Annotated in this window: 47 protein-coding genes (2 of these 47 only partly in view); 30 read left to right on the top strand and 17 right to left on the bottom strand. The window is 45.6% G+C overall.

Going from position 1 to position 57,671, the window contains the following annotated elements; genetic code table 11:
- From AYW75_RS18740 to AYW75_RS18860, 3 genes are all read left to right on the top strand, one after another.
- Positions 1-244: the 3' portion of a DUF1294 domain-containing protein gene (locus tag AYW75_RS18740; protein WP_197478874.1), read on the top strand. The gene continues 164 nt to the left of window position 1, outside the view; only the last 244 of its 408 coding nucleotides appear in the window; its start codon lies beyond the left edge, outside the window; the stop codon is at positions 242-244.
- 387 nt (positions 245-631) lie between these two features.
- Complete coding sequence (locus AYW75_RS01580; RefSeq protein ID WP_067033204.1) at positions 632-841, top strand: cold-shock protein; 210 nt, start codon at positions 632-634, stop codon at positions 839-841.
- Positions 842-1,039: 198 nt separating this feature from the next.
- Positions 1,040-2,083: an N-acetylmuramoyl-L-alanine amidase-like domain-containing protein gene (locus tag AYW75_RS18860; RefSeq protein ID WP_067094403.1), complete on the top strand. Its 1,044-nt coding sequence runs from the start codon at positions 1,040-1,042 to the stop codon at positions 2,081-2,083.
- 67 nt (positions 2,084-2,150) lie between these two features.
- Here AYW75_RS18860 and AYW75_RS01570 read toward each other — a convergent pair whose 3' ends face one another.
- The 3 genes from AYW75_RS01570 to AYW75_RS01560 form a co-directional block, all read right to left on the bottom strand.
- Positions 2,151-2,603: a PA2169 family four-helix-bundle protein gene (locus tag AYW75_RS01570; RefSeq protein WP_067094400.1), complete on the bottom strand. Its 453-nt coding sequence runs from the start codon at positions 2,601-2,603 to the stop codon at positions 2,151-2,153.
- 452 nt (positions 2,604-3,055) lie between these two features.
- Positions 3,056-4,789: a BCCT family transporter gene (locus AYW75_RS01565; protein ID WP_067094397.1), complete on the bottom strand. Its 1,734-nt coding sequence runs from the start codon at positions 4,787-4,789 to the stop codon at positions 3,056-3,058.
- Between the two features lie 163 nt (positions 4,790-4,952).
- On the bottom strand, positions 4,953-7,466 hold the full coding sequence (locus AYW75_RS01560; RefSeq protein ID WP_067095029.1) for a CoA transferase: 2,514 nt from the start codon (positions 7,464-7,466) through the stop codon (positions 4,953-4,955).
- A 470-nt stretch (positions 7,467-7,936) separates the two neighbouring features.
- Here AYW75_RS01560 and AYW75_RS01555 point away from each other — a divergent pair, with 470 nt between their 5' ends.
- From AYW75_RS01555 to AYW75_RS01535, 5 genes are all read left to right on the top strand, one after another.
- Positions 7,937-9,094, top strand: coding sequence for an iron-containing alcohol dehydrogenase (locus tag AYW75_RS01555; protein ID WP_067094394.1), 1,158 nt, complete (start codon positions 7,937-7,939; stop codon positions 9,092-9,094).
- A gap of 67 nt (positions 9,095-9,161) precedes the next feature.
- Positions 9,162-10,652, top strand: coding sequence for a CoA-acylating methylmalonate-semialdehyde dehydrogenase (locus AYW75_RS01550; RefSeq protein WP_067033194.1), 1,491 nt, complete (start codon positions 9,162-9,164; stop codon positions 10,650-10,652).
- Positions 10,653-10,898: 246 nt separating this feature from the next.
- Entirely contained in the window at positions 10,899-11,825 is a 927-nt protein-coding gene (locus tag AYW75_RS01545; RefSeq protein WP_067094392.1) for a LysR substrate-binding domain-containing protein, read from the top strand.
- Between the two features lie 190 nt (positions 11,826-12,015).
- On the top strand, positions 12,016-12,708 hold the full coding sequence (locus AYW75_RS01540) for a hypothetical protein (protein ID WP_067094389.1): 693 nt from the start codon (positions 12,016-12,018) through the stop codon (positions 12,706-12,708).
- 212 nt (positions 12,709-12,920) lie between these two features.
- A complete protein-coding gene (locus AYW75_RS01535; protein ID WP_067094386.1) occupies positions 12,921-15,800 on the top strand; it encodes an HD domain-containing phosphohydrolase in 2,880 nt (959 codons plus the stop codon).
- Between the two features lie 22 nt (positions 15,801-15,822).
- On the opposite strand, the gene AYW75_RS01530 is transcribed toward AYW75_RS01535, so the two are convergent.
- On the bottom strand, positions 15,823-17,145 hold the full coding sequence (locus AYW75_RS01530; protein WP_082856340.1) for a DUF2252 family protein: 1,323 nt from the start codon (positions 17,143-17,145) through the stop codon (positions 15,823-15,825).
- 145 nt (positions 17,146-17,290) lie between these two features.
- Here AYW75_RS01530 and zigA point away from each other — a divergent pair, with 145 nt between their 5' ends.
- The 5 genes from zigA (at position 17,291) to AYW75_RS01505 (ending at position 22,531) form a co-directional block, all read left to right on the top strand.
- On the top strand, positions 17,291-18,511 hold the full coding sequence (gene zigA, locus AYW75_RS01525; protein ID WP_067094383.1) for a zinc metallochaperone GTPase ZigA: 1,221 nt from the start codon (positions 17,291-17,293) through the stop codon (positions 18,509-18,511).
- On the top strand, positions 18,508-19,170 hold the full coding sequence (locus AYW75_RS01520) for a DUF1826 domain-containing protein (protein WP_067094380.1): 663 nt from the start codon (positions 18,508-18,510) through the stop codon (positions 19,168-19,170). Before zigA ends, AYW75_RS01520 begins: the two co-directional genes overlap by 4 nt.
- Before the next feature lie 546 nt (positions 19,171-19,716).
- Positions 19,717-20,688, top strand: coding sequence for a TRAP transporter substrate-binding protein (locus AYW75_RS01515; RefSeq protein ID WP_067094377.1), 972 nt, complete (start codon positions 19,717-19,719; stop codon positions 20,686-20,688).
- 1 nt (position 20,689) lies between these two features.
- Positions 20,690-21,265: a TRAP transporter small permease gene (locus tag AYW75_RS01510; protein ID WP_082856338.1), complete on the top strand. Its 576-nt coding sequence runs from the start codon at positions 20,690-20,692 to the stop codon at positions 21,263-21,265.
- Between the two features lie 9 nt (positions 21,266-21,274).
- Entirely contained in the window at positions 21,275-22,531 is a 1,257-nt protein-coding gene (locus tag AYW75_RS01505; protein ID WP_067094374.1) for a TRAP transporter large permease, read from the top strand.
- A 77-nt stretch (positions 22,532-22,608) separates the two neighbouring features.
- On the opposite strand, the gene AYW75_RS01500 is transcribed toward AYW75_RS01505, so the two are convergent.
- Positions 22,609-23,589, bottom strand: a complete 981-nt coding sequence (locus AYW75_RS01500) for a LysR family transcriptional regulator (RefSeq protein WP_067094371.1) — start codon at positions 23,587-23,589, stop codon at positions 22,609-22,611.
- Positions 23,590-23,728: 139 nt separating this feature from the next.
- On the opposite strand from AYW75_RS01500, the gene AYW75_RS01495 reads away from it, so the two are divergent.
- The 3 genes from AYW75_RS01495 to AYW75_RS01485 are packed head-to-tail and all read left to right on the top strand — an operon-like array spanning position 23,729 to position 26,368.
- Positions 23,729-24,571 carry a transketolase gene (locus tag AYW75_RS01495; RefSeq protein ID WP_067094368.1) on the top strand — a complete coding sequence of 281 codons (843 nt, stop codon included), beginning with the start codon at positions 23,729-23,731 and terminating at the stop codon, positions 24,569-24,571.
- Positions 24,568-25,605, top strand: coding sequence for a transketolase family protein (locus AYW75_RS01490; RefSeq protein WP_067094365.1), 1,038 nt, complete (start codon positions 24,568-24,570; stop codon positions 25,603-25,605). Before AYW75_RS01495 ends, AYW75_RS01490 begins: the two co-directional genes overlap by 4 nt.
- A 10-nt stretch (positions 25,606-25,615) precedes the next feature.
- Positions 25,616-26,368, top strand: a complete 753-nt coding sequence (locus tag AYW75_RS01485) for an SDR family NAD(P)-dependent oxidoreductase (protein ID WP_067094362.1) — start codon at positions 25,616-25,618, stop codon at positions 26,366-26,368.
- 100 nt (positions 26,369-26,468) lie between these two features.
- On the opposite strand, the gene AYW75_RS01480 is transcribed toward AYW75_RS01485, so the two are convergent.
- The 3 genes from AYW75_RS01480 to AYW75_RS01470 form a co-directional block, all read right to left on the bottom strand.
- Positions 26,469-27,347 (bottom strand): AEC family transporter, encoded by an 879-nt coding sequence (locus tag AYW75_RS01480; RefSeq protein WP_067094358.1) that lies wholly within the window; start codon positions 27,345-27,347, stop codon positions 26,469-26,471.
- 219 nt (positions 27,348-27,566) lie between these two features.
- On the bottom strand, positions 27,567-28,976 hold the full coding sequence (gene pntB, locus AYW75_RS01475; RefSeq protein ID WP_067094355.1) for a Re/Si-specific NAD(P)(+) transhydrogenase subunit beta: 1,410 nt from the start codon (positions 28,974-28,976) through the stop codon (positions 27,567-27,569).
- A gap of 9 nt (positions 28,977-28,985) precedes the next feature.
- On the bottom strand, positions 28,986-30,554 hold the full coding sequence (locus tag AYW75_RS01470) for a Re/Si-specific NAD(P)(+) transhydrogenase subunit alpha (RefSeq protein WP_067094352.1): 1,569 nt from the start codon (positions 30,552-30,554) through the stop codon (positions 28,986-28,988).
- 572 nt (positions 30,555-31,126) lie between these two features.
- Between AYW75_RS01470 and AYW75_RS01465 the strand changes: the two genes are divergently transcribed.
- The 6 genes from AYW75_RS01465 (at position 31,127) to yghU (ending at position 38,613) form a co-directional block, all read left to right on the top strand.
- On the top strand, positions 31,127-31,624 hold the full coding sequence (locus tag AYW75_RS01465; RefSeq protein WP_067094349.1) for a formate dehydrogenase subunit gamma: 498 nt from the start codon (positions 31,127-31,129) through the stop codon (positions 31,622-31,624).
- Positions 31,624-33,198: a formate dehydrogenase beta subunit gene (locus AYW75_RS01460; protein ID WP_067094346.1), complete on the top strand. Its 1,575-nt coding sequence runs from the start codon at positions 31,624-31,626 to the stop codon at positions 33,196-33,198. Before AYW75_RS01465 ends, AYW75_RS01460 begins: the two co-directional genes overlap by 1 nt.
- Before the next feature lie 2 nt (positions 33,199-33,200).
- The gene (fdhF, locus tag AYW75_RS01455) at positions 33,201-36,074 is read left to right on the top strand and encodes a formate dehydrogenase subunit alpha (protein ID WP_067094342.1); all 2,874 of its coding nucleotides are present in this window, start codon (positions 33,201-33,203) and stop codon (positions 36,072-36,074) included.
- 20 nt (positions 36,075-36,094) lie between these two features.
- On the top strand, positions 36,095-36,334 hold the full coding sequence (locus AYW75_RS01450; protein WP_067094339.1) for a formate dehydrogenase subunit delta: 240 nt from the start codon (positions 36,095-36,097) through the stop codon (positions 36,332-36,334).
- 305 nt (positions 36,335-36,639) lie between these two features.
- Positions 36,640-37,638 carry a branched-chain amino acid aminotransferase gene (locus tag AYW75_RS01445; protein WP_067094336.1) on the top strand — a complete coding sequence of 333 codons (999 nt, stop codon included), beginning with the start codon at positions 36,640-36,642 and terminating at the stop codon, positions 37,636-37,638.
- 138 nt (positions 37,639-37,776) lie between these two features.
- Positions 37,777-38,613 carry a glutathione-dependent disulfide-bond oxidoreductase gene (gene yghU / locus AYW75_RS01440; RefSeq protein ID WP_067094333.1) on the top strand — a complete coding sequence of 279 codons (837 nt, stop codon included), beginning with the start codon at positions 37,777-37,779 and terminating at the stop codon, positions 38,611-38,613.
- A 37-nt stretch (positions 38,614-38,650) separates the two neighbouring features.
- Here the strand turns inward: yghU and AYW75_RS01435 are convergent, their stop codons facing one another.
- Complete coding sequence (locus AYW75_RS01435) at positions 38,651-39,160, bottom strand: YgjP-like metallopeptidase domain-containing protein (protein WP_067094330.1); 510 nt, start codon at positions 39,158-39,160, stop codon at positions 38,651-38,653.
- 221 nt (positions 39,161-39,381) lie between these two features.
- On the opposite strand from AYW75_RS01435, the gene AYW75_RS01430 reads away from it, so the two are divergent.
- On the top strand, positions 39,382-40,122 hold the full coding sequence (locus tag AYW75_RS01430; protein WP_067094327.1) for a DUF481 domain-containing protein: 741 nt from the start codon (positions 39,382-39,384) through the stop codon (positions 40,120-40,122).
- A 33-nt stretch (positions 40,123-40,155) separates the two neighbouring features.
- On the opposite strand, the gene AYW75_RS01425 is transcribed toward AYW75_RS01430, so the two are convergent.
- Both AYW75_RS01425 and AYW75_RS01420 read right to left on the bottom strand, forming a co-directional pair.
- Positions 40,156-41,022 carry an NAD(P)-dependent oxidoreductase gene (locus AYW75_RS01425; RefSeq protein WP_331709513.1) on the bottom strand — a complete coding sequence of 289 codons (867 nt, stop codon included), beginning with the start codon at positions 41,020-41,022 and terminating at the stop codon, positions 40,156-40,158.
- 118 nt (positions 41,023-41,140) lie between these two features.
- Positions 41,141-43,117: a methyl-accepting chemotaxis protein gene (locus tag AYW75_RS01420; protein ID WP_231886124.1), complete on the bottom strand. Its 1,977-nt coding sequence runs from the start codon at positions 43,115-43,117 to the stop codon at positions 41,141-41,143.
- A 324-nt stretch (positions 43,118-43,441) separates the two neighbouring features.
- Here AYW75_RS01420 and AYW75_RS01415 point away from each other — a divergent pair, with 324 nt between their 5' ends.
- Positions 43,442-44,605 carry an aldose 1-epimerase family protein gene (locus AYW75_RS01415; RefSeq protein ID WP_067094319.1) on the top strand — a complete coding sequence of 388 codons (1,164 nt, stop codon included), beginning with the start codon at positions 43,442-43,444 and terminating at the stop codon, positions 44,603-44,605.
- A 63-nt stretch (positions 44,606-44,668) separates the two neighbouring features.
- Here the strand turns inward: AYW75_RS01415 and AYW75_RS01410 are convergent, their stop codons facing one another.
- The 3 genes from AYW75_RS01410 to AYW75_RS01400 all read right to left on the bottom strand — a co-directional run bounded on the left by AYW75_RS01410 (position 44,669) and on the right by AYW75_RS01400 (position 47,252).
- Positions 44,669-45,742: a hypothetical protein gene (locus tag AYW75_RS01410; RefSeq protein ID WP_067094316.1), complete on the bottom strand. Its 1,074-nt coding sequence runs from the start codon at positions 45,740-45,742 to the stop codon at positions 44,669-44,671.
- An 87-nt stretch (positions 45,743-45,829) separates the two neighbouring features.
- Entirely contained in the window at positions 45,830-46,294 is a 465-nt protein-coding gene (locus AYW75_RS01405; protein ID WP_067094313.1) for a hypothetical protein, read from the bottom strand.
- A gap of 154 nt (positions 46,295-46,448) precedes the next feature.
- Positions 46,449-47,252: an AraC family transcriptional regulator gene (locus AYW75_RS01400; RefSeq protein ID WP_067094310.1), complete on the bottom strand. Its 804-nt coding sequence runs from the start codon at positions 47,250-47,252 to the stop codon at positions 46,449-46,451.
- A 160-nt stretch (positions 47,253-47,412) separates the two neighbouring features.
- Here AYW75_RS01400 and lhpI point away from each other — a divergent pair, with 160 nt between their 5' ends.
- Positions 47,413-48,363 carry a bifunctional Delta(1)-pyrroline-2-carboxylate/Delta(1)-piperideine-2-carboxylate reductase gene (lhpI, locus tag AYW75_RS01395; protein ID WP_067094307.1) on the top strand — a complete coding sequence of 317 codons (951 nt, stop codon included), beginning with the start codon at positions 47,413-47,415 and terminating at the stop codon, positions 48,361-48,363.
- A 41-nt stretch (positions 48,364-48,404) separates the two neighbouring features.
- Positions 48,405-49,703 (top strand): NAD(P)/FAD-dependent oxidoreductase, encoded by a 1,299-nt coding sequence (locus tag AYW75_RS01390; protein ID WP_067094304.1) that lies wholly within the window; start codon positions 48,405-48,407, stop codon positions 49,701-49,703.
- Between the two features lie 39 nt (positions 49,704-49,742).
- Here the strand turns inward: AYW75_RS01390 and AYW75_RS01385 are convergent, their stop codons facing one another.
- Complete coding sequence (locus AYW75_RS01385) at positions 49,743-50,396, bottom strand: glutathione S-transferase family protein (protein WP_067094301.1); 654 nt, start codon at positions 50,394-50,396, stop codon at positions 49,743-49,745.
- Positions 50,397-50,520: 124 nt separating this feature from the next.
- On the opposite strand from AYW75_RS01385, the gene AYW75_RS01380 reads away from it, so the two are divergent.
- The gene (locus AYW75_RS01380) at positions 50,521-51,366 is read left to right on the top strand and encodes a LysR family transcriptional regulator (protein ID WP_067094298.1); all 846 of its coding nucleotides are present in this window, start codon (positions 50,521-50,523) and stop codon (positions 51,364-51,366) included.
- 273 nt (positions 51,367-51,639) lie between these two features.
- The gene (locus tag AYW75_RS01375; protein ID WP_067094296.1) at positions 51,640-53,025 is read left to right on the top strand and encodes a diguanylate cyclase; all 1,386 of its coding nucleotides are present in this window, start codon (positions 51,640-51,642) and stop codon (positions 53,023-53,025) included.
- A gap of 27 nt (positions 53,026-53,052) precedes the next feature.
- On the opposite strand, the gene AYW75_RS01370 is transcribed toward AYW75_RS01375, so the two are convergent.
- Positions 53,053-53,949: a LysR family transcriptional regulator gene (locus AYW75_RS01370; protein ID WP_067094293.1), complete on the bottom strand. Its 897-nt coding sequence runs from the start codon at positions 53,947-53,949 to the stop codon at positions 53,053-53,055.
- A 109-nt stretch (positions 53,950-54,058) separates the two neighbouring features.
- Between AYW75_RS01370 and AYW75_RS01365 the strand changes: the two genes are divergently transcribed.
- Positions 54,059-54,784, top strand: coding sequence for a sulfite exporter TauE/SafE family protein (locus AYW75_RS01365; protein WP_082856336.1), 726 nt, complete (start codon positions 54,059-54,061; stop codon positions 54,782-54,784).
- Positions 54,785-55,180: 396 nt separating this feature from the next.
- Positions 55,181-56,875 carry a pre-peptidase C-terminal domain-containing protein gene (locus AYW75_RS01360; RefSeq protein ID WP_067094290.1) on the top strand — a complete coding sequence of 565 codons (1,695 nt, stop codon included), beginning with the start codon at positions 55,181-55,183 and terminating at the stop codon, positions 56,873-56,875.
- A 62-nt stretch (positions 56,876-56,937) separates the two neighbouring features.
- On the opposite strand, the gene rarD is transcribed toward AYW75_RS01360, so the two are convergent.
- Positions 56,938-57,671: the 3' portion of an EamA family transporter RarD gene (rarD, locus tag AYW75_RS01355; RefSeq protein ID WP_231886123.1), read on the bottom strand. Its footprint extends 163 nt past the window's final position; the window shows 734 of its 897 coding nt (coding positions 164-897); the start codon falls outside the window, past its right edge; it ends in the stop codon at positions 56,938-56,940.

The following is a 57,671-nucleotide window of genomic DNA, read 5'->3' as shown; positions in this document are numbered from 1 at the left end:
GAATGTATTTCTTATGCCGCTGCTTTACTGGTATGACAAACGTCAATCTAAACTACGAAATAAAGAGCGTATTCCTGAGCTTGTATTACATATTTTCGCCTTATTAGGCGGCGGTTTAGGTGCGTTGTATGGTCAAACCCACTTTCGCCATAAAACGCAAAAGACAATATTTAAGGCAACCGCTTGGTTAGGCATTATTGTCATCGGCGTTGTTGGGTATCTTGCTGCAAAATCTTACGCATAGATTCATCAACTGAATATTTTTTTAAAATTTCATCATTTTGTCTTTTTTTGTTGTCAATGTAGAACTGTGGTCAGTGTGCCAAAGGTATTGCGATGTCAGAATGATGAAGCGTCGTGAAAACTTTGCAGAGCATTCACTTCGTATCCTTTAACGGGGCACTTTGGAGAAAATCACAATTATTTTAGCGAGAAATGAAAATAACCTTTGACATGATTAACGATTGATCATATATTTATCGCAGCTAGAAAGTTTGCGTTTTTTACATCCTCGTTACGTCGCGTTATTAGTAGTAGTCCTTCGTCTTGTAAGATCTAAAATATTGTCTTTTTTTCCGCTACATCCGCCATTTAATGGCACTTATTATTTTTTATCTACAGGATATACATTATGTCTAATAAAACGACTGGTACAGTAAAATGGTTTAACGAAACTAAAGGCTTCGGTTTCATTCAACAAGAAAACGGTCCTGACGTATTCGCTCACTTCCGTGCAATCGAAGGCTCTGGCTTCAAAACTTTGACTGAAGGTCAAAAAGTTGAGTTCGTTGTAACTCAAGGCCAAAAAGGCCCTCAAGCTGAGAACATCGTTGCTCTTTAATTTTTAATTAAAGTAGCACAATAAAAGAGGCGATACCGCAAGGTATCGCCTCTTTTTTGTTTTTCTCGTTCACGTTCCTTGCCATATCACACCATTCCAGCCGCATTGATAAAATACGACCTATAAAAGTTCACTACTAGTGTTCTGTATGATTCTGATGCACACTAATTTAAATATAGCGCTACCTAAGGCTCGTTTATGCTTCCTCCTATATTGAAACATTCAGCGACTATCATCTTCACATCGATCGCACTGCATGTCTCTCATAGTTACGCACAAGCTGATTTTCTAGGCCTGATCGACAGCATGCACAACACAAAGATGAGTACTGCTAGCCGCATGGAAGTAATCAGCGCTAGCCTCATGAATAAGCCTTATGTCGATGGTAACCTTGGCGAAGGCAAGATAGGTCGATATGACCAAGATCCATTATTTCGATTTGATGTGTTTGATTGCACAACCTATGTAGAAACGGTACTCGCTGGCGCCTTATCAAGCCATTCACGAGACTTTCCTCAGCATATGCAGAAGATCCGTTATCAACAAGGTATTGTCTCATTTGTCACACGCAACCACTTTACCAGTACAGATTGGATCCCCAACAATCAATGGTTACTGACAGATATTACAGCAACGGTTGGACAAGGCTTTGAACTCTCCGCAGAAACCATAATCGATAAAAAAGCATGGTATCGAGCCATGTCAGAAGACCGACTCCAAGGATTATCGGCTACGGTCAATAAACAAAGATTACTAGATGACTTACATCGGGAAAGCCAACCATTCTCCCCTGAGTCAGTAAAAACACCTTATATTCCACTTACAGCTTTGTTCGTTGCGCAGCGTGCGACGACTGCAGGCATTGCTCAACGTAAACAAGCCGCGCTTTCCATTCAATCAGATTCATTACTGGACGAAAAAGGTCGACAAAAGGCATGGCACCAGTTAGCAATTAAGTCATACATAGAAGACGCCTATCTTAATCAGGCACTGCTTAATCGTATCCCTTCTGGGAGCATTATCAGCATGGTCAGACCCAATTACGATGTGAAGCAGTGGATTGGCACAAACCTTAATGTGACACATCAATCCATTGCGATTAGAAAGAATGGTCAACTGTACTTACGCCACGCCAGCCAGTTGCGACGAAAAGTAGTAGACGAGCGTTTTACCGACTACTTTAGCAAGTACCTAATTAACTCTTCTCTTAAAGGGTTTAATATTCAACGGCCTACTTTTTAGACACAAAAAAGCCACGCTCTAGGGAAAGTGTGGCTTCTAATCTTTAACTATTGAAAATAATTAAAGATTAATGAGTAATGCCTTTTTTCAACATACGCATTTCGTCATGGCACTCTTTCATACGCGTGTGAACGCGACGAAGAGTCACCTCACAATCTGGCGCTTGGTCTTTATCCAGAGCCGTACTGATTTCGGCTAAGACTTTGTCTTCAACCTCTTCAAGTTGATCGACATAGTTTGTTTCTGTAGAAGTGCTTGAAACCTTATCAACAAGGTTCGTGTACGCTTTACGCGCTTCCGTCATGGTGTCAGAGCCGTTTTCCAGATCACCTGTTTCGGCTACCGCAAACTTTTGAAGATCCGCGACGGCCTCTTGTTTAGCGTCAATCATGCGGTTAAAAAAGCCTGTGTACTCTGCGCTGTCGACTTTCCCTTTCGCTTCTTGATAAAACTCGATACCGCTGTTCATGACTTTAATAATGTCTGAAATATGGTTAACCTCTGGTGTTGCTTGCAACATGGTTGCCTCCTTGGTTATTTATCGTTTAATTCGTTTTGCATGAAGCGTTTCGTTCATCCGTACATGTAGAATTGAAGACTAAGCGTTTTTATTCAACACCCAAGCAGACAATTTATGGCCATTGCACCTTTGCTCCGATTTTTAAGCACATGAGGTCCACCTTTGCACTCTATCGTGACATTTTACTACCAATAGTCATGCCCTTAAGAAATAGAAAAAGCTTTTAGGTTTAGCGGTATTTATATTGTTTGCTAGAAAATGCTATTAGGCGGGAAAGTGTCGAAGGTAACATCTAGATTAAAAATCTTATCTTAGACCTTTATGCTTATGTAGGAAGTGGACATAGAACAATGTTTAACTAAGTTAAGTTCCTCGCCAATAGGTAGAGTATTAGCGAGGAACTTCTCTTAATTCGACAAAGCGTCGAAACAGATACGTGGATGCAACCCTTCTTAAGAAAGGTCAGCTATTTCTCTTTCCACTATTTTTCGGACTTGCTCCTCATCCGCAACAAAGTTTTCACTGTCTTTGCGTAACGACTTAACTAGCCCAAACATCATCGCAATGATGACAAACGTGAAAGGTAAAGCACCCGCGATTGAAGCCGCTTGCAAGGCTTTCAATGCTTCATTACCGCCCATTAGCAGAATCATCAGAGTAACCACACCCAATAAAGTACCCCAAAGAATACGCTGCTGGATTGGAGGACGACGACCAAATGACAACAGTCGACCTAATACCAATGTGCCTGAATCTGCCGCAGTTACAAAAAACACAACCACAACAACCAATGCACAAACTTTAGCGATCGTCGCAGCAACACCAGGCGTTAATACTTCAAAAGCAGTAAACAAGGTACCTGCATAGTCCCAGTTGTTTACCGAGGTGTTGTAAATGCTCATATCAGATCCATATATCGATGCATGGATACCTGCTGAACCAATAACACTAAACCACACTAAGGAGACAAGTGTTGGGATAAACACAACTCCCATAACAAACTCTCGAATAGTACGGCCGCGAGAAATACGTGCGATGAACATGCCCACAAATGCAGACCATGCAATCCACCACCCCCAATAGAAGATAGTCCAACCACCCTGCCAAGTTTGTTCGTCACTGCTTCGTGCCGTCCAAAGCGTCATAGAAAGCGATTGAGATGCGTAGTCACCTAACGTAGTCAAACTGTTTGCAATAAGGTAGTTACCATTCGATGCAATTAGAAAATACAAGATAATCGCAATACAGATGTAACTATTAAATTGAGACAGCATGTTAATGCCTTTGGCAACACCACTGGTGGCAGACAAGGTCGCAATTAAGGTAATAAATACAATGGATAAAACGGTTACCATGGTGGATCTTTCGGCCAAAACGTTTAGCGAAATAAGTCCAGAGCTAATCTGCTCTACACCCAAGCCCAGCGTGGTGGCAATACCGAAGATGGTACCAAAAACGGCCAAGATATCGACAGCGTGACCAATGGGTCCATAGATTCTATTTCCAATCAATGGATAAAGCGCAGAACGAATGGAAAGAGGCAGACCTTTACGAAAAGAGAAATACGCCAACGACAAGCCAACGATTGCGTACATTGACCAAGCAACAGCCCCCCAATGGAATACGGTCAAAGTTAGACCGCCGACGGCCGCTTCAGCGACTAAATCATTAGGAATAGGAAAGCCCACATCGCCTGGTTGTAAGCCTGCCGCAAGCGCCACTTGTTTAGCTTCAAAAAAACCACTCACAGCTGCTTTCACTTCGGTACTCATGAAAGGGTTACCACCGCTCCAGCCGCTAGCAAAGTGTATCATCGGTTCGGACATGGAGAAGAACAACATGCCAGCACCCGTACCACAGCCAAAAAGCATAGAAAACCATGCAAAGTTTGAAAACTCAGGTCTTTCGTTATCTCTACCTAATCGAATTGCACCAACTTTACTCACCATTAACGTTGCACAAACAACGAAAGCAAGCAGCATGACAAGAATGTAATACCATCCTAACGTTTCTTCTATCCAACTTTTCAGACCTATGAACTGCTGGCTGGCTAATTCACCGAGCAAAACAGTATAGAGAATAAACACTACAACCATAACTAAAGCTGTTATACCTAGGGTTGTATTAAGCCCTTTTAATATTCCCCGCTGGGAAATGAGGGCATCGATTTCTTTATCTTTTAGCATTGGTAACCTCTTTATTTTTTTTATTGTCGCCACGTCATCCTATTAATCTAAAATAGATATAACAAACTAGAAAAATGGGGTCTCTACATAATGATATTAATGGCTCACACATCATGAGCGATCAAATTCCTCCTGCTGACATACCCTTTAATCTTTGTTTAACCTAACTGGGCAAATATTCTTTAGCCCAGCCTAAGCTGGCAATATTAGCCTCGATCATGGTCTCTATTTCAGACTCACTGTAGCCAACACTGGCTAAGATCTCTTTGGTTGAATGCCCGAACTTTTCCGTGGGTGCAATGGCTCGAATGGCCGCTCTTTCAGGGCGAATAGAATAGTGGTCAATTTGAGTAAAGCAGTGACCACTAGGATGATCTGGATAAACGGAGAACGCATAGCTACCAAAATGCGTACCTACTTCACCATCATGAATACGACCGTAATCATGACGCAGTGTTTCAATCGAATTTGGCTCAGCGACCGCTATATCAGCCCCTCTTAACAAGTTTAGCCAATGCAATGTTGCGGCCTGCTTGAAGGCATGTTTTAAGTACTCGTGCAGATCTGGTGTGTCACCAAGTTCGGCTAAGCCTTCTAATGATTTTAATTTATCAAACTCGTTATGGTCTGAATCAAGGAAAATCCAACCATCCATTGTTTCATAAAAATGCGATAGAGGATGGTTGCCTAATACTTCACGACCCGAGGCCTCGTCGAATGGACCTCTCCCTTCGTAATCAAACATAAATGGAATTTGCGCCATATTAGTGACGGCAGATAAAGAGGTTCTCACTCGGCTGACTTGACCAGTGACCAATTGATGGTACATCGAAAGCGCCATCCCCATACCAGCAGCAAAGCCACAGTTAACATCTAACGTTCCAACATGAGCATGTTCTTCTGGGGTATCACTGCCACCAAAACGCATCATGATGCCGCTATTGGCCTGAATAATATCATCATAGCCAATGTAATCAGTTTTAGGTCCTCTCAACGGACCACCGAAGCAATCCAAACGACAAAACAATACGTTCGGATTGATCTCAAGTAAGCTTTGTGAATCAAGACCAAGCGCTTCAAGCTGACGCTCAGGCGCATTAATAAGCACTAAATCGACGGATTGTACAAGTCGATTAAATACTTCTCGGCCTTTTTCCGTCATGATATTCACCAGTGCTTTCTTTTTGCCCATATCAGTTTGAAAACTGTACAGGCATCCAATTAATGGATCATAAAGCGGTTTAACAGGATCAAGCTTAATAACTTCAGCGCCGAATCTTCCTAAAAATGCAGCCGAATGTGGCCCAGCAATCACATTAGTCAGATCAAGCACTTTTTTACCATCTAACCAGCCTTTTTCCCCAGGCTGATTCGCTTCACTTCTTCGCGGTAAATCCTGTGTAAGCGGTGATCTGACAGTGCATAAGGTGTCTAATGCCGTGTCAAAGTCGACAAACCGTCTGGCCTTCGCCTGCATAAAAGCAGAGGCATTATGTTCAAACCAAACTAACGGCCCTGGCTGCTTCATCAAACCATATTCTGGGTCATCAACTTCAATGATTAAACCAGCTTGGTTCGTATGTTCGTCGCGTAACCATTCTTTGGTAGTACGCTGTGAAGCTCCTGGAATGCCTGTTTCGCCAAAGATACGATCCCATTCACCAGCAGGCTTGGTAAGAAAGGCTTTCTTCATTTTCTCGGAAATAACTCTGGCCCATTTAGGTGGGAGAGGATAAACACCGAGTGACGTTTCGCCTTCCCACTCATGAATAGGCGCATGTAGATCATCGACTTCAGGAAACTCCTCAGCCATTAACTCGTCATAAATACCTAGAACTTGAAGCGCACGTTTTGCATGGTTGCGATGAGAGGGGCAAACACAGTAAAACTTTCTTTCGTCAGCACAGTCATAAGTACGAAAAAAAGGATCTAAGTATTCTTGTAGATCTTCATACGATAGATTCATGTCAATACTACACGTATGGCGGTGTTCAATTTCACGTTCACGCATCGTCTTATAGCGTTCAGGTAAACCATCAATCACATAAGAGTTGTAAGAAAGCCCTTCCATTAAAGCCGCTGCCACAGGGACTTCTATATGGTCGCCATGGCCATGATGAGCCCGTTCATACAAGGCCATTATGGCAGAGCTTGCAGCAAGTGAAATTGCATAGGAAGAACCCAGTGGAACCGGTGAGAAACTAGGTTCAATCCCCATAAGTACACGATTAAACCCCATATCCGTAAAGGAGCCAGACGTAGCAGCTATAATCGCTTCTGTTGCTTTCCATTCTCTTCTTAACATGTCATTACTGGCAAAGCCTGGTATTGATAAAGTAATCAGCTCAGGGCGCTTGGTTCTTAATTCTTCGAAATCAACACCTAGTCTCGCCAAAACACCAGGACGAAAGTTCTCGATAACAATGTCGGCTTGATCAATCAGCTGTAATGCTTGACTTAGTCCCTTGGAGGATTTTAGATCAATGTTTATGCATTGTTTATTGCGATTTAGCACTGCGTTGGCAGGACTTACCCACTGGGGGCCTTGTGGTGGGTCAATATGAATCACTGTTGCGCCAAGGTCGGCAAGCACCATTGCAACAGCGGGAGCAGCAATTTGTTGTCCAAAGTCCACGACTCGAACACCAATAAGAGGTAGTTGATTGTTATTATTCATCTCTATTGATCCTGTGTAAAAAGCGTCTTTCAAATAAATGAAGGAAGCCAGTACGTATTGTATTGAATTATTTTTGGTATCAAGACAAAGCCAATTAGTAAGTACTGCGAAGATCAGCACAGGGCGCATACTAGAATTGCCCCAAAGCGGCTACTAGCAATAAAAACAAGACCAATGGGTGGATTTTTTTTATATCAAAAAAGCGTAAAAACGCTTAAAAAACATAAACAACTGATAAATATAGAAATATTGATTTTAGGGTGGCGGGGCGCAACAACACCCATAAAAATACTTAACTCTTAGGGTGATTTTTTATTGCTTTTAAGACTTTCGCTTATTAATAACAATGAGGTTGTTTCGTAGCCCTAAGGTTGCGGTAATTCAAGGTATGTCTTTACGCTGTAAATAGTATGTTGAAAGTGTTAAGAGATGAACTAAGGTCAAACACAATAACAATAAGTGGAGCCGATATGTCTAACCAAATCATTCTGCCTCGTATTTTACAGGTAGGAGAAAATGCTAGTTTAGAAATTCCGAGCATTTTGGACAGTTTGGGGTGTACTCGCCCTCTCATCATCACCGATAAAATGATGGTTGAACTTGGCTACGCGGGACAAGTGCAATCTTGCTTGAAAGATCACCAGATCAACTCGGAAGTTTTCGATGATACGGTACCTGAACCAACGGTTAGCTCGATTCAAGCGGGCGTTGACACCGTGCGTAATGGCAACTACGACAGCATTATCGCCTTGGGCGGCGGCAGTCCAATTGACAGTGCGAAGGCTATTAGCATCTTAGGGAAGTTTGGTGGCGAAATGCGCGATTACAAATTTCCAAGAATCGTTAATGAGGAAGGTCTGCCTATCATAGCAGTGCCAACCACGGCGGGCACTGGTACAGAGGTGACACGTTTCACCATCATTACCGACGAAACCAATGACGAAAAGATGCTTTGTGTCGGGGTGGGCTTTATGCCAGTCGCTGCACTTGTCGATTACAAACTGACTCTCAGCTTACCCGCTCGAATCACCGCCGACACCGGTATCGATGCGTTGACGCATGCGATGGAAGCCTATGTCAGTAAAAAAGCAAGTGCCTACAGTGATTGCCAAGCTCTTGCTGCTATGAAGTTAATTGGACCTAACTTACGCCGGGTGTATCACGATGGCAGTGACAAGCAGGCACGAGAAGCGATGATGTTGGGATCTACACTCGCTGGCGTTGCTTTTTCTAATGCTTCCGTTGCCTTGGTTCATGGTATGAGTCGACCTATCGGTGCCGCATTTCATGTGCCTCATGGGCTATCAAATGCCATGCTATTGCCAGCTGTAACTGAGTTTTCTATCCCAAGTGCTATTGAGAAATACGCGGACTGTGCCCGCGCAATCGGTGTCGCTACCCAAGCTGATTCAGATGATGTCGCTAACCAAAAACTGATTGCTGAGCTGAGAGCTCTTAATGATGAACTTCAGGTTCCAACACCCGAGCAATTTGGCATCGACCGTCAGCAATTTTTTGACTTAATGCCAACGATGGCAGAACAAGCGCTCGCATCGGGGTCACCTAACAATAACCCTATCGTGCCAACAGCAGAGCAGATCATCGACATTTATCAACAGCTTTGGTGAGTGATAACAAAACCCCGTCATCACCGATATAACTTAGTACCATGCTAACAATATTTGAGGAAACACAATGAACACCATCGGACACCTAATCAATGGTCAACTAGTGACCACTTCACAGCGCATGCAAGATGTCTACAACCCTGCGACTGGAGAGGTTTCAAAACAAGTTGCCTTAGCACCAAAAGAAACAGTTGAAGACGCTATTGCTGCAGCGCAAGCCGCTTTCCCTGCGTGGCGCGATACGCCACCGCTGAAACGTGCCCGAGTGATGTTCCGCTTTAAAGAGCTACTTGAGCAAAACAGCGATAAGATTTGCCAAATGATCGGTGAAGAGCACGGTAAAATTTGCCATGACGCAGCGGGTGAGCTGCAACGAGGCATTGAAAATGTAGAATACGCTTGTGGCGCACCAGAACTTCTAAAAGGTGAGTTCAGTAAAAATGTCGGACCAAACATCGACTCTTGGAGCGAATTCCAGCCCCTTGGTGTCGTCGCCGGTATCACCCCTTTTAACTTCCCTGCGATGGTGCCGATGTGGATGTTCCCGCTTGCAATTGTGTGCGGTAACACCTTTATTCTAAAACCTTCAGAACGTGACCCTAGCTCAACACTTTATATTGCTCAGTTACTACAGGAAGCAGGCTTGCCAGAAGGCGTGCTAAACGTAGTCAATGGTGATAAAGAAGCGGTGGATGTGTTACTGACGGATGATCGAATTAAAGCCGTGAGCTTTGTCGGCTCAACCCCAATTGCTGAATATATTTATGCGACGGCCAGTGCCAATGGCAAACGTTGCCAAGCATTGGGAGGCGCTAAAAACCATGCCATTGTGATGCCTGATGCAGATATGGACAATGCTGTTAACCAACTGCTAGGTGCGGCGTTTGGTTCATCTGGTGAGCGCTGCATGGCACTATCGGTTGCCGTAGCCGTAGGGGAAGAGGCAGCCGATGCCTTAGTTGCAAAAATGCAAACTGCTATGAAAAACTTAACGGTGGGTGAGTACAGCGACAAAACGAATGATTTTGGCCCTGTCATCACTCGTGATCATCAACAGAAAGTTGTGGGCTACATTAACAGCGCTGAAGCGGATGGCGCTAAAGTTGTGGTCGACGGTCGCGAGCCAAACATTTCAGGCTATGAAAATGGATTCTTTGTTGGCGCGACACTCATTGATGGTGTAACCGCTGAGATGCAGAGCTACAAAGAAGAAATTTTTGGCCCCGTACTGCAGGTCGTACGAGTCAACACCATGGAAGAGGCGATGCAACTTATTAACGATCATGAATACGGTAATGGTACCTGTATCTTTACTCGTGATGGTGAAGCAGCGCGTTATTTCTCAAATCATATCCAAGTGGGCATGGTAGGCATCAACGTACCACTGCCTGTACCAGTTGCTTACCATAGTTTTGGTGGCTGGAAGCGCTCTTTGTTTGGCGATCTTCATGCGTATGGTCCAGATGGTGTGCGTTTCTACACGAAGCGTAAAACCATCACGCAGCGCTGGCCTTCCAGTGGCGTACGTGAAGGTGTGTCTTTTGCCTTTCCAAGCTAATTAAAGCATTAGCTACAATTAAATAGGCCAGTTTTTTTACTGGCCTATTTTTTTTGTTTTAATTCAGTCATAGGGAAAGTTTATTCTAATTCTAGGAAGTCGTTTTAGAGAGCTGCTATGGCGTTAATAGTTAGTAATAAATACGTTAAAAAAGCTGATAATTCAAAATCTACCTATTAGAGTTTAAATGACTGGTAACGAGCACTTTTGCTCGATCATGAACCAATAAACTTCAGAAGAATAAAAATGAAAAAAAAACTTCCTCCCCTTAATTGGCTTAGGTCATTTGAAGTTTCAGCACGCTACCTGAACTTTACACAGGCAGCTCACGAACTCAATATGACCCAAGCGGCAGTCAGCCAACAAATAAAAGGATTAGAAGCACAATTAGGCACTGTGCTGTTTAAACGTTTACCAAGAGGCTTGGAATTGACTAAATCCGGGCGAGCTTATATTCCCATCGTTCATGAATCTATTGAGCGCTTAGCGGAGGTAACCGATGAACTGTTTGGTCAAGGCCAAACTCGACCGCTAACAATTCGCTCCAGCTTGATTTTTTTTACAACCTGGTTAGCTCCTCGACTCGGTCGTTTTAGAAAACTTCACCCTGAAGTCAAGTTACGACTACCGACCAATATTTGGGTAGAAAACCTTGATAAAGAATCGGACATGGAAATTCGCTACGGGATGGGGGACTGGTCTGGTGTGAATTATCACAGACTCACTTGGGACCATCTTGTTCCAGTTTGTAGCCCTACTCTTTTGAATACTGCTACGCCACTAAACACCCCAAATCAACTTTCCGAGCATACCTTGTTACACGTGGATGGTTACAATGAAGGTTGGGGATACTGGTTAAACAAAACAGGTTTTCAGCATATTGACTCGTCTCAAGGCATTCATTTTGATACCTTAATTTCAGCATTGGAGTTGGCTAAATCAGGCGAAGGGATTGCATTAGGAAGAAGCTCTTTAATTAAAGAAATGATCACAACCAGTCAGCTGATCGCTCCTTTCGAGCAAAAGCTTGCAACCAGTGAGGCATTCTATTTGATTAGCTCAAGCCAGGGCTTTGAGCACCCTCATGCGGCATTATTCCGAGCTTGGTTGCTCGACGAAGCGGAGCAAGCAAAAATCACTGAACTGACGAGCATGTACCCTGTAAACTTTTGAACCAACCCCGTAGCACCGAATATTAAGACGCAGCCCTGAAAAGAGATCAAGCACCATTTTTTGATCTCTTTTCAGGCTTTTACAAGAATCACGACTCTAACGACCATCCTTTCTTCTGGACGGCAAAGCACTTTTAAAGTCTTATCGTTCGTTTTATGTTGAGACCTTAGGACCATTTGGACTGTCAATTATGACTTTTACTTATCTATTCGATCCATTGTGTGGCTGGTGTTATGCCGCCGCACCTGCTATTAAAGCTTTGCGTGAAGCAGATCTAGGAAATATCGCAATGGCGCCCGTAGGACTTTTTTACAAAGCCCGCCCGACCAGCGACATTGCAGAGCATGCAAAATCCAATGACCTGCGGATTCAATCTCTGTCTAGCCAAGAGTTTTCTGATGCTTACTTTGATAACGTACTGAAAAAACCAGATGGCGTATTTTCATCACGCGCGCTGACACAGGCATCCATTTTTCTTGAGTCACAGAAATTAGGGTTAGCAGGACTGTTTCTGCATGAGACGCAATTACGTCGTTATGTCGATGGTATCGATACCTCTGAAGTGCCTGCTGTTGTGAGCATTGCTACAGGAGTGGCTGCGAACCAAGGCATTTCCATCGACGCAGACATGCTTGAACAAGCTCTGCAGAATGACAGTCCACTGCAACAGCAAGCCGATCAAATGGTTCAACAAGCTAGCCAGCTTTTAAGCCGCTTGCCAGGGTCAGGCGGTGTTCCGCAATTGATCATGACTAATGATGAAGGTCAGAATTATATTTTCTCCGGTGCAGATCTATATCAAGGTGGAGAGGGTTTTATACAACTGGTAAGTACTATTCAAGCCGCGTTATCAGGTCAGCTACCACCAGATATGGAGCAGTAGTCCGTCTTATTAGCTTGAATCGAAAGCCTGTATTCATACCTCTACAGGCTTTTCATTAAAAATCATAACTCAACACGCCTTTTCCCTTTTTATGTGCTGAGAATGCACTAGTTCGAGCATGTACCTCTTGTATATTGCTGAACTGTCGACAATACTAAAAAGCTACTGTGGCGATCGCTATTTGTATTTTAGCCTTTCCAAGGGATACATGGATGAACCAGCACCGCAAGGAATCAGGCATTCCTATCAAAGTTTTATTCAGTGGCAGCATTATCATCAGTATGCTGATGCTGGCTGCGGCATTAACTCTGTTCTCTTATCTTTATTCGCGCTCTTCTTTAACAGACCAAGTCGAAATTAATGTCAAACAGTCGACTCTTTCACTTGAGCAACAGATCGAATATGTTACCCAAACTGCGGAACAAAGCGTCATCCTGCTTAATCATGATGCCATCGTGAATCAAACAACCTTAGACCAACGTCTCTCTCGCATTCCACTGCTAGCCAGTATGATGGAAATGAACCCAATTTTGAGCTCAGTGTACGTTGGCTATGACGATGGCGACTTCTTTCTCTTACGGTCGCTAAAAAACTCGCGCGCCAAACAAATTCTCTCAGCACCTGACAAGGCAAACTATTTATTACAAGCAATCGACCGCAATGCTGCTGGCATTATCACCGAAACTCGCTGGGAGTTTTTCGACAAACAACTCAACTCCTTAGGTTTTGCTCTTGCGTCAAAGGATTATGCTTATGATCCCCGTAAGCGGCCTTGGTTTCAGGACGCTCAAAAATCTAATGGACTGATTCTTACACCACCTTACGCTTTTTATACTACTGAAGAAATCGGTGCATCACTTGCCATACGTAATCAAAATGCCAAAGCCATTGTTGGTGTAGATGCCTCAATCAATGACCTATCAAGCTTCATGAAACGTTTACAGCCCTCCAACGTTGTACAAATGGCGCTGGTCAATAAAAGCCATTTAATATTGGGCCACAGCAACCCAGACATCCCCCTTGTCGAGTACGATAATTTAAACAAGCCCACTTTAAAAAGCGTATCAGATTTACCCAACAAAGCTTTCGCTCAGCTGATCACACTAGATAAGGCACAACATAATCTGGAAGAGTTTAGTGTGAATGAACATACTTGGTACGGCATGACGCTGCCGATAGACAGCTTTAGCAATCAAGACTGGCTTCTGCTTTATGCCACTCCAGAAGCGGAACTGCTAAGAGACGTCAATAAACACTTGATCAATCAACTACTACTATCGGCGAGCGCTATCTTCATCTTGGTGTTTTTCGGGCTGTTAGTCGGCCGTTCTATTTCGAAGCCTTTGCAACAACTTTCTCAAGAGGTGAGCAAACTCGCTTCTTTCGACTTCAATCGCAAAATTGCGATCCATTCTTCTGTGAAAGAGATTAATGTGCTTTCCTCTCTCACCGATCACATGGCTCTAACCATCCATAGTTTTCAATCCATCTCCCACAAACTAGCACATCAACCGGATTTAGAGAGTATGCTTGCGCAGGTGTCAAACCATTTGATTGCAATCACCTCTTCAAGCGCTGGAGCGGTGTATTTATTTAATCAGAACGAGCTAACATTAAAGATTGCTTCTAAAGGTAATCTATCGATCCCTGACCTGATCGAATGCCACAGCCAGACATGGGACAGCCTGCTTCCTGAATTAATTACGACCTTAAAAGCTAAAGATAAAGGCCTATTTCTAACACCGTTAATTGATAGAGATGAATCGATTCTTGGCGTATTAGTTCTTCAACTCCCAAAAGATTCAAGCATTGATCATGAGGCATTTCATAACTTCATGTCTGAAGTCTCTGGTGCAGCCGCCACGGCGATCACCACCCACAAACAATTTGAAGCCCAACAAGCACTACTGGACGGTATTATTCGTTTGCTTGCTGATGCAATTGATGCAAAGTCGCCATACACCAGTGGTCATTGTGAACGTGTGCCTGAGCTGGCTGAAATGCTGGCTGACGAGGCGGTTCGATCACAGTCAGATGCGCTGGCTCACTTTCAAATGAACGAATACGAACGCCGAGAGTTCCATATTGCAGCTTGGCTACACGATTGTGGCAAAATCACTAGCCCAGTTCATGTCGTAGATAAGGCCACTAAATTAGAAACCATCTATAACCGTATACATGAAGTTAGAACGCGTTTTGAAGTACTTTGGCGCGATGCTGAGATTGCCTATCTGACAGGACAACTTGCTGGTGAAGATCAGGAATATCTGGCGCAAAGAAAACACTTTCAACAGCAGCGCCTGCTAGAAGACTTTACCTTTATCGCCAACACCAATATTGGCAGCGAGTCTATGGATCAAGAGGACCTAGACCGATTGCAAAGTATCGCCAACCAAACTTGGACACGTCATTTTAGTAACCGTGTTGGTATATCTCAGGACGAGCAATATCAAATTCCTAACACACCAGAACAGCTGCCAGTGCAAGAGGCTTTGTTAGTTGACAAGATTGAGCACATAGAACAATGGGGAGATCGTAAACCTGCAGTCGAAGCTCATAACTCAGACAATATCTGGGGCTTCGATATGGATCTACCAGAACAGGCATTCAACAAAGGGGAACTTTATAACTTAAGTGTTCAGCGCGGCACGTTGACGAAAGAAGAACGCTTTATCATTAAAGACCACATGGTACAGACCTTTAAGATGCTGTCATCCCTGCCGTTTCCAGAAGAATTAAAGAATGTACCTAACATCGCCAGTAATCATCATGAACAGCTCAACGGAAGTGGTTATCCTAGAAAGCTCAGTGCAAAACAATTAAGCGTACAAGATCGTATTTTAGCCATTGCCGATGTCTTTGAAGCATTAACCGCGTCGGATCGGCCTTATAAAGTTGGCAAGACCGTCTCTGAATCTCTCAAAATACTGGCCTTTATGGTGCGCGATGAACACCTAGATGGCCCCTTATTTAAGTTGTTTGTCGAGACTGAAACCTACCTCACTTACGCAAAAACGTTTCTTAAAACAGAGCAAATAGACACGGTTGATCATCAGCAGTTATTCAGTTGGGCGGAAATCACAAAGAGCTAAAAAGCGCTGTCTCATATTGGCATTACTCCGCTAAAGACTCCAGCTGTGCTAACCATCGCCAATCTTCGATCACTTGCTGGGCATAATCATGCTGCAGTGCTTCCAACGCCAACCAAGCATCATCGGAGGTATTCACTACGACTTGTTCAAAGCGCATAGAGCGCCGATCGAAACGACTATGGGCTAACGCTAACGCTGTGCCACAGGCAACAGCATACTCTTCGTAGCCGCCTTTTGTTGCACGCTTACCACACGCAATGTCTTCTGGGTCGATCCCCACTCGTGCATGATGTCGTGAACGAACCAACCAATGCGCCTTACGCCAGTTCACATCGTCCAATACCAGATCTGGATTGCGCTGCATGCGGCGCTGACAGTTAACGGTCAAATGCGCAGGCGATAATAAATTCATTAAACTTAAATCTTGGTATTCAAACAGCGCTGCGGCGGCCCGCTGCTTTTTCACTTCAACAAGATGACACAGTGTAATGTCCTCTTCTGTGGAAATCGTCTCTGGCCCAACCAATAGATAATACCGTTTCATGTTGACGGAACCCGTTCCAGCACCAATACGCTCGACGATATCGAGAATATGATCGTCCACATAAGGTGAAAAAACCTTTTCAATAGTGCGATAGGTATTGCCGTCCACTGCTTTAAACTTTTCCGCATCCTCTTTGAAAACCAATGGACGAGCGTCGAGATCAACCGCTTTCGCTAGAGAACTTTTGCTTGAGAAATCGATGCCACCAGCTTGGCGCTTACGAGCCTTTTGCTCGGCTTTATACAATACATGCTCATCTGCAAAATCTTGTAAGACATAACGATAATCGATTTCTTTATCCAGTAGACGTTGGCAGGTGTCGCGATAACTTTGCCAAAAAGCCGTCAATGCGCGCTGTGTACTATCATGATCGATGACTTTGCTTTTATCTATTGGCTCCAATAGCTGATAACGCGCTTCCAAAGCACCTTGGCAATGGTCAGCACACAATAACAAGCTCACGCCATACCGAAGTAGATCCCAGCCCGCATGCCCAACACAGGCATCATCAAAATCATTCGGCGCGAAAATAACCTCATCCCCATGGGAGCCCTCTTCGCTAAAAAAGCCAAAGTTAGAAACATGGCAGTCGCCAATCACCATCGTCAGTGGCCATGATTCTAATGCGTCAGGCAAACAGTAGTTCAGGCTGGCCAAATCTTGATAAAACACAGAGGAAGCCCCTCGTAGCATAACAAATGGACTCGTTGCCATTTTCGTATGCTTCTTAAGGCCCGTTCCTGGCGTGACGCCATCAACCCGAGTCATCACTTGCAGCAGTTCTTGTTCTCGCTCAGACACACGTCACCTCACATTCAACTCCAACCAAGGGGTCAATAGTAAAAGTAATTTATGCGTAGGTCTAAGGGATGACACAAGAAAGCAACACGCTTTAACAAAAACAAATGTTATGTTATAACGTTTTATAAATTCAGGAGAGAATCTAATGACCACATCCCCCACACTAAAACGACTGCCCGTTACCGTCTTATCCGGTTTTTTAGGCGCTGGTAAAACCACCTTACTCAGCCACTTGCTCAATAATCGTGATGGCTTGCGCATTGCCGTGATCGTCAACGACATGAGCGAAATCAACATTGATGCCGCGTTCATTGAACAAGAAGTCTCACTTAATCGCGGCGAAGAAAAGCTGGTCGAAATGAGTAATGGCTGCATCTGTTGCACTTTGCGAGAAGATTTATTGATTGAAGTACGCAAGCTCGCCGAAGCTGACAAGTTTGATTACCTTGTCATCGAGTCCACAGGCATTTCGGAGCCGCTGCCCGTGGCTGAGACGTTCACCTTTGCCGATGAAGATGGCATTAGCCTATCGGACATCGCAACACTCGATACCATGGTCACCGTAGTGGATGCCGTCAATTTCTTAAAGGACTACAACACCGCCAAAAGCCTGAAAGAAACCAGTGAGTTCTTAGGTGACGAAGATGAGCGCAACGTCGCCGACTTGCTGATTGATCAAGTCGAGTTTGCCGACTTATTGTTGATCAGCAAAATCGATTTGGTAAATGAATCAGAGCTTAATGAGCTGAAAGCCATCCTTCGCAGTTTAAACAGCCTAGCTGAAATCCTTCCAATGGAACGTGGGCAAGCGCCTGTTAATAAATTGCTAGGCACTGGATTATTCGACTTTGAGAAAGCCCAACAAGCACCCGGTTGGCTTGCCGAAATGCGCGGTGAGCACACGCCTGAAACCGAAGAATATGGCATTGCCAGTTTCAGTTTTGTCGCTCGCAAACCGTTTCACCCTAAACGCTTCCACCACTTTCTACACAGCACAGAGCAGTACGGTAAGCTGATTCGCTCAAAAGGGTACTTTTGGTTAGCGTCGCGCCCAGAGTTTGCAGGGCAATGGAGCCAAGCAGGTGGCATTGCTCAGTACGGTTTTGCAGGTATGTTTTGGCATGCAGTGCCAAAACAATATTGGCCACAAGACGAAGCATCATTAGCACTGATCAAAGAAAGCTGGCATGAGCCTTTTGGTGATATGCGACAGGAGCTGGTCTTCATTGGTCAAAACCTTGATCAAGAGAGCATGACACAAGCACTCAACGATGCCCTACTAACAGAAGAAGAGTTGTTGCAAGGCAAAAGTGTCTGGAAAAATATGGAAGACCCCTTCCCAGAATGGCAACAGGGGGCAGCATGAGCGTTTTAGAAGAAACCTTCGCTGCTTTACGCTCGCCAGTTTCAGATTTTTCTGACAAGTTATCGGGCCTTGCGGGTATTTATCAAGACGACGTTAACTTAATGGTGTGGCAGCGTAAGCTCGACAGCGACACGGAAAAAGCAGTGTTTAAGGTGCTCTCTGCAGGGAAGAGCTTTCCACTCAATCAAATTGTCTCGCCTGAAAACGTAAGTGATGCTTTGACACGTGGCCTACCGGATATCGATGGTCGTGACGCCTTGATCCGCGACATTGCCCTATTGGTTGATGCCTACTGCTGTTTATTTGATTTAAACACAGCAGGCCTTCGTCTAACGCAAGTTGATCGCGCTATGTGCCCACGTTTTCATGTGGACCAAGTGCCTTGTCGCCTGATTACGACTTATGCTGGACCCGCTACCGAGTGGATTGACGAGCCATCGCTAAACCGTCAAAAACTGGGACGTGGTAATAAGGGCCAGCCGGACAGTCACTCAGGCTTAATTCGTTCCGATGCTGACGTTAAACAAATCAGTGTCGGTGACGTGGCGCTGTTAAAAGGTGAGCGCTGGGAAGGAAATGAAGGCCGAGGAGCGGTTCACCGTTCGCCCGGAGTTGACGACGGCCAGTACCGCTTATTACTAACATTGGATATGGCGTAGCTGTCAGCACTTTAGTTGGTTAGACTGGCTCAAAGTCAGTTACGGCCTCCCCAAGACAGCACATTCTTCACCGACAGGGATGTCGGTGCTAGGGCGAAATGGAAGCCAGAGCCGAGTGTCGGATAGGCTACTCAGGCATCCTGCCTGCTAGCAAATTTATCGAGCAAAACTGTATAAAAAAACAACCATAAATTAAAGCTGTTATATCTAGGGCTATATTAAACGCCCATGCGATTTATATCCTAGCTAAATAAGGTCAAGCAGAGACCTTCGATTTGCTTTAGCGGGATTCCATCCTTTATCCTCGAAAGACTGATTCAATAGATATGAAACAACCTTATAACAAGTTTTGTACCATTAAGCTTCGTCACACTATTAGCAATCACCATACCAAGCCATCAGATATTTTCGTTAAGCTAAACTTAACATTTCTTTAAGTTTTCCTGATTGCTACGTTTCACAGATTGCATGACTATTAGTCCATGACGTAACTCATGTCATAGTGAACGAAACATAAGAATAAATTAGCATAAGCTAGGAGTTCAAATGAAAACCATCACAAAAACCATCGTAGCAGCTGGTGTCGCTTCTGCAATTACTACCTCAGCGTTTGCAGATACAATAGTCTTTGCTCACGGAGCTAACCAAGGCAATCCACGTTACGAGGCTGCAGAAATGTTTGCTACGCTCGTGCCACAATGTACTGCAGGAAAATATGACGTACAAGTCGCCCCTTCTGCAACAATGGGGGATGATGCAGAACAATTAATCTCTGCTCAGGCAGGCATCATTAATATGTCAGCTAACTCCCAAGGTACTACCGCCCAAATCGTTCCTGAAGTCGGCACTCTTGGGCTACCGTTTTTATTTGAGTCTGAAAGCGATGTTTGGCGTGTGTTAGATGGGGAGATCGGTGAGATCCTCGACGAAAAAGCACAAAACTCTGGTCTGAAAATCATTACTTTCTGGGATAATGGCTTCCGAAACGTTACTCATACTCAGAAGTCTATCCAAACACCAGAAGATATAGAAGGTATGAAGATTCGTACACCACCAGATGAAGTGGCATTAGACATTTTCGAAGCTCTCGGCGCAAATCCAGCACCATTGGCTTGGAGCGAGTTGCCAACTGCTCTTCGCAGCGGCGCATTTGACGGACAAGAAAACCCTCTTACCAACATATACTCTGCGAAGTTACATGAGATCACCCCCTACATCTCTATGACAGGTCATCAGTACCAAAGCACACCAGTCATAGCCGGACTTGCATGGTGGGAAAGTTTAGATGACGCCACTCAAAACTGTGTTACAAATGCAGCAAAACAAGCGGGTTGGTACCAGCGTGGCCGAAATATGTTTGAAGCGAAGCGTTTAAAAGCCGTTCTTGAAAGTGAGGGGGCGATTTTTAGTGACGTCGACTACAATGCCTTTGTTAAAGCAACGGCTCCAGTGTATGACAAGTACGAAATACAGTACGGCGACTTCCTGAAAAAACTAAAGCAAGCTTCGGAACAATAAAATGCAACACTACACCTCCAGCGGAAGTGTAGAGGCAAAGTCAAAGCTTCGCTTTGACTTTGCCTTAAAGCTCTCTGCTTTCATCCGACACGTTATCTATCTACTCAGCGCCACTATAGTGGTTGCCAGTTTCAGCGCTATGTTTACAGCCATTCTTGCTAACGTGGTTTTACGCTACCTCTTTGATCAAGGAATAACGTGGGCATACGAGTTGCCACAGCTCTTGTTCCCTTGGTCCGTTGCTGCGGGAATGGTGTTAGCATCAACTTTGAAAGGCAACATTTCTATAGACTCTCTGGTCAATGCTCTGCCCACGTCTTTGCAAAAAATCATGCTTATCGGCGTTAATTTGATTATTGGTGCAACTTGTGTCGGTGTAGTTCATTTTAGTATGCCAATCATAAAAGCATCTAAGTATACGAAACTTGCAGAAACAGGATTACCACAAATTTTTGGGTACTCCAGCTTAGTTTATGCTTTCGCATTGATCGCTTTGATTTCTCTGCTCAATATCATCGACTATTTATTGTCTAAAAATAGTCTGCAAAGAAATCCTGAAAACAATAATTACAGTTAGGCTCCTACTATGGCTACCATATTACTCTGGTTATTTCCGTTACTTTTGATTGCGTCTGTGCCTGTTGCTTACGCAATGATTGGTGCTTCTGGCGTTGCTCTATTTTTGGACAATAAGCCATTAGCGGTGATGGCACAGCGGTTGTACACACCGACTCAAAGCTTTCCAATGCTGGCAATCCCTTTTTTCATTCTCGCCGGCAGCTTAATGATGCAAGGCAAATTCGGCACTTATCTTGTTGAGTGCGCTAAATTATTTGTGGGCCGTCTAAAAGGTGGAATGTGCCATGTCAGTGTATTAGGTTCAGTTATGTTCGGTGGGGTATCAGGATCTGCCGTTGCAGACGCTTCTGCATTAGGTAACGCTTTGATCCCTGTACAAAAGAAAGAAGGTTATGCTGCAGGTTTCGCTGGCGCAGTAAACGCGGCATCTTCAACCGTGTCAGTTCTGATTCCACCGTCGATACCTTTGATACTATACGGGCTCTCATCCAATACTTCGATCATTGACTTGTTTGTGGCTGGCATTTTACCAGGGATATTACTTGGCTTCGGTATGCTATTTTTAGTATGGCTTATCGCTATAAAACGCGGCTATAAAAACTCACCTGTTGAAGGCGGGTTCAAACAATGGAAAACACAATTAATTCATGCCCTGCCAGCGATTTTCATGCCAATCTTTGTCATCGGTACATTGCGTTTTGGTATCGCTACCCCAACTGAGATAAGTGTATTAGCTGTTGCTTATGCGTTATTTATCGGTCTCTTTATTTATCGAGACATCAATGTAAGGGGCATCATCAAAGCGATTGTTGATACAGGTGTCATGACTGGTGCAGTAATGGCAATAATTATGGCATCGTCCATCATTCAATGGATTTTAACTCTAGAACAAGTACCACAGAATTTAGCATTGTGGGTAACTGCCACGATCTCTGAGCCTTGGATGGTTATCTTGGCGATGAACGTGATCATGTTGATCGTGGGGACCTTTCTAGACTTACCTGCAGCAGTACTTCTATTAACACCTCTATTTTCAAGCATTGCAGCTTCTATTGGGCTTGATCCGGTTCAACTAGGCTTAATTATGGTGGTGAATTTAGCCATTGGTCTATACACCCCACCAGTAGGTACCACACTCTATATATCGTCTAACATTGCCAAGGTACCGATAGGTCACGTGGTGAAGGAGCTAGTACCATTCTACCTCCTCGCATTGGTTGTCTTAGGACTTATTAGCTATGTTCCTTCACTAATCATATATTAGTACCCATATTTTCGAGAAAGATTAGAAGCCTCCATGCTTATGACATAAGCTTGGAGGCTTCTTCGTGTATCCAACATTTATCTAGGGTCGAGCAATTCATCCATGATTTGATCTTCAATAACAGTAACCTCTAGAGATTGAAGTGTTTCTAGGGTTAACTGTGTATGAGACACAGCTTCTTCCAATAGCCACTCTGCAAACAATTGATAAAGTTTCCGGCTCTGATGCTGACTTGGACTCACCATCCAGTAGGAAGGCAACTTTATAGCGCCAAGCTCAGGGAACGCTGGGACTAGCTTACCCGAAATCAATTCATCTAATGCTAGCGTAGTTGACTCTAATACTAACCCCACTCCATTCATTGCCTGCTGGATCGCCATAGATGAGCGATCAAATCGTATTGCAGGCATATTCGCGCTTGAACTCATGCGATGGCGACCCATCCATGTCTCCCATTGCAAAGTAGCTTTAACACTATTGACCAATCGAGCATTATAAACTTGTTCTTGAATATTTTCGGATTGATCTCGCATCTGATCACGATACTCGGGACTACACAAAGGTATAACAAAGTCGTGCAGTATTGGAGTGCAAGACAGACCTGGCCAGGGACTTGGGCCATATCGAATATCGAAATCCACGACCTCCCGCTCAAAATTAGTGGGATCTGGTGTCGCATCAATGCGCAAATCCCACTCTGGATGCCGCTCAATAAAGGCATGTAAACGGGGTCCAAGCCAACGCACTGCAAAGCTCGGAATCACCTTAACTATAAGCTGATGACTGTCACGTTTTCGAGAAATGACACGACGGGCATTTTTCAAAATACCAAAAGCTGAAGAGCTTGCCATAAACAAACGCTCACCTTCCAAAGTTAAGCTTAGCTGTCGTTTATCTCTCTTGAACAAAGCAACTCCAAGCATTTCTTCGAGCAATTTTATTTGTTGGCTCACCGCGGAAGGTGACACATTCAACTCCTCCGCAGCGCGAGCTATTTTTCCATGGCGTGCTACCGCTTCAAAATAAATCATGCCATTTAAACTGGGATCTCGAGACATTATTCACACCTACTTCCAAGACATTTAAGCTCAGCTTAATTAACCTTTAATTCTTGCTAATTGTCCACCCCTTTGTCGCGGCGCAGAATGAGCATCACGAGTTCTACCAACTTGTAAATTAAAATAAAAGAGAGATGTTATGAATCCATCATCAGAAACACCGATTAGCTTAGCGCGTCGGGCATGGAACATTCGCTATAAGTCTGTACAAATGGGCGCTGTTCAAGGTCAAGGTTATGTTGGCCAAGCATTAGGCATTTCCGATGTACTTGCCGTTTCGTATTTCCACTCGCTATGCTACCGAGCAAACGAGCCCGAATGGGAAGGTCGCGATCGTTTTCTACTTTCAATTGGTCACTACGCGATAGCCTTATACGCTGCTCTGTTAGAAGCCGACATACTCCCTGAGTACGAATTGGAAACATACGGCACTGACAACAGCCGCCTGCCAATGTCTGGCATGGCCTCATACACTCCGGGGATGGAAATTACTGGTGGCTCTTTAGGTCATGGTTTAGGCATTGCTGTGGGCATGGCGCTGGGCCTTAAAGCGAAGAAATCTGACTCATTCGTTTATAACTTAATGTCCGATGGCGAACTAGGTGAAGGATCTACATGGGAAGCCGCTATGTCTGGCGCACATCACAAACTAGATAACCTAATTTGTATTGTAGATTTCAATGATCAGCAGGCAGATGGCAAATCAACGGAGACCTTATCGTCAGAACCCCTAGATCAAAAATGGGATGCGTTTGGCTGGTATACACAGCGCATAGATGGCAATGATCTTGACGCCGTTATTGAAGCATTTGATAACGCTCGTAACCACGAAAAGCCTGTACCACGCGTCATTATCTGTAATACCAAAATGTGTAAAGGTATTCCGTTCCTTGAAGAGCGTGAAATCACCCATTTTGTTCGTGTAGAAGCAGACGAATGGGACAAAGCATTACAAGTTCTTGAAGAGGGGAAACCAGCATGAGTATGAGTCGTCGTCTATCCAAATGGGAACCTCGTAAGCCAGTTCCAGCAGAGGAACGCCAACTTACTTCTGCAATGATTGCATCGCTTGCAGCAGAAGGCTTACCAACCGTTTCAGCACCATTTGGCCACGCCTTGGCAGAACTTGCGGAAACACAAGAGAATATTGTTGGCTTGACCGCTGACCTTGCTAAATACACTGACCTACATGTATTTGCACAAAAACACCCAGAGCGTTTTTATCAAATGGGCATGGCGGAGCAGCTAATGTTCAGCGCAGCAGCGGGTATGGCAAAAGAGGGCTTTGTTCCATTTGCTACAACTTACGCAGTATTTGCATCTCGTCGTGCCTACGACTTTATCTGCATGGCTATTGCGGAAGATAACCTTCCGGTAAAAATAGTGTGTGGCCTACCAGGCCTAACAACTGGTTACGGCCCAAGCCACCAAGCTACCGAAGATGTTGCGATTTTCCGTGGCATGCCCAATATGACCATCGTTGATCCATGTGATGCCTTAGATACCGCACAAGCTGTCCCTGCGATAGCCGCTCACGATGGTCCAGTCTACATGCGTTTATTACGTGGCAAAGTGCCATCAGTACTGCAGGACTACGACTATAAATTTGAACTAGGCAAGGCAAAAGTCCTAACGGAAGGAAACGATGTACTAATTATTTCCTCAGGCTTTATGACAATGCGGGCTCTAGAAGTCGCCACAACGCTTAAGGCAGATAACATCGGTGTAAGTGTATTGCACGCACCTACGATTAAACCGCTCGATACAGAAACTATTTTGCGCGAGTGTGCGAAATCTGGCCGATTGGTGGTCGTTGCAGAAAACCATACTGAAATTGGTGGCCTTGGCGAAGCAGTCGCTATGACTTTAATGAAAAACCAAGTATTCCCTGAGATGAAGCATGTTGCTCTTCCAGATGAATTCCTTGATGCAGGCGCGCTCCCTGTACTTCATGATCAATACGGCATATCTGTCTCTGCCATGCTTACCAAAATAAAAATGTGGTTAAACAAATAAGGATCTATCCATGGGTATTCTTTCAGGTAAATTCGCAATCGTGACTGGCGCAGCATCTAAAAACGGTCTTGGCAAATCAACAGCGAAAATGTTTGCTGAGCATGGTGCTACCGTGGCCATTCTTGATCTAAATCTTGAACAAGCTATCGAAGCCGCTGCAGATCTTGGTCCACAGCATGTTGGACTGGCTTGCAACGTTATTAAAGAGGAAGACTGCCAAGCAGCAGTCGCTAACTTGCTAGAAAAATGGGGACGCGTAGACATCCTTGTGAACAATGCAGGCATCACACAACCTTTAAAGATCATGGACATCAAAGGTGCCAATTACGACGCAGTGCTGGATGTTAACCTACGTGGCACACTCCTAATGAGCCAAGCCGTAATTCCAACTATGCGCGAACAACAAGCTGGCTCCATTGTGAACATATCCTCTGTATCCGCTCAGCGTGGCGGTGGTGTCTTTGGTGGCCCACACTATTCAGCAGCAAAGGCTGGCGTACTTGGTCTAACGAAAGCAATGGCTCGAGAACTAGCACCAACCAACATTCGATCTAATGCCATCTGTCCTGGCTTTATCGGTACAGATATAACAGCAGGAAAAATGGATGACGCCATGCACGCAAAAGTCATGGAAGGAATCCCTATGGGTCGCGCAGGCAAAGCTGAAGAAGTAGCAGGCTGCTGCTTATTCCTAGCTTCAGATCTATCAAGCTATGTCACCGGTTCAGAAATAGACGTAAACGGCGGTTCACTCATTCACTGAGTGAACTTAAAGCTCTTTTCCGTCATGTTACTCGCTTTTAGTTTGCCCCGCCTCGCGGGGTTTTTTTTAGCAACAAACTCTCTTTCACTACTAAATGACATTAAACCACTACAATCAATGCAACAGGCAAGATGAGAATACTCATCAAATTTCCGATCATCACAATACTCGCCACTTTTTGAGCTTCCTGATTATAGATCTCTGCAACCATATAATTCAGAATGGCCGGCGGTAAACACCCGAAAATCACCAGTACGCCTAACCACATATCAGGGAAATCAAATAATAAAGCGATGATTGCAACACCAACAAGACCAGTGACTGGGCTGAGAATGCCACCGACTACTCCGATTTTCCATTCACCAAAATCAACATCATTAATCCGAACTCCAAGCGCAAATAGCATTAATGGAATCGAGACCTTTCCCATCATATCCATTGATATTTGAATTGTTTTTGGCAGGTGCCACCCTAAAAGACTGAATAAAATACCTAGAAGTGAAGCCACGACTATAGGCACTCTTAGCACGTGCATAAAACTGGACTTTGGGTTTACTATCTTCATACCAACAGTAAAGTGTAGTAGGTTTTCAACCATAAATAACACGATAGCGACGGGGAGAGCCGATTCACCAAACGCCAAAACAATAATGGGAACGCCTAGGTTACCAATGTTATTGAACATCATAGGTGGCAAGAATGTACGCCACTTAACACCCATAATACGGACAACTGGTATCGCTGCGACTCCAGAAAACAAGACAATAAAAACACCTGCCGCTAACACTCCAAGGTAACTAAGAATTTGAAAATCTTTACTGCCCATAACGGAGAAAATAAGGATCGGTACAAACAAATTCATATTTAAATTATTTGCAATAGACATATCGGTCGGTGATATTTTGGAATAGACAAAGCCACATAGCACAACCATGAAAACAGGAAGAAGAATATTGACTATTTGCTCTAAAAGTTCCATTAATAGATACCCAATTTATTAAAACTTGATACCTTAGCATCCTCAAAAACTTATGAAGCATTCACTTTGATTAAGACTTCTTAACAAGAGCTTAGATTAAATTAAGTCTTTGAATTAATGCTTTTGTCTTACATCGGCTTACCACCTACTCGAACTCATAAACAAAAAAAAGCCCGAGGCGTGAGCGATGCCTCGGGCTTTCTTTATTGCCTAAAGAACTTAGTCAGCAGACAAGTGCTTTAGCAAAGCGTCCACTGTTTGCTTCGCGTCACCGAAAAGCATACGAGTGTTGTCTTTGAAGAACAGTGGGTTTTCGACACCCGCGTAACCACGACTCATACCACGTTTCAGTACGATGGTGTGCTTACCTTTCCATGGCTCAAGTACAGGCATACCGGCAATTGGGCTGTCTTCTACGTCATTCGCAGCAGGGTTAACGATATCGTTCGCACCGATTACAACAGATACGTCTACTTTCGGGAAATCTTCGTTGATTTCGTCCATTTCGTAAACGATGTCGTAAGGCACTTTCGCTTCCGCTAGCAATACGTTCATGTGACCTGGCATACGACCCGCTACTGGGTGGATACCAAAGCGAACATTGACGCCTTTCTCACGTAGTTTCTTAGTGATCTCGTAAACTGTGTGCTGTGCTTGCGCAACAGCCATACCGTAACCAGGGATGATCATGACTTCTTTAGCAGACTCCAGCATATGAGCGGCTTCTTCTGTCTGAATCTCAACAATCTCACCTTGCTCTTCTGCTGCCGCACCCGCTGCAGGCGTCGATTTTTTCTTCTTGCTACCGATACCACCTAGGATAACGTTCAAGAATTTACGGTTCATTGCTCGACACATGATGTAGGACAGAATCGCACCTGAACTACCCACTAGTGCACCGACTACGATAAGTAGATCGTTACCTAGCATGAAGCCCATGGCCGCTGCCGCCCAACCAGAGTAAGAGTTCAGCATCGACACAACTACTGGCATATCCGCACCACCGATCGCTACAACCAGATGCGCACCAAATACCAAGGCAAGCAATGTAATGATGTATAAGTACATCATACCGTCAGTCGCGCCTACCGCTGCAAACTCAACAATCAGGTAAAGAGAAACCAATACAATCGCTAGGTTCATCATATGACGACCAGGTAACTGCAGTGGATTACCCGACACTTTGCCGCTTAATTTAAGGTAAGCAACCAAAGAACCCGTAAAGGTAATCGCACCAATGAAGATACCTAAAGAGGTTTCGACATCATGAATACGCTGCGCTACAACCGACTCGTAAGCACCGTGGCCTAGGGCATTGGCAAAACCAACGAACACTGCCGCTAAACCTACTAAGCTGTGTAGAATCGCCACCAATTCTGGCATCGACGTCATTTCAACGCGTTTTGCCAAGACATAACCGATGATACCACCCGGCACAAGACCCAATAGTAGCAAACCGTAGTTGTCCGTCACCGCACCAGCAATGGTCACAACCATTGCCAATACCATACCTAAAATGCCGTAGATGTTACCGCGGCGTGCGCTTTCTTGGTGGCTTAAGCCACCCAGTGCCATGATAAATAAGGCGCTGGCTCCGATGTAGGCAGCCGTCATTACTCCAAAGTTCATTGTCGTCTCCTACTTACGGAACATTTTCAGCATACGATGCGTCACGGCAAAGCCACCGACGATGTTGATGCTGGTAATAAAGATGGCCAAAGCAGCCAGTATCGCAACGATCGGACTATCGTTCGAAACCTGTGTCAACGCACCGACTACGATGATACTACTGATGGCATTGGTCACACTCATAAGTGGTGTATGAAGTGAGTGGCTAACTCCCCAAACCACCATGTAACCGACGAAGCACGACAACACAAAGACGGTTAAATGACCCATGAACTCAGCCGGCGCGACACTGCCGACACCCATTAGCAAAGCACCAACAAGGAAGACAGGAATAAGGAACCCAAAGGCACTCGGTTTCTTTTCTTCTTTTTTAGCGTCTGATTTCGCCTCCGGCAAAGGCTCACTGACATCCGCTTTTGGTGCTGCAGATAAACGTGGCGCCGGTGGTGGCCAAGTGATGTTGCCTTGTTTCACAACCGTTGCACCACGGATGACTTCGTCTTCCATGTTCAGATCAATCTGACCATCTTTGTTCGGGCACAATTCTGTTAACAGGTGATAGATATTGGTTGCGAACAGCTGGCTAGATTGTGCGGCCATACGGCTTGGCAAGTTTGTGTACCCCACCAACGTAACACCGTGCGCCTGAACCACTTCGTTCGCTTTCGTAAGCTTACAGTTACCACCGGTTTCCGCTGCCAAGTCAACGATGACACTGCCTGGTTTCATAGAACGAACCATTTCTTCAGTGATCAGTTCTGGTGCTGGCTTGCCCGGAATCAATGCGGTAGTAATAATAATGTCGACTTCTTTTGCTTGTTCAGCAAAAAGCGCCATTTCTGCGGCGATGAACTCAGGGCTCATGACTTTGGCGTAACCGCCTTCGCCACTGCCGTCTTCGTCATCGAAATCCAATTCTAGGAATTCCGCATCCATACTTTCGACTTGTTCTTTTACTTCAGGACGCGTATCGAACGCACGAACAATCGCACCCATACTTTTCGCTGCACCAATGGCCGCAAGACCTGCGACGCCGGCACCAATGACAAGTACTTTCGCTGGTGGAACTTTACCAGCGGCGGTGATTTGACCCGTGAAAAAACGGCCAAAATGTTGCGCAGCTTCAACGACAGCACGGTAACCCGCAATGTTCGCCATGGAGCTCAATACGTCCATTTTTTGCGCACGGGAAATACGCGGTACGGCATCCAAAGCGACAGCATTTGTGCCTCGTTCAGCTAATTGATTTAGCTTCACTGAGTTCTGCGCTGGATAGAGGGTACTAATGAGTGTCTGGTTTTGACCCAAAAGCTCAATGCCATAAAAGCCTAGCTCTGGGTGTTCAACCGGTGGACGAACTTTAATCAAAACGTCTGAATCGTGCCACAGTGCTTTTGTATCACTGGTCACTTCAACGCCTGCCGCTAGATACGCCTCGTCTGAATAAGAAGCTGCCGCACCTGCGCCGCTCTCAATCACCAAGTCGAAGCCTAGCTTCTTGACCCTCTCAGCGACTGCTGGGGTCATGGCTACCCGCAGCTCGCCGTCTTCAATCTCTTTCGGTATTCCTATCTTCATAATGATGCCGCACTTATTTTGTCCGAGTTTTAGCCGTATTTTGTTCTAATTTGTCCCACAATAGTGCCATTCATGACATTTATGTGGACTATCGCCCAATATTGGGGTGTAGGCAATTAGAAACCAGCTCCCCTGACGAATCTTGCACGCAAGCGTCAGGACAGGTCGTGATTACGACGATTTTTATATTTTTGTAACTTTTGTGTTTGTAGTTGTGAATTTATTTGTTAAACCAAAATTGGCATGCCAATTTTACACAAGTCATGACCTAAGACAACACTTTGTGCAAAAATCAAGCACCTTTTCATGAAGCAGTATTTTTGAAAATTAAATACGCCCAAGCACTTGAATGTGTCGTAATAAGATAAATAAGCAGAATCGACCTGTGCTAATGTGCGCATCAGCTTTAAACTCTTGACAGCGGTATAAGTAGCAGTTGACTGGTGAAGGTTCTGCAAGAGAACCTTAACTGAACTACACTGCTGTTAAACGCATTAACCGCTACAATAATAAGTAACATTTCCACCAGATTACGAACTCAATTTTGTAGCTGGGCGACAGGAGGAAATACAATGACTACATCTAAAGCAGTTGCATGGGAGCCAGTAACTGCCCAGGCCATCATTGATGAGCTCAAATCCAAGCCAGGAGCTCTATTACCGATTCTACACGCTATTCAGGACCGTTTTTCTTATGTTCCTGAAGAGGCTGTTTCCTTGATCGCTCAGGCGTTGAAGTTAACTCGTGCAGAAGTTCATGGTGTGATCAGCTTCTACCACCATTTTCGTACACATCAGCCAGGACGCCACGTTGTTGAGATTTGCCGTGCAGAGGCTTGCCAAGCGCAAGGTTCTCGTGCGCTAGAATCTCATGTTAAAGCGACCCTAGGTGTGGACTACCACCAAACCACGGCCGACCGTAACATTACCCTAGAGCCAGTTTACTGCTTAGGTAACTGTTCTTGTGGCCCATCTATTCGTGTGGGTGACGACATTCATGCTGACGTCGACGCAACACGCTTCGATGAATTAGTTGAAGGCCTTAAAACCGATCGAGTGGAGATTCTTTAATGACATTTCGCATTCACGTTCCTTCTGACACGACCGCCAAAGCTCGCGGTGCGGATCGCATTGCGCGTCTGATTGAGATCGTTGCTGAAGAACATAAAGTCGACGTCGAAGTACGTCGCAATGGTACCCGTGGCCTTTACTGGATCGAACCACTTGTAGAAGTGGATACCGAAGCAGGTCGTTACGGTTTCGGACCGGTCAAAGAAGGCGACATTGAGTCTTTGTTTGCAGCGGAATTCTGGAAAGGCGACGTAGAGCACGCTCTAGCATTAGGTTTAGTTGAAGAAATTCCTTACCTAAAACGTCAAGAGCGTTTCACGTTTGCACGCCTAGGCATCACTAACCCAGTGTCGCTTGAAGATTACCAAGCCAACGACGGTTTTAAAGGTCTAGAAAACGCCATTAAACTTTCTTCTCAACAAATCGTTGATGCCGTCAAAGAATCTGGCCTTCGTGGTCGTGGCGGTGCAGCGTTCCCGACTGGCATCAAATGGCAGACGGTTCTGGATGTTGAATCTCCAAAGAATCAAAAATACATCGTATGTAACGCCGACGAAGGTGACTCAGGCACATTTGCAGACCGTTTGGTAATGGAATGTGACCCATACATGCTGATTGAAGGCATGACCATTGCAGGTCTTGCTGTTGGCGCAACACAAGGCTACATCTACTGTCGCTCTGAATACCCGCTTTCAATTGAAAACTTGAACCTGGCGATCAAAACGGCATACGAAAACAACTTGCTAGGTGCCGATATTCTATGCAGCGGCAACCACTTCGACCTAGAAGTGCGTATGGGTGCTGGTGCTTACATCTGTGGTGAAGAAACGTCACTACTAGAAAGTTTAGAAGGCAAACGCGGCCTAGTGCGTGCGAAGCCACCATTGCCAGCGATTGTCGGCCTATTCGGTCAACCCACCGTGGTTAACAACGTACTGTCTTTAGCGGCTGTGCCATTCATTATGGACAAAGGCGCGAAAGCCTATGCCGATGTCGGCGTTGGCCGTTCTCGCGGTACGCTGCCATTCCAAGTAGCGGGTAACGTTAAGTTCGGCGGCTTGGTGGAATTGGCATTTGGTCCTACACTGAACGAACTGATGTTCGAATTCGGTGGTGGCACACGCAATGGTCGTCCATTACGTGCGGTGCAAGTAGGTGGCCCTTTGGGGGCATACCTGCACGAAGGCCAGTGGGATACACCACTAGGCTATGAAGAATTTAGCCAGAAAGATGCGGTTCTTGGTCACGGCGGCGTTGTCATGTTTGACGACACGGTTGATATGAGTGAACAGGCACGCTTCTCTATGGAGTTCTGTGTTGCTGAGTCTTGCGGTAAATGTACCCCATGCCGTATCGGTTCTACACGTGGTGTCGAAGTGATCGACCGTATTCGCGAAGGTAAGAACGTCGACGCAAACATGGAGTTGTTGTCTGACCTATGTGAGACGATGTTAGACGGTTCTCTTTGTGCCATGGGCGGTATGACGCCATTCCCAGTACAGAGTGCCATGAAACACTTTACTGAGGACTTCGTTAAGAACGCAGTTTCAGCGACCCAAGCGAAGGAGGTCTAATTATGTTGCAACATTTTGACCCTAACAAAGACTACGGTACACCAGCTTCTCTCAGCGAGAAGATGGTAACACTGGAAATCGATGGCGTGGAAATCACCGTACCAGAAGGTACGTCTGTGATGCGTGCAGCCGCACTTCACGACATTAATATCCCTAAATTGTGTGCCAGCGATAATCTAGAAGCTTTCGGTTCTTGCCGCATTTGTGCGGTTCAGATTGAAGGTCGCCGTGGCACACCTGCTTCATGTACAACACCTGTTGATGCTGGCATGAAAGTCACGACTCAAAACGACAAGCTTGCGAAGCTTCGTCGTAACATCATGGAACTGTACATTTCCGATCACCCGCTAGATTGTCTGACTTGTCCAGCAAACGGTGACTGTGAACTACAGGACATGGCGGGGGCAGTAGGTCTACGTGAAGTGCGTTACGGCTTTGACGGCAATAACCACCTAGATGCACCAAAAGACCAGTCAAACCCTTATTTCACCTTCGATGCGAGTAAGTGTATCGTTTGTTCACGCTGTGTACGCGCCTGTGAAGAAGTACAAGGTACGTTTGCACTGACGATCGACGGACGCGGCTTCGACTCTAAAGTCGCTGCGGGCCAAGACGAAGATTTCCTTGATTCGGAATGTGTGTCGTGTGGTGCTTGTGTGCAAGCTTGTCCGACCGCAACACTGATGGAAAACTCTGTCATTGACATGGGCACACCAGAACACAGCGTCACAACAACATGTGCTTACTGTGGTGTAGGTTGTTCTTTCAAAGCAGAAATGAAAGGCGATCAGTTAGTACGTATGGTGCCAGCGAAAGAAGGCGACGCCAACCACGGTCACTCATGTGTTAAAGGACGTTTCGCATTCGGTTACGCAACGCATAAAGACCGCATTAAAGCGCCAATGATTCGTGATTCCATCGACCAGCCTTGGAAAGAAGTAAGCTGGGAAGAAGCAATTGGTTTTGCGGCAAAACGTCTAAAAGAAATTCAAGCACAATACGGCCGTGAAAGTATCGGTGGTATTACGTCTTCTCGTTGTACTAACGAAGAAACGTACTTGGTCCAAAAACTGATTCGTGCGGCCTTCGGTAACAACAATACCGATACTTGTGCACGCGTATGTCACAGCCCGACCGGCTACGGTCTTAAACAAACTCTGGGTGAATCTGCGGGTACGCAAACATTCGACTCGGTTATGTTCTCGGATTGTATTCTTGTTATCGGTGCTAACCCAACAGACGCTCACCCAGTATTCGGCTCGCTAATGCGTCGCCGTCTTCGTGAAGGTGCGAGCTTGATCGTAGCTGATCCACGTGAAATCGACCTTTTGAGCACACCTCACTTAGGCAATTCAACGCACTTGCCTCTACGTCCGGGTACGAATGTTGCTATGGTGAATGCTCTTGCACACGTGGTAGTGACGGAAGGTTATGAAGATAAAGACTTCATTGCATCTCGTTGTGAAGGCGATGCCTACGCGAAATGGCGTGAGTTCATCATCGAAGAGCGTCACGCACCTGAAAACGTAGAAGAGATCACTGGCGTTAAAGCAGAGAAAGTACGTGAAGCTGCTCGCAAGTTCGCAACGGCGAAAAACGCGTCAATCTACTACGGTCTAGGTGTAACAGAACACAGCCAAGGCTCAACGACTGTAATGGGCATTGCTAACCTTGCACTTGCGACAGGCAACATGGGTCGTGAAGGCGTGGGCGTAAACCCATTACGTGGTCAGAACAACGTACAAGGTTCTTGTGACATGGGTTCTTTCCCACACGAGTTACCAGGTTACCAGCACGTTTCTGACGCTGTTGCCCGTGCTCGCTTTGAAAAAGTATGGGGCGTACAACTAGACGATGAACCAGGTCTGCGTATTCCTAATATGTTCGATGCAGCCTTGTCTGGAGAATTCCGCGCCATGTACGTTCAAGGCGAAGACATCGCTCAGTCTGATCCGAACACACAGCACGTTGAAGCTGCTCTATCTGCATTGGATTGCTTGATCGTACAAGACATTTTCTTAAACGAAACAGCGAAGTTTGCTCACGTATTACTACCAGGGTCTACTTTCCTAGAGAAGAACGGTACCTTCACTAACGCAGAACGTCGTATCAACCGCGTTCGCAAAGTGATGCCACCGGTTGCAGGCAAAGAAGATTGGGAAGTAACGGTTGAGCTTTCAAATGCTCTTGGCTACCCAATGAACTACGCTCACCCATCTGAGATCATGGATGAGATTGCGCAATTGACGCCAAGCTTCGCCAACGTTAGCTACGATATGCTAGAAAAACACGGCAGTTTACAGTGGCCATGTAACGATGAATTCCCGATGGGATCACCGATCATGCACACTGAAAGCTTCCCTATCGGTGACGAAGGTAAAGCACTGTTCGCTGTAACGGAGTTTGTACCAACAACAGAGCGTGCCAACGGCCGCTTCCCATTGTTGCTAACAACCGGCCGTATTTTGAGCCAATACAACGTAGGTGCTCAAACACGTCGTACAGACAACCAAGCGTGGCATGATGAAGATATTCTAGACATTCATCCCCACGATGCTGAAGAACGCGGCATTAAGACAGGCGATTGGTTGGGCATTACCAGCCGCGCAGGTCAAACAGTTCTTCGTGCGCGTGTTGCTGAGCGTATGCAGCCAGGTGTGGTATACACAACATTCCATCACCCAGGCAGTGGCGCAAACGTGATCACAACCAATAACTCAGACTGGGCAACTAACTGTCCTGAGTATAAGGTGACCGCAGTGCAAGTTGAGAAAGTATCTCAGCCATCTGAATGGCAGAAGAACTTCCAAGACAACCACGAGCGTCAAAATGAGTTTTTGCGTGGCGCAGCGTCTTCCGCTGATGCTGTTAAATAAGTAGGTATTGAGAGAGCACTATGTTTCATACTGAAGAAGAAAGCATCGTAACGATGATCAATCACATTGCCCAAAACAATGTGAGCGCTGGATCGGAATCAGAAGTAGCGGATATCGTGGAAAACCACATCACTAAATTCTGGTCACGTCGCATGAAGAAGATCCTAGCGGCGCAACTTGCAAGCGGCACAGCAGAATTTGAACCAGCAGCTAAACTTGCGGCTGAACAATTATCTGCCAAAGTGAACGTAAGCGCTTAAGCTATCTACATTGCTAAACTCTAAAAAAAGCCTCTTCTTTGAAGAGGCTTTTTTATAACGGCATGTTTGCTAACAGAAGGGATTATTAATACGCCAGCCCTTTATCAATCGGCTGTGCACATAATAACAACCACTTAAACATTGATAATTAAGGGCAAGAGTACTTTATTCCAACAATCTCACTTTCTTACAACGCTAAACTGTTTTACTATTTTAAGATTAAGTCTTGGACATTTAATCTCATCGCCTGACCAAACTTAATCGCACATATCCTTTATCGTATTATCATTCAATAGGAACCCATAATGGCGGCTTTTGGTAGCGTGTTTATGCCGAAAATGGCATTAGCAACATTCGAAAATAATCAATGGTCTGACGCTCAGATCGTTTCATCTGACAGCATCTCTCTGCACCCAGGTGCGCACGTTTTGCACTACTCAAGCACTTGTTTTGAAGGCTTGAAAGCATTCCGTCATGAAGACGGCAGCGTGCACGTCTTTCGAATGGACCAAAACGTCAATCGCTTCGCGCAAAGCAGCCAATTGTTGTCGTTGCCGGAAATCGACAAAGAACAAGTCTCTCAAATGATTAAAGACGTTGTGGCTGAATACGCTGCAGATGTTCCTTTACCTCCTGGCTCAATGTACATTCGTCCGACACACATCGGTACAGAAGCAGCGGTTGGTAAAGCGGCAGCGCCCTCTGAAACGTCGATGGTTTACATCTTGCTTTCACCAGTAGGTGACTATTTTGCCGGCGGTGCTAAAGCTCTGCGTCTGCTGCTTGATGAGACCGGTCAACGCTGTGCGCCACACATGGGCATGATCAAAAGTGGTGGTAACTACGCCAGTGCTCTTGCACCAACGCTGGAAGCGAAAGCGAAGTACCAAGCCGATCAGATTCTTTTCTGCCCAAATGGCTACATCACTGAAACGGGCGCAGCCAACTTCTTAATCGTAGATGGCAACGAAATCATCACCAAGGCATTGGACTCAAGCTTCCTACACGGCGTTACGCGCTCTAGTATCCTTACCATTGCTGAAGATCTAGGCATGACGGTTTCTGAGCGTGAAGTCTCAGTTGAGGAACTTCTTGAGCGTGCCGCTAAGCCTGGCGTAGAAGCCATGCTTTCTGGTACCGCTGCGGTATTAACGTCTGTTGGCACCTTTATCCATAATGATAAAGAGTACAAAGTCGGTTCTGGAGATACAGGCCCTATTGCTCAGAAGCTGCGCCAAGCACTGAACGACATTCAGTGGGGTAAAGCACCTGACAAGCATAATTGGTTGACTAAAATCGCCTAAGCAACGTTTCGTTAACGAGTCAAAGCCAGCATTTAATGCTGGCTTTTTTGTTTGCACACAGTCTCCTTACTCCTACCCTTGAGGTTCTCACTGGATCGCCCTATAACTTTACTAAGACAAATTAATGAGGAGTAGATCATGAGTTCGGAGAACGAATATACACCACCTAACGTTTGGAAGTACGATGAAAGCGAAGCTGGAAAGTGGGCTAAGACCAATCGCCCCTACTCAGGTCCTACTCACGAGAAAAAGTTGACCCGAGGCAATCATCCCTTTCAACTGTATTCCTTAGCAACTCCAAATGGCCAAAAAGCCACCATTATGTTTGAAGAGTTGTTAGAACTGGGCATAACGGATGCCGAATACGATGCGTATACAATCGATATTGGTGAAGGTACACAGTTCTCATCTGGCTTTGTTGAGATAAACCCTAACTCAAAAATTCCAGCCTTGATCGACACGACCACAGATCCTCAAGTCCGTGTTTTTGAGTCAGGTTCAATTCTGCAATATCTAGCCGACAAATTTGATACGTTAATTCCTAGTGATATCAAAGCCAAAACAGAATGCCGAAATTGGCTCATGTGGCAAATGGGAGCGGCTCCATTTCTAGGTGGTGGCTTTGGCCATTTTTACGCCTACGCGCCTGAAAAACTCGAATATCCAATTAATCGCTATGCTATGGAAACCAAGCGTCAACTTGATCTACTCAATAAACATCTTGTTGAGAACAAGTTTATCGCAGGGGACGAATACTCTATTGCTGACATAGCCATTTGGCCTTGGTATGGCAATTTAGTACTTGGCAAGCTATACGATGCAGCAGAATTCTTGCAAGTGGATGACTACCCTTATGTTAAACGCTGGGCTGAGATGATTGCAGAACGTCCTGCTGTTAAGCGAGGGATCAGGGTAAATAATACATGGGCTGATGATGGTTTGACTGAACGTCACAGCTCAGCCGACTTTGACTAGGCTCTATTGATAAAGGACTGAAGTGCTGCTTCAGTCCTCACTTCCATAATTCACCAAACTTTTCTTTATGGCAAAGATAGATGCGTAGCTCAAACTCTAGCTGGTGATAGTTCGGTTCCATATGACGGCACAGCTTGTAAAAAGCTTTATTGTGTTCTTTTTCACGAAGATGGGCTAACTCGTGTACCAAAATCATTCTCAACATAGCTTCTGGAACACGCCGAAACATCGAAGCAACGCGAATCTCATGCTTTGCTTTGAGCTTATTACCCTGCACCCGCGATACAAAGCTATGAAGCCCTAACGCATTGTTAATCACGTGAATCTTATCATCATAGACAACCTTGCTTATGGGTGCGGAGCTTCGCATAAATTCTTGTTTGATGTCTTGCGCATACTCATAGAGCTGTTTTTCTCCCGCCAACTGATGAGGGTTTGGGTACTTACTCTTCAGCCATACCCCAGTTTTCTCCGCTAACAACATCGCCTCTACTTGCTGTTGCAAGCTCGATTCATAGCCATTTAAATAACGCTTAACATCCGACACAAGTCGTCTCTACTCTCTGCTGTTTATTAGTGGAGCAGTTTAACGAACCACTCGATAAAAAAGGAATTAAAAACTTTGCTGCAAGATCAACTTAAGCAATTTTCAAGAAATTAGGGAAAGTATGGTCAAACAATGCAACCTGCTCTCATTCACTCTTGTCAGATAAATGACTATGTTACGTTTGGTGGCATAAGCCGTTCAAGATTAAAAGGACACGAAACATGAACAGAGCTCTGCTAATCCCTTTGTTTGCTACCAGCTTGGCTTCTCCCACTGCCTTTGCCGATACCGACAGTAACGCTGACAACTGGTCAGGCTCGGCTGAGCTTGGCTTTGTTTCCACATCCGGAAACAGTGACACCAACAACATTAATGGCCGTTTAGATCTGACTCAAGAATCTATTCAATGGCGCACTAACTACAGTTTAAGCTCGCTTTATAGCAGTTCGGACAGTGATACAACGGCTGAAAAATATTCTGGCTCGGTACAGAGCAACTACAAATTTAACACGGAAGAGTTTTGGTATGTCCGTGGTACCTACGAGAATGATCGCTTTTCGGGATACCGAAGCAAAAGCACAGGCTCTACAGGTTACGGTAATCGCTTCTGGCAAGCCTCTGACGGCTCTTACTTGGAAGCCTCTGCTGGAGTAGGTTATCGCGACTTTGCGATTGATCGAGATAGTGCCAGTGGAGAATCTGACCGTGGAACGTTTGTTCGCTTAGCTGGCACTTATGAAAAACACTTCACCAAAACCTCCCTCTTCCGCCAAGAATTGACCAGTGAAATCAGCACTAGTGGAGGCAATACTGTGAATGAGTCTGTTTCCTCATTACAGGCAAACTTGATCGATAATCTAGCCATGAAGCTAGCGTATCGAGTGAAATACACATCAGATGTGCCAGCGAATACGGAAACTACGGATACTGAAACCACGGCATCGGTGCTGTACTCGTTCTAACGTCTCGTTTACATGTTCAAACAAAGCCTTGGGTTATTTCCCCAAGGCTTTAATCAACACAGAGGTGTCCTGGCGTCCACGACCGTCTTCGATTAACCCCTGATAATCCGAATCAATGACTTGGGTATACGGTAAGATTAGTCCCATGCGCTGCGCTTGAGCCAAAGCAATGCCCAAATCTTTGTGCATCCATTCAATAGCAAAGCCAAAATCGAATTCATCCTTAGCCATGGTCGCACCTCGGTTTTCTAACTGCCACGAGCCGGCCGCGCCATGCTTAAGTGTTTCCACCAAGGTTTCAATGTCTAACCCTGCTTGCTGAGCAAAGCGGATACCTTCTGACAGTCCACTTAAAACACCACCCACCAATATCTGATTCACCATTTTAGTCAGCTGACCTGCACCTACTTCCCCCATGCGAGTATAAGCTTTAGCAAAGCACTCCAATACTGGCTGAGCCTCATCAATGTCCGATTGAGAGCCACCTATCATAACCGTTAGGACACCATTTTCCGCACCGGCTTGTCCTCCTGAGACTGGCGCATCTAAGAAGCGACAGGTTTTGGCTTCAGCCGCTTCAGCAAGTTCTTTTGCGACTTCGGCTGAAGCCGTCGTATGATCGATAAACAAGGTCCCTGGACGTGCTGAGGCCAACGCCCCCTGCTCGCCTAAATACAATTGGCGCAGATCGTCATCGTTACCCACACACGTTAGAACAATATCCGAGGCGTTTGCAGCGCTTTCTGGCGTCAACGCCATCGCCCCAGAGTATGTCTCCAACCAATTTTGAGCTTTGCTGGATGTACGGTTATAAACAGTGACTTCATGCCCAGCGCGACTGACATGACCTGCCATTGGATAGCCCATTGTTCCTAGCCCTAAGAAACTTACCTTCATCATGTCGCTCCTTTATTATTCAATCTCTGTTTAGCTTACGCCAATTCAAAGGGCTTTTTCGAGCAAAAAAAACCTGCTTTAAATTGCAGGCTTTTGGGAATAATCACTGGACTTTTTCGTTTTAGCGTAGCTCGTTCAAACGCTTAGCGATTGCGTCAATTTCTTCACTCATGTGGCTCAAATGACTTGAATCATCTGCATTGCTGCTGGTTAAAGCCTGCAAGCGCGAAACAAATTGGGTTAGGTCATTCGAGACTTTTTGCTGCTCATTGGCCGCAACCGATATCTGTGTTGCTTGATCGGTGATCAAAGAGAATGAACTCACGACTTCCTGCAAATGGCTGGCGGTAGATTCTGCACTGGTTACTGCTTTCTCCGTTTCAGAAAGGCCCTGCGACATCGAGCTAACTGAGTCTTTCGAGGCATCTTGCAAGCGGTTTAGCACACGCTCAATCTCTACTGCAGAGCTTTCACTCTTAGCGGCTAGATTTCGAACTTCATCCGCCACGACCGCAAAACCTCGACCCGTCTCACCAGCACGAGCCGCCTCAATGGCCGCATTTAACGCCAACAAATTGGTTTGCTCCGCAATATCCCGAATAACACTTAACATGCTGTGAGCTTTGCGACTGTCTTCGTCCAACTGTAAGATTTTCTGCTGAGCACCGTCCATGGTTTTTGACAATACCCGCATAGTGTTAATCACACCTGACATCTCATCGCCGCTGGTACGAACCTCCACATGAATTCGCTCGACTGTCGTTTTGGTTTCATTGGAATACATCGCAACGTCTGAGGACGTTGCGCCAAATTGCTCCGTAGCCGCTGCCAAAGTATGGTTCTCGTCACTAAGGCTATTAGCCTTACTCAAAAATTCATTACTGAAATTTTTCAGTCGTCCTGCATCACTCACCAACTTATTTGATTCAGCGTGGATACTCGCAAGTAAGGCCTTCAGTTTATCGCCATACGCATTCACCGATTTCCGTAATGCGCCGATTTCATCGCCATGCAGAATCTGAAGCTCTTGTGAGGTGTTACCGGACACCAAACCGTTAATCTGCTCCGTCGTCTGCTCGATACGAGCCAATAAACTACGGAAGAACATAAGCGTGATACCACTCACTACGATCAGCAAACCGCCTAATGCGATCATTAGAAACCAGCTCATACTGTCAGCGACTTCGGTCATAACGCCTTTAGGAACGACCAAACCAATTGTCCAACCAGTTTTTGGTTCTTTAATAATATCAACGAAAGCCGACTGCCCCAAAATTTCATCTCGAGACAACTCCATCATAGTTTCAGAGTTATTGCGTGCTGCATTTAAAGCCGGTGCCAACCAAGGTAGTTGGCTTGCCAGTTCTTTCGCGGTCACCATTGAGTCATCGGCGTTAACGATTTTTGCAGCTGATTTAGGGAAACTCAGCATCTGGCCTTGAGCATCCAAAGCAAAAACATACCCTTCGCTCTGGGAACCATATTCTTCTAGTACCTGCGTGATACCACCCAGCATCATGTCAACCGTTGCGACACCAGTAAACTTGCTTTGCTCTTTAATCGGAATGGTACACGTTACCATTGGCACTTTAGACACTGGATCGGTATAGGCTTCAGACCAACTACATCGATTAATCGCCGCATTGCGCCCAACGGTATACCAACCCTCATTATGATACCCCGAACCCGCCGGATCATTATAGTCTTCCAGTAATTCGATTCCTGAACCCGAACGCGCCCAAAAAAAACTACGCCGCTCGACGCCTTGTGTAAACGCATTAGGCTCCGGCCAGATACCACCACCCGCAATACTGTCATCGCCATGATTATCAATCAGAGGGGGGAATACCTGTTTATAAAGCGCTGTGTCTTTTGGTAACTGTGCTGCGGCTAACGCAAGTGAACTGGTCATCAACTGTACTTCGTCTAATTTAGCACCGAGTAACGCGACCACTCCACGCTGGTTAACTTGGATTTGAGCTTGTCGCTCTGCAATAAGATCCGTTTTAACTTTTCCTTCAACCACCAAATAAATCATAGCTATCGCTAATACAAAAATAGCGGCTAATCCTAATACCACTTTCTGGCGAATCATCATGGTTGACTTCATAGGCGTCTGAATACTCTTAATGTTTCAAAAGGAATGTCGGTAAGGCTCACACTTAACAACAGTAAGACTCAATTAAGTCATAGCACAGTTTGCACAAAATGAGACATAAATAAGACAGGAAATTAAAAGGCGTGCAAACGAACACAGAGCGTCCGCTGCACGCCAGCACACCGCAGAACCAGGCAAGCTGGCATCTACAGCATTCTTTGAGACAAGTCTCAGATCACACTTTAAGCGTAGACCATTGGTTTCACTTTTACAGCACCGTAGCAACTCGATATAGTGACGTCACCACCTATAAAGGGAGTTGTTATGTCTCAGTCCTCTGAGTTTCGTTTTACGTTTCTAAGTCACGATCACAACATTGAACTGAGTTCAGCCCACTTAACAGCCGAAGATATGGGGCTTCCTAGCGACATTGCCATTGAATGTAAGCTACAAACACTACGTGGCGGCAAGCAGCAAGGCTCTAAGCTCATCACCTTAACTGTGGGTGACAAAGTGCTAAGAGTGATACCAACGCGTGCTATGGCCATCTTAGATGCGTCTCGGAGTGAACTGCGATATGGCTGGGACTCTCCCGTTACTGAAGTGGTACACCCAAGTTTTATCAATCAAGAAGCGTCTGGCGGACTTGGATGGCTCGATGGCTTTAATGAAATGCTTGTTCGTTGCGGTTATCAGTGGGCAGGCCACCCTGGCGAAGACAACGGCGACATGCTGACACTTCATGGACGCATCCAAAACACACCTGCCGATGAAGTCGTCCTGACCGTAGAGCAGTACCCACCCTATCGAGTTACATTATCGGGACGCGTCGACGAAAAACGCTTTAAGTTTACTAACTTTGAAGTGCTAACTGAGCTTTCTCTTACACCTGACGAACCCTACATCCACATTCAAGATACACTTACCAACCTCTCGAATTACGATAATACCTATCAGGCGATTTACCATAATAATTTTGGTGCACCATTGCTTGAAGAAGGCGCAACGTTACATGTTGCGGCCACGCAGATTTCGCCTTTCAACGTTTATGCGGTCAATGGTGTACATGAGTGGGATAAACTGTCAGCACCGACCAAAAATTTCGACGAGATGGTATTCAATGTATTGCCCATCGCTGATGAAGAAGGTATGAGTCATGCTCTGATGAAAAACGCGGCGGGAGACGCTGCCATTGAAGTCAGCTGGGCACAAGACACACTCCCCGTTTTGACCTTATGGAAAAATACCGACACCATCGAGCAAGGTTATGTTGTCGGTATAGAACCCGGTACATCCTTTGCTTATAACCGCAAGCATCAGTGGAATTTAGGGCTCGTACCAACGATTAAAGGAAAAGCCAGTAAGGTCTTCAAAATACGCTTTGGCTTACTCACTGATAGCGAATCAATTAATGCCAGCGTTACCAAAATTAACACCTTGCAGCTTACGCCCATGTTAGTAAGTAATAACCCTCTGGTTGACCTTTAAACTGTAAAAACCACAGAGTAGATAATATATCTCTGTGGTTTTTATCTGATCAACTCAAGCCCATCAAACCACTAAATCCACATGCTGTAGACTGTCTACCGAGCCATCATCCCGCACATATAAACCAGTTTCACGAACAATTCCGGTTTGCTCACCTTGATCATCAAACAAACTAAACGGTGAACTGGTACGTTCCAATACAAAGGCACTGATGCCAACATCTTTTAAGGAAAGCAGTGACTCATTACCTGATTCGTCCCGCTGCACCAGCACCAACTCTTGCCAGACATCATCAAGACTGTCGATCAAACCATCTTGATTATCGTCATACTTGGCTAAGTCTGCAAAGCCGCTACCTGAGCGAGGACCAAACAATTCGTTACCGTCGTCAATGGAGCCATTGCCATTTTTATCCACCGCAAGAAAAGCAGAGTCGCCGGTCGCGAACGCTATCTGCTCTTCTTCGCCGTCGCCATCAATATCAAACGACGTGCGCTGATTGGTCAACTGCGCTACGTTACCGTTTAAATTCACCACCAACGGATCGACAGTGCGACTTGATAAGGTGATTTGGCCGTAATATTCCTCCACCTTCGAACGAGACATGTCCAATCGAAAATCAACGTCCAATTTACGCCCATCGTTCAGTTCAAGCTTGCCCTGGATCGCCACAGAGCTGGATTCCGTTTCTGTCACATAGCGATACTCTTGAATAGCTTCAATAACTTGACGGCGTCCACCTGCTCCCTCATCGCTTTGACGTGCACTTTCTGACGGTTGCGCGACGGATTGCTGCGCCTCTGAGCTCTCTTGAAAATCACGCTCATCAAACAAGCTGATCTCAACGCCAAACATACGCTCCAATAATGTCAGCATTTTTGAAAACCGCTGTTCAATAATGCTGATACTTTGTGCGGCTTCATCTTCGACCTCTAGTTCTTGTTGTACCTGTGAACTAAAGGCAACCTCTTGTTGCTGGGTAATGCGTTCAGAGAATTGTGCCTGTGCAAATACTGCGGGGCGTTGAGCATTTGCATTGGTATCCGGCTCCTGCTCGATTCGAGTTCGCCGTTGACCACTAAACGTTGAAGTTTGATGCGCGTAGCGCGATTGAAAGGATAACTGACTCTCTGCCATGTGACGGCCTCCCTGAGTGTTTAAGCTAAGGGTATCGGCCGTCAAACATGTTTATTTAATAATCAATTCGAATAAGAAAGGTCTGATCTAGTGCTCGTCATCATCAATATGATCTTCCGGATCTTGCGGTACAAAGTGCAAAAACAAACCGAGTGCTATCAGCAAAAATGCCGCACTAATGACAATGGCAACAGGGTAATATAGATTACCTGCCATATCAGCTTGGCTGTACTTAATCACCATGATCAAGCCTTCTAAAGACAGCGCCACACAAACCGTCGTAATAAATCGAGGTAATGTACGCCGCATCATGACGATTACATCGTGTTCATTTTTATTGCCGTACTCTTTATTAATAACCATGGCTAACTCAAATACTGCAATTGCGATAATGTTAGAGTTAATGACTTTGATTAAGATCTGCGTCATGTCCTCTCCATCCATGAATTGAGTGAACCCAGTCATAAGGCTGCTACCACAGACTAAAATGGCGAGCAGGAAGAACAAAGAGGCTAAGAATTTCGCAAAAAACTTCTGAATATGTGACACCATTAAATACTTCCTTGAGTAAACGTCTTTACACTCTACGGGCTCGCCTCAAGACAATCCAGTAGTGCCTTTGAAATATCTTTACCCTTTCACAAAGTCAGTAATGCATAGTCCATCCTTACAATCCAGTGACGAGTAAGCACAGCCAATCTAATGGTTAACGCATACGCCGAAACTGGGCAGGGGATTGCCCCATTGTCTTACGATAAGCCCGTGAAAAAGCCGATGGACAAGAGAAGCCAAAGCGATCGGATAACACCGAAATCGGAATATTAGTCGTTTGCAGTAAACGCTGAGCCTCATTCAATTTACGTTGCAATACGAATTTCTGGGGGCTCATACCAAGTAAAGTCTGGCATACGGTGTAGAAGTGACTTTCACTCATATTAAAATACTGAGCTAACCATGCATTACTAAAATTTTGCTCTGGTGACAGGTCAATCAAACGTTGGAGTTCCGCAATATCTAAACGCGAATGGCTTATTTTATGCCAAAGCACATCTTGCTCAATCACTGCGTCGGCTATCTGCATCAGCAACATAGGCAACATTTGCGTCGTCAGCCTTTGTTTTGCCACTTCAGAAAGACCCAGTAACTGTGTTGCTGCAAACTCAACGCACGGCATAGCAGTGGCGGGCAGTTGAGCAAAGCGAGACGACTGCTGAAAAAGTTCGGAAACAGACATCCCTGTGCTTTCTTCAATGTAGCGCATGACCGGATCACTCGGCAGTAGGTCTATGACCAATATCTCGCAGTCTGACGAATGGCCTTGGTACAAGTGGGGAAGCGCTTCTGGCGCCATGGCAAAGCGACCACGAGACAAATCAAGAGCGGCGGAGCTGAGTTCACACGTCATGATGCCCTGCCAGCCAATCAAGACCTGAGAATAGTCATGTATATGCTCACCTTGCTGCGTTGCAATCCTATTTCGTCGCAAGCTACTTTGCTTATTCTCTAGCATATGGCCTAGCTACCCTTCATTCTAACCGTCTCTGTATAGCAACTCTCAGTTGCTATGGATAGTCTTGGTCAACAATACCAGAGTTTTGGTTAACTCTTACAACTGGCAAGGTCTAGGATAAAGCGTAGACCATCTCCTCTCCCTGCAATAAGGATTCATAATGTACCTATCGGCCGAAACCCTTACCCAGCGCCTTACTTGGCCAGCCATGATTGATGCTTTGCGTACTATCTTTACCACCGATGTTCACTCTCCAGTACGCCACCATCACTTTATGGATGTTCCAGATGAGCCTCAAGCCACTCTACTACTGATGCCCGCATGGATTGAAGGTCAGTATTTAGGCGTTAAGCAAGTCAGCGTGTTTCCGGGTAACAATGCAAAAGGTTTACCAGGGCTCACCAGTTTATATACGTTAAGCAGTGGTACAACTGGTGAAACTTTAGCGCAAATGGATGGCAATATTATCACTGCACGACGCACCGCAGCGGCGTCAGCCTTGGCATCATCTTACCTCTCACGCTCGGACACTCGCTCCATGCTAATGGTTGGGGCTGGACGCATGGGACATTTCTTAGTGCCTGCTCATATGAGTGTGCGTGCTATTGAAACCGTATGGATCTGGGATCGCAATGAAGACATGGCGCAGGCGTTTGCCAAAGAGCTTGTCGCACAAGGCATTGATGCGCATGCTTGCGTACAAGCCGACTTGCCTCGCATTGCAGGCGAAGTAGACCTAATCAGCTGTGCTACGATGGCAAAAGAACCGGTTATTCAAGGGCGCTGGTTGCGCCCAGGTACGCACGTAGACCTCGTTGGCAGCTTTACGCCTACTATGCGCGAAGTAGACAATCAGGCAATGCAAGCAGCAAATGTCTTTGTTGATACACGTGCCGGCGCTTTAGCCGAGACAGGGGATCTAATCATTCCTATCAAAGAAGGCGCTTTCTCAGAAGACGATATTTGTGCGGAACTGACAGAGCTTTGCGGTGCTGAACATAAAGGCCGTGCGCAATTAGCGGATCCAGATAAGGCGATTACCTTGTTCAAATCTGTTGGCGACTCACGTGAAGATTTGGCTGCTGCTATATTAGCTTATAACGCTTCTTAATTAATTGACTGACTTAATCGACGTACCATCAGGAGAGCTCCATGAACCACACATTATTGGATTCCAGCATTATTCCTTCAAACACGACCGGTAAACCCAGTTTTGCGGTCGTGGGGGCTGGCGTTGTAGGATTGTGTGTCGCATTGGAAGCACTTCGCCAAGGCTATGCCGTCACCTTACTCGACAGCAATGAGCCTGGGACTGCAGCCTCTTATGGCAATGCAGGCTATCTCGCGACAGAGTTAATCGACCCATTAGCAACGCCTGAATCGGTTCGAAGTGCCCCTAAACTATGCCTCGATCCTGATGGTCCTGTCTGTGTACCGTGGAAATATCTACGCAATTCGATTCCTTGGTATGCAAAATTTCTTGCTGCGTCGAATACTGCCAATGCGCAACGAGGCACACAAGCACTCTCTGCACTGAACCAACTTTCTGTCTCAGCGTGGCAACGACTTCTTACGGATATCGATGCCACCGATCAGATCATCAAAGTAGGCAATTTAGTCGTATGGGAAAACCCTGAAAAAAAGGCGGACGCTCACGCTTTAATTGAGCGGATGGCCACTTTTGGCCTCACCTGCGAATATGTCGAAGGCCAACGCCTTGCGGATTTAGAGCCAGAGCTATCACAGCAATTAAGTCATGCGGTGTTCTTCCCAGATGCTTATCGCTTGAGTGATCCCTATGCCGTTTGCCAAACACTTTATAACGCCTTCATCGAACGAGGCGGCCAGTTTTTCCAGCAAAAAGTGATGGGACTCGAGGCTCATCATAAGGCCATTCAGGTCTATCTGGAAGATCAAAAAGCCTATCCGTTTGATCAGGTTACGGTATGCGCAGGCGCTTGGAGTACAGAACTGCTAAAACAAGTAGGTATAACCGTGCCGCTGGAAGCCGAGCGAGGTTACCAATTAACTTTCCCAGAGAAAGATCAACAACATCTAAACCACATGGTCTTATCTGCTGATCGCCGCTTTGTTATGTCGCCGTTAGACTCTGGTTTACGTGTGGTTGGCATGAGTGAAATCGGAGGTACATCTCTGGCTCCAATTAAGAAGCGCTATGCCGTGCTCAATAAGCACACCAAAGCACTTCTACCCGAGGCGTATAGCAAAGGCAAAGAGGCGCCCACAGAATGGATGGGGCACCGCCCGACCTTACCTGACTCGCTGCCTGTGATTGACCAACACCCTACATTTTCACGTTTAAGTTTTGCTTTTGGGCATCAGCACCTTGGTATCACGCAAGCGGCTATCACCGCAGAGTTGTTGCTGCAAAAAATACAGAATGAGCCAACGCTGCTGTCATTAAATGCATTTAAAGTAGACCGTTTTTGAAGCTTAACATGAACAGGTTAAAGGCTGAGCGACTATCCGTTATAACGGCTCGCCGGCTTCGTCTTCTTCAACAATATCGGTTTCAGTCAGAGCATCTGCCAACCAAGCTTGCATAGCCGGGTGATTGAGCATGGTTTGCTGATACGCCTTAGCAGTCTCAGACAACTCGACGCCGTACGTCATAAAGCGAAATACCACTGGCGCAAAGAAGACATCAGCCATGCTAAATTCGCCGAATAAGTACTCGCCCTGCTCAGCATAACCTAGACGCTGCTCGCCCCAGATTGCGTCAATATTGGCGATGTCTTTTGCGATGGCATCATTGATATCCACTTGACGACGTACACGGCAATTCATTGGCATAGCACTGCGCAACGCCGTATAACCACAATGCATCTCGGCTACTGTCGAGCGCGCCACTGCACGAGCCGAGCGATCTTCAGGCCAGCCTTTGCCTGCTAAATAAGTTTCATTGACGTATTCTGCAATCGATAGTGAATCCCAAACATTGATATCGCCGTCGACCAACACCGGCACCTTTTTGACTGGTGAGTACATCGCTAGCTGCTGGTAAAAGCCCTCGGTGAATAAAGTGAGCTTTACTTCTTCAAACGGCACATCAAAGGCTTTAAGAGCCATCCAGCCACGCAATGACCAGGATGAATAGTTTTTGTTCGCAATAATAAGTTTCATGAGCCATTCCTTGTGAGTGAATAAACAATAGAATCAGTTTGCCCTCTTGCTATTCATTTGACTAACGAATAGTTTTGATACATCCCTTTCGATTTACGAATAGATCAATCACTGGAACTAATACATGGATATCGATGCACTACGCAGCTTTATTGCGTATGTTGACACTGGTAGCTTCACAAGAGCTGCAAAGCAAACGTTTCGTTCGCAAAGTGCGATCAGCATGCAGATGAAGAAGCTAGAAGATGACACTGGGCAACCGCTATTTACAAAAGACGGGCGGAATGTTGCTCTAACGGAGCGTGGACAAGAATTGGTAAGCTACGCTCGACGCATTTTATCGCTGCACGATGAAGCACTCAGCCACTTTAAACACACGGCCCATCATAGGCCCTTGGTATTAGGATGCCCTGACGATTACGCAGAGTCTATACTGCCAGTGGTGACGGAATTGATCCGTGAACAACTGCCTAATCAGGCCTTTAAAATCCTTTGTGACTGCAGTACACAATTACGTCTCATGTTAGACCAAGGCAAAATTGATCTTGCTATTTTGACCCGTGCTCCCGATGCCGAAGAGGGCTATCTGCTAAAACATGATCGAGGTGTATGGGTCTGCGGCGAGGCAGTCGATTTGATTCACCGCACGCCTTTGCCGCTAATACTCTACGAGCCAGACTGTAAGTTTCACAGCTCGGCCATTGATGGATTAGAAAAATTAGAACGACCCTATACACTCGTCGCCAGTTCATCCAGCGCCACCGCCATCAAAAGCCTACTCCGTCAAGGTATTGGAGTTAGCGCGATGGCCTTATCGAGCGTGCCTGAAGGGTTTCATGTCGTGAAAGAGCCCCATTGGCCAGCTTTGCCTGCGGTAGACATCGTTCTGTCCGTTGCCCCTGTTCCCCACCCCGCTTTTGGCGTTCACTTAGCAGCCAAGATCAGTCACCAGTTCCAGCTACGGACTTAGAGCTTTTATAGCCTTCCAGTCGGCCGTTTGAAGGTCTGCTTCATAAAGAGCCAGAACAGTTTTGCTTCATGCTCTGATTCTAATAGCACCAGAGAATCATTGTAGACCCAACCGTCAGATTTGATCCAAACCTTCAAATACGAGCCTCACACTAAATATTAGCAAGTATCGTTTTTAGGGTTACGGGCTATACTTTTTATTAGCTTTAATATGCTGCGGCTTTGTTAGGTGCCACTTTGTTTAAGTGGCCGAGAGATAATGGAGAATCACCTCATGAAGATTGCTACAGTTAAAATCAGGCTTGAAACTGCTTATTTTGAGCAATGTATTAGGTTTTATACTGCCTTGGGTTTTACCATAACGCAGCAGTGGCACGATAATTCAGGTCAGGGTGCAACTCTTACCCTATTGGAAGTTAGTAATGTTCAACTCGAACTTGCACATATACCAAATACAGTACCCAACTCTGCCTGCAGCTTACAGTTTGAAGTTAGCGATTTAGATCAGACAGTTAAGGCTTTAGCCAACGTATTAACAGCTGATAATCCCATTGAACGCTCATATGAATCTCGTTCTCTTTACCTTAGTGATCCCAGCGGTAACCGCGTTACTCTTTTTCAAAGAATCCCCTCGCCACAGGATCACAGCAATGCGGCTGATATTTTGGACATGCTTCATGATTCTGTGGCTCTTATCGGAGTCTACGATGAGTACGAGCGACTTCGCTACACCAACGCAGCCTTCAGGGCTGCCTATTTCATCGACCCTGATGAAAGCCTTGATTGGCAGACCCTGATGCGTCGGAATTTCCAGGCATCTCGAGGTACGATCATCAAGACTGACAACATCGATGGATGGATTTCTTCCGTTAGGTCACGCAGAGGAAAATCCCCTGTACGATGCTACGAAAGTGACTTGCACGATGGCCGGTTTATCGGGGTAACTGAGACCATGCGCAAAGACGGATGGATCATCTACGTAGGAACCGACGTTACCCAATTGAATGTGTCTCAGCGCGAACTTCGTCTCGCCTGTGATGCTTTGTTCCGTCAGTCTTTCACGGATGATCTCACAGGCGTATCCAATCGCCGCCATATCCTCGCAAAACTTGAAGAGACCATCGATGCAAGACAGGAAGCATGGGCCTGTCTTATCGACATCGATCATTTTAAACGCGTTAACGACACCTATGGTCACATATGTGGCGATGATGTTTTGGTCAACCTTGCTCGGGCGGTTCGGAACACTTTAAAACTTAGGGACGCCTTCGGGCGAGTTGGTGGAGAAGAGTTTCTAGTCATTTTCACTAACCAGTCGTTTGAAGAGGTGGGGATTACAACCCGAAAGTTGATAGAAACGATTACAGATTTAGTTGTCTGCGCTGGCATTCCAAAACTGAGAATCACCATCTCAGGTGGCCTGACGCAAATATCTGATCTAGATACGCAGGAGAAAATTCTTGGACGCGCTGATCGCGCTCTGTACTGGGCTAAGTCGGCTGGACGTAAACAGATTAGGCTGGCAACTTCGGAAGACGACTTAGACCCCCTCAGCGAATTTTTTGAATGCAAGCAACGAACGTATAAATTCAAAGCGCAGCTCAATAAACTTAAACGGAATCTGAGTAAAACATACGCCTCACCTTTCCTCACATACTAGTCAACACTTAATGCAAGCAGACAACCTTTAACTTGGGCGTTGTTTCAGAGCTTCTTTAATAAAACTCCAAAATTGATGTGCTTCATGGCTCAAAGTCTGATTTCTAAGACGAATCATAAACAGAGGAAACTGACTATGGGAGCTGAAGTTTTCCACATCCATACGTACCAACCGACCTTCCTCTAGAGAGTCCTTGATCATGTAATGAGGCATACGCGCCCAGCCCATGCCCGCTTGTACCAAGGTTTTCTTGGCTTGAAAATCGTTCACGTGCCAGCGTCTTCCCGTTGGTAAGACAAAACGATGCTCTTGCTCTTCAGCTAAGCGACTGGCTAAGATTTGCGGTAAAGTATACAAGGCCTGCTGCTTCACTTTTTGTGACCCTGCTTGCAGTGCGGGCAGCAGGTCTGGATGTACGACACATGTCATTTCCAATTTTCCCACCTCAACAAAGATATGCCGATCATCAAGTCCATAACTGGGGCCAATTGCGACCTCTGAATTATCTTTAATAAGGTGCTCTTGTACACCATTTAGATGATTCGTCGTAAGCTCTATAGAAACTGCAGGATGAGCCTCTTCAAAGGCTTTGAGTAAATTTATAATTGGTTGAGTAAGACTCATCTGACTGATACACAAGCGCAACGGCTGCTGCTCTGTACCTTGAGCTAAATGGTGTCCGAGGTGCTCTAACTGATTCACTTGAAGAATCAGCTTCTTACTCTGCTTAAAAAAGGCTTTGCCCTCCGCTGTGAGCGTGGGGCGGTAGCTATCACGATCCAATAATTGGATACCATACTGCCCTTCCAAGGCTTTGACGGCAGCACTGATACTCGGCTGTGTCTTATGTATTGCATCCGCTGCAGCACGAAAACTGCCCATTTCGACCACCGCAATGAAGGCTCTGAGTTGATCCAGCTTCATGATATGATTTTCCTTTCATAACAATTAGAAAACGAAATTATTTTTATTTCATTATTACCGTTATGCTAACCCTCATCAAGCAACATACTCAGAACCAAGGAGGATTATCGTGACAACCGCATTTGTGGTGATGTTTATTGCTGGCGTAGTGACTGGTTTTTCAAAATTTTCCGTAGGGGGGATGGGGTTAATCATATTGCCGATCGTCATGATCGCTTTTCCAGGCCCTGAAGCACTCGGAGCTTTACTGCCTTTGTATATTATTACTGACTTGATGGCAGCGAGCAGCTATCGAAAAAACATTTCATGGCGGGTACTGGCACGTTTTTTACCACTGGCTTTCATAGGGTTGCTTATCGGTTCATACCTACTCGCCGACTTAAACGCTGATCAGTTCGTCACACTACTCGGTGTGATCATTATTTCGATGATACTTTTGGGGCTTTACTTGGATGCACGGCCGAGTAATTTTATGCAAAAGCCGATAACGGCCTATCTTATGGGGCTAGCAGGTGGATTGGTTACGATGGTTGCAAATGCCGCAGGACCTCTATTTAGCTTATTTTTAATGGAGCAAAAGCTTAGCAAAGAAAGTTACATCAGCACTCGTGCTTGGGCCTTTCTGATCATTGATGTCATTAAGTTGCCAATGTATTTAGGTCTCGGGCTACTAACCCAAGAAAGCTTAACCATTGGTGCGTATGCTCTACCAGGGCTATTAATAGGTGCGTTCATCGGCTACCACTTTTTAAAACATGTAACACCGGCACACTTTAAATGGCTGATTCGTCTTATGTCATGCATCGCGGCTATGAAGTTAATTTTCTTTTCCTAAAACCGCTTAGCGATTTTCCGACCTTCAAGATTCTATCAAGCATTACCGCCTGTAAAGTCGTAATGCTTGCAACATCCTCTAATCTCTTTATGTTGTTAAGAACAATTATCATGCAGATATTCCAAGGCCTTGCCATTATCTTAGTTTTGTATAGGCCACACTTCACGCGAGAAGCGAAAAAAATAATTAAAAAATTCAAACAGTTATACTTTTAAATCCGATTGCTAGTGAATTTACACTGACCCTTTCAATACGTAAGTTTTCCAGAACAAGCTTTTCTGAACCTTAACATTCACCTGACACCATCTTTGAAACGATTCTCTTATCTTGAATGGCGTGTTAGCGAATATCTTCATCGCTTAACACTTTGAAACCAAACTTAGGACGGAGGTCTTCATGAAATCAGCAAAGCAATTTTCAAATCAAGGCAATGCACTAGACACAGCGAAGGACAATATGAGCACACCAGAATATTTGCTCGACAACCTGAATCAGCAAAGCCTTACATCAGATTACGTTGCCCAAGTTCTTGACAGCTTACCACCAGGTCAAATCGTTCGTTACTTTGCACAAAACGGTCTTGAGGCGCTATTTGAGCAGCAAGAAGAAACCACAGAAGACAATTATGGTAGCAATGCGACAGCGCTAGAGCTGAACACGGCACTGGATGCCAGCATTGATACAGACATGGAAAACGACCTGTACTCTATTGAATTAGAAGAAGGCGAAAACTACTCTTTCACTGTTACTAGCGACGAACTTTCTTCACCTTATTTAGTGTTACGCAACAGTGATGGCGAGCGTATTTCAAGCGATGCTCAAGAAGACGATGAAACCAATACATCATTCAGTTTCACTGCGCCACAGTCAGGCGTTTTCTACTTGGATTTATCTGATCTAGAAGACGATGCTTCTGGTAACTACAACATCAGCGTTACGGCGTCAGATGACACTGATCCAGTCGATGAGACCGAAGATCCACAAGACGGCTCTGAAACCGATCCAGACGATGAAACCGACCCAGTCGATGAGACAGAAGACCCACAAGATGGCTCTGAAACCGACCCAGTCGATGAAACAGAAGACCCGCAAGATGGCTCTGAAACCGACCCAGTCGATGAGACCGAAGACCCACAAGACGGCTCTGAAACCGATCCCGTCGATGAGACCGAAGACCCACAAGATGGCTCTGAAACCGATCCAGTCGATGAGACCGAAGATCCACAAGACGGCTCTGAAACCGATCCCGTCGATGAGACCGAAGACCCACAAGACGGCTCTGAAACCGATCCAGTCGATGAGACCGAAGATCCACAAGACGGCTCTGAAACCGATCCTGTTGACGAATCACCAGATGATACGATTGTAGATGATTTTACAGCAGATACCATGACAGCGGGTGCCATTGTTGCCAACACGGAAGTACAAGGGACATTCGAACAAGCAGGTGATTCAGATTGGTACTCAATGAACCTTGAAGCAGGCACCAACTACACTATGACATTTTCCTCTGAGAATGTTGAAATCCCTGCTCTAGTGCTACGTGATGCGGAAGGCCAAACGGTTGAAAATAATTTCAGTATTACGGGTGATGATGTAGACATTAGTTTCACAGCAGAAGAAGCAGGAGCCTACTTTCTTGATGCAAGTGATCTCTCTAGCGCCGCTATCGGAGACTACACATTAGCGTTAACCACTGACGGGCAAGATACCATTGAGATTCCTGAGCTGGATGAAGACGACGTATCTGCAGACATTCTCACAACTAGCCTACTGGATGTCGGCAGTACAGTTGAAAGCTCACTAGACTTCGCAGGCGATGAGGACTGGTTCGCCACCTCCCTAGAAGCAGGCATGACCTATGATATCTCCATGGAAAGCGATGCTCTAGAGTCTGGTCAGCTAGCCGTTATGGACAACGACGGTGAATTAGCGCTAGCCCTTGAAGAGGGTAATGAAGATGGCATCCTGTCCTTCACTGCCGAAGAGTCTGGCACCTACTTCATTGGTGCATCGGATGCGAATCCAGGTGCCACCGGCGATTACCTAATCGGTGTACAGCAGCAAACGACTGAAGATGTGATTGCATAATAGCCTCTCAATAATCGTAGCGTAATAGCCAACCCTCGAAGGGTTGGCTATTTTCTGTGTTGCTAAAGCGCCTGTTTCTGTTTGCGCAGTTGCTTAATCGAGCTGACAATTAACATGGCTAAAGCCGCCCAAATTAACCCAAAAGTAACCAGTTTCTCACTGGAGAACGGTTCGTCGTAAAGAAAGACGGCCAACAAGAACATGGCACTGGGTCCAATGTATTGAAAAAAGCCCAAGGTCACCAAACTGATTCGGTTTGCGGCCGCAGCAAAACACATTAGCGGCACCATAGTGACTGGCCCTGCGGCCATTAGAAGTAAACTAGACGCCCACTGGCCGCTCTGCATAAAACCAAAATCTGCACCAAACCAATACAGCTGAGACAGCGCGTAAGGCATCAAAATAGCCGTTTCTAACGTCATACCCATAAAGCTATCTAAGGCGATTTTCTTTCGCACTAATCCATACAAACCAAAGCTCAGCGCCAGTGTTAGAGCTATCCATGGTAAGCGTCCGAATTGAATTACCTCAAACACCACGGCTAACAGGCACAGCCAAGCTGCCCACTGTTTTGGTCGATCAAGGCGATCCTTAAAAAACACCATCCCCAATACAATGCTAACTAAAGGGTTGATGTAATAACCCAAACTCGCGCTCAGTAGCTGCTCGCTGTTCACCGCATAAATGTAAGTCCCCCAGTTCACCGCAATTAATACCGAGGACACTGCAACCGCCAGCAATACCTTTGTGCTTAAAGCCTGCTTTAACGCTCGCCATTTGCGCATCGCTGTCATCA

This window comes from Marinomonas atlantica (genome assembly GCF_001639725.1).
GTDB classification, from domain to species: domain Bacteria; phylum Pseudomonadota; class Gammaproteobacteria; order Pseudomonadales; family Marinomonadaceae; genus Marinomonas; species Marinomonas atlantica.
Note: the sequence above shows the minus strand (reverse complement) of the source record. Positions and strands in the feature narration are given on the sequence as shown.

Coding starts and splice junctions, on each gene's coding strand:
- AYW75_RS01580 (WP_067033204.1), top strand. CDS start 632: ATGTCTAATAAAACGACTGGTACAGTAAAATGGTTTAACGAAACTAAA.
- AYW75_RS18860 (WP_067094403.1), top strand. CDS start 1,040: ATGCTTCCTCCTATATTGAAACATTCAGCGACTATCATCTTCACATCG.
- AYW75_RS01570 (WP_067094400.1), bottom strand. CDS start 2,603: ATGTTGCAAGCAACACCAGAGGTTAACCATATTTCAGACATTATTAAA.
- AYW75_RS01565 (WP_067094397.1), bottom strand. CDS start 4,789: ATGCTAAAAGATAAAGAAATCGATGCCCTCATTTCCCAGCGGGGAATA.
- AYW75_RS01560 (WP_067095029.1), bottom strand. CDS start 7,466: ATGAATAATAACAATCAACTACCTCTTATTGGTGTTCGAGTCGTGGAC.
- AYW75_RS01555 (WP_067094394.1), top strand. CDS start 7,937: ATGTCTAACCAAATCATTCTGCCTCGTATTTTACAGGTAGGAGAAAAT.
- AYW75_RS01550 (WP_067033194.1), top strand. CDS start 9,162: ATGAACACCATCGGACACCTAATCAATGGTCAACTAGTGACCACTTCA.
- AYW75_RS01545 (WP_067094392.1), top strand. CDS start 10,899: ATGAAAAAAAAACTTCCTCCCCTTAATTGGCTTAGGTCATTTGAAGTT.
- AYW75_RS01540 (WP_067094389.1), top strand. CDS start 12,016: ATGACTTTTACTTATCTATTCGATCCATTGTGTGGCTGGTGTTATGCC.
- AYW75_RS01535 (WP_067094386.1), top strand. CDS start 12,921: ATGAACCAGCACCGCAAGGAATCAGGCATTCCTATCAAAGTTTTATTC.
- zigA (WP_067094383.1), top strand. CDS start 17,291: ATGACCACATCCCCCACACTAAAACGACTGCCCGTTACCGTCTTATCC.
- AYW75_RS01520 (WP_067094380.1), top strand. CDS start 18,508: ATGAGCGTTTTAGAAGAAACCTTCGCTGCTTTACGCTCGCCAGTTTCA.
- AYW75_RS01515 (WP_067094377.1), top strand. CDS start 19,717: ATGAAAACCATCACAAAAACCATCGTAGCAGCTGGTGTCGCTTCTGCA.
- AYW75_RS01510 (WP_082856338.1), top strand. CDS start 20,690: ATGCAACACTACACCTCCAGCGGAAGTGTAGAGGCAAAGTCAAAGCTT.
- AYW75_RS01505 (WP_067094374.1), top strand. CDS start 21,275: ATGGCTACCATATTACTCTGGTTATTTCCGTTACTTTTGATTGCGTCT.
- AYW75_RS01500 (WP_067094371.1), bottom strand. CDS start 23,589: ATGTCTCGAGATCCCAGTTTAAATGGCATGATTTATTTTGAAGCGGTA.
- AYW75_RS01495 (WP_067094368.1), top strand. CDS start 23,729: ATGAATCCATCATCAGAAACACCGATTAGCTTAGCGCGTCGGGCATGG.
- AYW75_RS01490 (WP_067094365.1), top strand. CDS start 24,568: ATGAGTATGAGTCGTCGTCTATCCAAATGGGAACCTCGTAAGCCAGTT.
- AYW75_RS01485 (WP_067094362.1), top strand. CDS start 25,616: ATGGGTATTCTTTCAGGTAAATTCGCAATCGTGACTGGCGCAGCATCT.
- AYW75_RS01480 (WP_067094358.1), bottom strand. CDS start 27,347: ATGGAACTTTTAGAGCAAATAGTCAATATTCTTCTTCCTGTTTTCATG.
- pntB (WP_067094355.1), bottom strand. CDS start 28,976: ATGAACTTTGGAGTAATGACGGCTGCCTACATCGGAGCCAGCGCCTTA.
- AYW75_RS01470 (WP_067094352.1), bottom strand. CDS start 30,554: ATGAAGATAGGAATACCGAAAGAGATTGAAGACGGCGAGCTGCGGGTA.
- AYW75_RS01465 (WP_067094349.1), top strand. CDS start 31,127: ATGACTACATCTAAAGCAGTTGCATGGGAGCCAGTAACTGCCCAGGCC.
- AYW75_RS01460 (WP_067094346.1), top strand. CDS start 31,624: ATGACATTTCGCATTCACGTTCCTTCTGACACGACCGCCAAAGCTCGC.
- fdhF (WP_067094342.1), top strand. CDS start 33,201: ATGTTGCAACATTTTGACCCTAACAAAGACTACGGTACACCAGCTTCT.
- AYW75_RS01450 (WP_067094339.1), top strand. CDS start 36,095: ATGTTTCATACTGAAGAAGAAAGCATCGTAACGATGATCAATCACATT.
- AYW75_RS01445 (WP_067094336.1), top strand. CDS start 36,640: ATGGCGGCTTTTGGTAGCGTGTTTATGCCGAAAATGGCATTAGCAACA.
- yghU (WP_067094333.1), top strand. CDS start 37,777: ATGAGTTCGGAGAACGAATATACACCACCTAACGTTTGGAAGTACGAT.
- AYW75_RS01430 (WP_067094327.1), top strand. CDS start 39,382: ATGAACAGAGCTCTGCTAATCCCTTTGTTTGCTACCAGCTTGGCTTCT.
- AYW75_RS01425 (WP_331709513.1), bottom strand. CDS start 41,022: ATGATGAAGGTAAGTTTCTTAGGGCTAGGAACAATGGGCTATCCAATG.
- AYW75_RS01420 (WP_231886124.1), bottom strand. CDS start 43,117: ATGATGATTCGCCAGAAAGTGGTATTAGGATTAGCCGCTATTTTTGTA.
- AYW75_RS01415 (WP_067094319.1), top strand. CDS start 43,442: ATGTCTCAGTCCTCTGAGTTTCGTTTTACGTTTCTAAGTCACGATCAC.
- AYW75_RS01410 (WP_067094316.1), bottom strand. CDS start 45,742: ATGGCAGAGAGTCAGTTATCCTTTCAATCGCGCTACGCGCATCAAACT.
- AYW75_RS01405 (WP_067094313.1), bottom strand. CDS start 46,294: ATGGTGTCACATATTCAGAAGTTTTTTGCGAAATTCTTAGCCTCTTTG.
- AYW75_RS01400 (WP_067094310.1), bottom strand. CDS start 47,252: ATGCTAGAGAATAAGCAAAGTAGCTTGCGACGAAATAGGATTGCAACG.
- lhpI (WP_067094307.1), top strand. CDS start 47,413: ATGTACCTATCGGCCGAAACCCTTACCCAGCGCCTTACTTGGCCAGCC.
- AYW75_RS01390 (WP_067094304.1), top strand. CDS start 48,405: ATGAACCACACATTATTGGATTCCAGCATTATTCCTTCAAACACGACC.
- AYW75_RS01385 (WP_067094301.1), bottom strand. CDS start 50,396: ATGAAACTTATTATTGCGAACAAAAACTATTCATCCTGGTCATTGCGT.
- AYW75_RS01380 (WP_067094298.1), top strand. CDS start 50,521: ATGGATATCGATGCACTACGCAGCTTTATTGCGTATGTTGACACTGGT.
- AYW75_RS01375 (WP_067094296.1), top strand. CDS start 51,640: ATGAAGATTGCTACAGTTAAAATCAGGCTTGAAACTGCTTATTTTGAG.
- AYW75_RS01370 (WP_067094293.1), bottom strand. CDS start 53,949: ATGAAGCTGGATCAACTCAGAGCCTTCATTGCGGTGGTCGAAATGGGC.
- AYW75_RS01360 (WP_067094290.1), top strand. CDS start 55,181: ATGAAATCAGCAAAGCAATTTTCAAATCAAGGCAATGCACTAGACACA.